Genomic DNA, 56,796 nt, shown 5'->3' on the forward strand with positions numbered 1-56,796 from the left:
TTGATTTTGGATCAGTCCAAGACCGAGGTGCTTTATAACTCTGCATGGCTAGACCAATTAGGCTCCCGTGGCTTAATCCAACTCGCATCACGTTATACCGTAGCACGCATGATGGAGCGCGACGACTTTACCAAGCGCTTTAGCTCTAACACGCCCATTTCTGTGCACGAGTTTATTTATCCCTTGCTTCAAGGCTATGACTCGGTGCAGTTAAAAGCCGACCTAGAGCTCGGTGGAACTGATCAAAAATTTAACTTGCTTGTAGGGCGTGAGCTTCAAAAAGAATACGGCCAAGAACCTCAATGCATTTTGACCATGCCTTTATTGGTAGGTTTAGATGGCACAGAGAAAATGTCTAAGTCCAAGGGCAACTACATTGGGGTTACTGAAACGGCTGATTCCATGTTCGGTAAAATCATGTCGATTTCCGATACGCTGATGTGGTCGTACTTCGAGCTCTTGTCGTTCCGCAGCTTGGCTGAAATCCAAAATTTCAAAGACGCTATTGCAGCGGGCCAAAACCCACGCAATATAAAAGTCGCTCTAGCCCAAGAAATCGTTGCGCGCTTCCATAGCCAACGCGATGCTGACGAAGCTCTCCAACGCTTCGAGGCACGCTTTAAACACGGCGAGATCCCCGAGGACATTCCCGAGGTTACCTTAGCGGGTGCGCCACTAGGCATTATTTCGGTATTGCGCGAGGCCGGTTTAGTGGCATCAGGCAGCGAAGCCCAGCGTAACCTTACTCAAGGCGGCGTTCGTGTAGACGGCACCCGTATCGAAGACCGCGCCATTAAGCTGGCTGCCGGTACCTACGTCGTCCAGGTTGGTAAACGCCGCTTTGCTCGTGTAACCTTAACCTAACGATTTTACTCAAGGAGCAAGTGATGAAACTGCATAGTGATTCTTTTTCCGACCAAGCCGTTATTCCAGTGCGTTATGCGTTTGGGAAATACGATGCTCAGAACAAAGTGGCTCTGGCAGATAATATCAATCCACACCTGGCCTGGAGCCAAGCTCCCGAGCCAACTCAATCCTTTGTGATTTTATGTGTAGATTCGGATGTACCTACGCAGCCGGATGATGTGAATCAGCCCGACCGCGAGGTGCCTTCCGACTTGCCCCGTACTGACTTTTACCATTGGGTGTTAGTAGACGTGGCGCCCAATATTCGGGAAATTGCCGAGGGCAGCTATGCACAGGGCATCACCCCCCGTGGTAAATCGGGTCCTCTGTCCCTAGATGGCACGCGCCAAGGCTTAAATGACTTCACGCAATGGTTTGCACATGACCATGATATGAACGGCGATTATTTCGGTTACGACGGGCCGTGCCCGCCATGGAACGACTCCCTCATTCATCATTATCGCTTCACGGTGTATGCGCTAGACATCGACCGTGTCCCCCTCGAGGGCAAGTTTAACGGCGCCCAAGTCCTGAAGGCCATTACTCCGCATATTCTGGCTCAGGCCAGTATTACTGGTACCTATACCTTAAACCCACGTCTAGGCGCGGCGTAAAATCCACTGATTTCACACCCATGAAAACAATAGCGCTTAATTACCGTTAAAATTGGCTTTTAGGGTTTTTTTGCACAGAAGCCGTTTTTTTCAGCTTAAAACCTACTAAAGCGGTAAAATGCTGACTTTATGCCCTCTTTTTAGTTAGGATCTTTCATGTTTGATCGTTCTCATACTCTCGATATTGCTGACCCAGAACTTTGGGCAGCCATGCAAAAAGAAGACGTGCGCCAAGAGCAGCATATCGAACTTATTGCCTCTGAAAACTACACTAGCCCTGCTGTCATGCAAGCCCAAGGCTCTCAGCTGACAAATAAATACGCAGAAGGCTATCCTGGTCGTCGCTATTATGGCGGTTGTGAATTCGTAGATATCGTAGAGCAGCTTGCTATTGATCGTCTCAAACAAATTTTTGGTGCTGAGGCCGCTAACGTGCAACCTAACTCTGGCTCACAAGCCAATCAGGGTGTGTACATGGCTGTGCTCAAGCCTGGCGATACCGTTCTGGGTATGAGTCTAGCCGAAGGGGGGCACCTCACCCATGGTTCCCCAGTCAATGCGTCTGGAAAACTGTACAACTTCATTTCTTATGGTCTTGATGAAAATGAAGTGCTTAATTACGACCAACTCGAGGCCCTCGCTAAAGAGCACAAACCAAAACTTATTGTTGCAGGGGCTTCCGCGTACTCCTTACATATCGACTTCGAGCGCATTGCCCGTATCGCTAAGGAAAACAACGCGTTGTTTATGGTAGATATTGCCCACTATGCTGGCTTGGTGGCCGGTGGCCAATACCCCAACCCTGTACCACACGCCGACTTCGTGACTTCTACCACGCACAAATCCTTACGTGGTCCACGTGGTGGCGTCATTATGATGAAAGCCGAGCACGAGAAAATCATTAACTCTGCTATTTTCCCCGGCATTCAAGGTGGTCCTCTAATGCATGTCATTGCAGGTAAAGCGGTTGCCTTCAAAGAAGCCCTAGAGCCCAGCTTCAAAGACTACGCCGCCCAAATCATTAAAAATGCCGATGCCTTAGCCCGTACCTTGGTAGAGCGTGGTTTACGTATTGTGTCAAATGGCACCCAAAGTCACTTGATGTTGGTCGATTTACGTTCCAAAGGTCTAACCGGTAAACAAGCCGAGGAAGCCCTAGGCAAAGCCCATATCACCGTCAACAAAAACTCTATTCCTAACGATCCCGAGTCACCCTTTGTGACCAGTGGCGTGCGTTTAGGAACGCCAGCTGTAACGACGCGTGGTTTTACTGAAGACGATTGTGTATTAACGGCTCATCTTATTGCCGATGTCTTAGATAATCCTAATGACGAAGAAAACTTGGCAAACGTACGCAGCCGTGTACATGAATTAACTTCACGCTTGCCCGTGTACCGTTAATTTTTACGCCCTTAGCAGGGCGCACTGCTTATGAAATGTCCGTTCTGTAGTTATGATGACACTCAAGTCGTAGACTCACGCGTATCAGAAGACGGCGGCGCCATCCGGCGGCGGCGTCGCTGTGCAAAATGCGAGCGTCGGTTTACCACCTACGAACGGGCAGATCTCATGATGCCAGCAGTAGTCAAGCGCAGCGGAAGTCGCATGGAGTTTGATGTGAACCGCTTGCGCGCTAGTATGGATCTCGCACTACGTAAACGCTCGGTGCCTACGCCCGAGGTCGATGCCGCTGTAGCTCGGATTACTGAAGGTTTACTTATTAGTGGCGAGCGCGAAGTCACTACCGAACAGATCGGCGAACTCGTCATGGAACAATTAAAAAAATTAGACCAAGTCGCCTATGTCCGCTTTGCCTCGGTATACAAAAGTTTTAATGACATCCGCGAGTTTGTTGAAGCCATTGACGCGATGCAAGATGGGGATAGCGAAAAAGCGTGATGCATTCGTTTTTCATGCAACAAGCCCTACAGGCTGCGCGCACCGCCTTGTATGTGACCAGTCCTAATCCGCGCGTTGGTTGCGTCATTGTTATTGATAATACAGTAGTGGCAACGGGCGCGACTCAACCAGCAGGCGGAGCACACGCGGAAGTCATGGCCCTACGGGCCGCCCGACAGGCGGGTTATTCTTTAGCACAGGCGACGGTGTATGTCACACTTGAGCCGTGTTCCCATTATGGTCGCACTCCGCCGTGTGTACAGGCACTGATTCAAGCTCGCCCTAAGGCCGTTGTCATTGCAATGGCTGACCCCAACCCTCAGGTCGCTGGTCAAGGCATTGCCGCACTAAAGCAGGCGGGCATAGAGGTTCTTGTCGGTATAGAGCAAGAAGCCGCTTTTGAGTTGAATATTGGTTTTGTCGCACGCATGGTACGTGGTAGGCCGTGGCTATGGTTAAAAACGGCTTCTTCTTTAGATGGGCAGACCGCTTTGACCTCAGGGCAGTCAAAATGGATCACTGGCCCAGAGGCGCGCCAAGATGGGCAACATTTTCGGGCGCGCAGTTGCTTGGTATTAACGGGGATAGGCACATGCTTAGCCGATAACCCATTATTAAATGTGCGTGATATACCTACCTCTCGTCAGCCTATTCGTGCCGTGGTCGATAGCCAATTGCGTATTTCACCTGATGCAGCGCTGTTTAATGGGGATCCGGTTTGGGTATTTACGACTCAGTCAAATGCCCAGTTAGCAGCGCAACTGGCAGATAAAAATGCCCAGCTCATCACCCTGCCTGCCACCCCAGACGGTCAGGTGGACTTGGTTTATTTGATGCATTGGCTAGGCAAGCAGCAAATTAACGAGGTGCACACCGAAGCAGGTGCTCAACTGAATGGCGCTTTGTGGCAAGCAGGGCAAGTAGATGCCATCCTCAGCTATATTGCCCCTGTCGTATTGGGACCAGGTCGCCCTTTGATGTACCTAGATCCTTTACCCGATTTAGCTCACGCCAGACGAATGGAAATGGTGGAAACCCAGCTTGTTGGCGCTGATGTTCGAATACAAATGCGTCATGCACAGCATTGGCAGCAGCTTTACACGCAAATACAGATTGAGGAGCAGTAAATGTTTACAGGAATTGTGAGTGCCGTTGGGCAAATCACCCACGTACAGCCCCTAGCTACCCACGATAACGAGGCCGGCTTACGTTTACGTATTGAAACCGCTGACTTTGATTTACAACGGTGTAAGTTAGGGGATTCAATTGCTATCCAAGGCGCCTGCATGACGGTGGTCGAGTTAGAGCCGCAGGCATTTAGCATTGAGATTTCGCGAGAAAGCTTGAACCGTACAGCGGGATTGGATCAAATCGGCGCGGTCAATTTAGAACATGCTATGCGGCTTGGAGATACCTTAGATGGTCATATGGTGCTTGGGCATGTCGATGGGGTAGGGCACGTGTCACGTATGGCACCCGTAGGTGAATCTTACGAGCTGCGTATTATTGCCCCCACTGAGCTAGCCAAATACTTGGCCTATAAAGGTAGCGTAACGGTAAATGGGGTCAGTCTGACGGTGAACGAAGTGGTAGATCTAGACCAAGGCTGTGAAATAAGTATTAATTTGATCCCCCATACTGTCGAGGTCACCACATTAAAACACTTACAAAAAGGTTCTAGGGTCAACTTAGAAGTGGATGCGATTGCGCGCTATGTAGAGCGTATGATGTCTTTACAAAACAAATAACCCTTGCTTTTTAAGGCAGAAGACTTATAATACTATTCTTTGCCGAATGCAAAAGGACAGGTGACCGAGTGGTTGAAGGTGCACGCCTGGAAAGCGTGTGTACGTTTACGCGTACCGAGGGTTCGAATCCCTCTCTGTCCGCCAAAGATTTTAAAAGCCCGCCTATTTTTAGGCGGGCTTTTTTGCGTTTGGGTGTGGTGACATCCGCTGATACTTGATCGCCTGGGGCTGTTATTCGAGACCATGGGATTGTTCTCGATTGAAAGAAAAACCGTATTAGCCTTTAGGCGCTAAAAATCGACTGGCGCCAGCACTTAGGCATAAGGTAACTAAAACAGGCAGCACCCATCCTAAGCCTAGTGATGCGCCAGGCAAGGCGTGTAGCCAATGTGGTAAAAAGTCTCCTATATCCGCCGCTCGTAATCCGTCCATTAAGCCGAACAAAGCCGCTACGCCTAGTGTAGGAATAAAGACGCTAGGTGGATGACGCCAACACGACATGGCTAGACACAGCAGCACCAATGCAATAGCAATGGGGTACAGCGTCAATAAGACGGGTACAGCAATGGCGATCAGTTGAGTCAGGCCTTGGTTGGCAATGAGCATGCTAATCAGGCTTAATAGCACTACTGCTTTGGGATAAGAAATACGCAGTAATTGGCTAAAGTACAAACCACAGGCTGAAATTAAGCCAATCGCTGTGGTTAGGCAGGCTAAAACAATCACTAAGGCCAACAGTAGATTGCCTAATGGGCCAAAACTGTGGTTGACGAACGCGTTCAATATAGGCGCTCCAGTGGGCGCATTCGGCGCGAGCACGCCACTGCTGGCCCCAAGCCAAATTAACGATACATAGACCAAAGCTAAGCCAATGGCGGCAATAAGACCTGCAATAATGGTGTAGCGTGTTAAAAGACGCGTATCTGTAATGCCTTTATCGCTGATGGCTTTAATAATGACTATGCCAAACACCAAGGCGGCTAACGCATCCATGGTCTGATAACCCTGAGTAAAGCCTTCTGCAAACGCATGCTCTGTATAGGGACCTGAAGGCAACGTAACACTACCTACAGGCCAGAAAACGGCGGCGATAGCTAACGCACTAAGTCCTAAGATCAAAATAGGGGTAATGAGCTTTCCTACTGTATCCAATAATCGCCCTGGGTAAAGTGAAATCAGCATCACAATAAGAAAAAACACGGCACTGTAAATGGCTAACGCCAACTCACTCTCACCAACAAAAGGCACAAACCCAATTGAATAAGACACTGTCGCGGTGCGAGGTGTAGCAAAGAGTGGGCCTATAGTCAGGTAAATTAAGGTGCCAAAAACAGCACCTGCTACCTTGCCAATGGGCTGAGTGACGGTATTTAGGCCACCACCTATGCGCGCCAAGGCGACTACCGCCAATAAGGGCAGCCCTACGCCTGTTAGCAAAAAACCTAACGCTGCAGACCAAATGGTGTTACCCGCTAGTTGTCCGACTTGGGGCGGAAATATAATATTGCCTGCACCTAAAAAAAGCGCAAACGTCATGAAGCCCAAGCCAAGTAAGTCTCGGGAGTTAAGAGAGGCATTCATAGAAAATACACATGTGTGATACAGAAGGGAGCCGTGGCTCAAATGCAGCTAATGATACCGTAAATCAAGCACTGGGTTGTGCTTTTACGCACAATTCAGCAACTGCTGCTATAGTATATGTTGCAGTGCAATATCAACGCGTACAGGCAGAGCTTTAGCTCCAATCTCATCGTTGCCTAGCTAGAAGCTCATTGCCTATTCCGTCTTTTTCTGCGTCGTCTTCCTTTCAAGGAGTAGCACATGTGGACCGAATTAGGCCGTCAGGCTTTAGATTACATGCTGGATGTACAGCAACGCTCATGGCTGTATTTAGATGTAATGCGTCAAGCGAGCGATCAGTATATTGAGCACACAAGCGAAGGTAGTCCCCCCGTGTTGGTGTTTGAGCATGAGTTAATTGCGGATGGGCTCGATTTACCTCAACCGGTCAATTATGGCTTGTTGCGTATCTGCGCACCCGAGCACAGCCCCACTGATCCCACCAAACGACCTTTTGTAGTGATTGACCCGCGTGCAGGTCATGGCCCAGGTGTAGCTGGCTCTAAAGTTCATTCTGAGGTGGGGCTAGCTTTAGAAAAAGGGCATGCGTGTTATTTTGTGACCTTTGCACCGTATCCCGAGCCCAAGCAATCTATTGCTGATGTGCTGAAAGCAGAAAAGTATTTTTTAGAGGTGGTAGCGCAACGTCACCCTCCAGCCACGTGTGGTAAACCTTTTGTGGTGGGTAATTGTCAGGGGGGCTGGGCATTATTTATGTTAGCCAGTGCTGCGCCCGAATTGGTGGGTCCTATTATGTTGGCAGGCTCGCCTTTGTCTTACTGGGCAGGACGGACTGGTGCCCAAAACCCAATGCGTTACACCGGCGGTATGCTAGGAGGCTCTTGGCTTAGCTCTTTAGCTAGTGATTTGGGACAGGGTGTATTTGATGGGGCCTATTTAATTGATAACTTTGAAAATCTAAACCCAGCCAATACGTTTTGGACTAAACCCTACCGTCTTTTTTCTCAAATCGACACCGAGGCCGAACGTTACTTGGAGTTTGATCGCTGGTGGTCTGCACCTTTTTACATGACTCGCCAAGAAATGGATTGGATTGTACAGAACCTCTTTGTGGGCAACCGGCTCTCCAGGGCAGAGCTGCCCGACCCCACCACAGACGGTTTAATTAACCCCAGAAACATACGCAGTCCTATCGTGGTGTTTGCTTCAGCGGGCGATAACATTACCCCTCCTGCTCAAGCGCTCAATTGGATTCTGGATTTATACAAAGACGAAGAAGACTTACGCCTGCACGAGCAAGTGATTGTCTATAACATCCATCAAAGCACAGGCCATTTGGGCATTTTTGTGTCGGCCACTGTTGCCAATCGAGAGCATAGCACTTTATTTAATGTGCTGGACTTAATTGAGTTGTTACCGCCAGGCCTGTACGAGGCATGTATTGAAGACTTACATCCAGACATGCCTTTTGTTGAACTTGTTGAAGGGCGTCATACCATTCGATTTGAGTCTCGCAGTTTTGAGGATTTACGTGCTTTCGACGATGGTCGCGAGGATGAGAAAGCCTTTGAGGTGGTAGAGCGAGTATCGCAAGTGAATCAGCATGTCTATGATCTGGCTGTTTCGCCTTTGGTTAGGCAGGTTTCTACAGCGTGGTCTGCTCAGGCATTACGGCTTTTGCACCCAAAACGTGTTAGCCGTTATAGTTGGTCTAGCTTAAATCCAGTGGCCTTAGCGGTGATGCCGCTCGCCGCACAGGCCAAGGCACAGCGCCAACCGATCCTTGGTCCTAATCTCTTTAGTGATATGGAACAATGGTTTAGTGAGAGCATGGTTCGTGGTTGGGATACATACAGAGATATACGCGACCAAAGTATTGAGGTGGCTTTTCAGCAGATCTACGGCGCACCATGGCTACGCGCCTTGCTTGGTTTGGACAATAGCCACATGCCATCACAGTATTTACTTGATCGTGATGTGGCGCTACAAAATGAGCTAAAAGCTTTGCGCAAACAGGTCAGTTACTTGCAGATTAACCAGGGCGATAGCGCAGCTGCTTTAGCGCGCATATTGATTTATATGGCGGAGAAAAGCAGTTTTGTGGATGAGCGAGCCTTTAACTTATTAAAACGCTTAAGTCAGGAGCAGGTGCAAGGATGCCAATTACCTAGTCTGGATAAACTAAAAGCCACCTTGCGTGAGCAATGGAGTGTGATGCAGCAATATCCAGAGGAAGCCATAGCCGCCATTCCCAAGCTAGTTCCATCTGCGCAACAACGTCAGCTTATTTGGAATGCGGTAGCTGAAATTGCAGAGTTACACGATTTAAACAATGCCTCCGAGGCGATACAGACGCGCTTTGCTACTATCGCTTGCGCCTTAGGTTTATGCAGCGCTTGGCAACCAACAAAGAAAAAAGCGACAAAACGTCGTCGCTCAGTCAAATAATGGGGGTAGGTAATGGTGCGGCGCAGGCCGCACCTTTAGTTTTTATCAGATTGCGCGGAAAACTCCGCCGTTCAGGGCGGGGATGAATAGCGCGGACGCGCTAGCGTCTTCGTATCCGCTTGGCGTCTGTTGTTGCTCAATGTGTTGTCGGACGATCTCAATAGGCGCACCGCCACAGCTTCCAGCAAAGTAACTAGGCGACCAGAGAGCACCACCCCATAGTTTGTTGTGAATGCTCGGATACTTCTTTTTGCGAATCATCCGGCAAAGACCAAGTGAACGTGCATGTTAAAAACACAGTGTCTACCGTGTCGAATGTCGTTGTTTTTCTTCATAGGGCAAGTATCATTATTAGTATGAAACGATTGCAAGCCTATCAATACGAACTCAAGCCCAACGGTGCTCAGCGACGCGATATGCGCCGCTTTGCCGGTGCGTGCCGTTTCGTGTTTAACAAGGCGTTGGCGTGGCAAAAAGACCGTTATGCCACCGACAATACGACTCGATTCAGCTATACCGTTCTGGCTAATTTCCTGCCTGCTTGGAAGGTAGACAAGGAAACAGAATGGCTGAAACACTCGCCAAGCCAGAGCTTACAGCAAGCGTTAAAAGACCTAGAGCGCGCCTACAAAAACTTCTTTGCCCAACGCGCTGATTTTCCACGCTTCAAGAAAAAAGGGCAATCGGATAGCTTCCGCTATCCACAAGGTTGCAAGCTCGATCAGGAGAACAGCCGTGTTTTTCTGCCGAAACTGGGCTGGGTACGCTATCGCAACAGCCGCGACGTGTTGGGTACGGTGAAGAACGTCACGGTAAGTCATAAAGCGGGTAAATGGTTCATCAGTATTCAGACCGAACGGGACGTCGAGCCACCGGTTCCACAAGGCACGTCAGCGGTTGGTATCGATATGGGTGTGGCGCGCTTTGCCACGCTCTCGGACGGCACGTACTATGCGCCGCTCAATAGTTTTAAGAAGCACGAGGTTGCGTTGCGCAAAGCGCAGCAAGCATTAAGCCGTAAAGTAAAATTCAGCCACAACTGGAAGAAGGCGAAAGTCCGCGTCCAGCGTATTCACTCCCGCATCGGTAACGCCCGCCGCGACTATCTGCACAAGTGCTCCACCACGATCAGCCAAAACCACGCGATGGTGTGTATAGAGGACCTGCAGGTACGGAATATGTCTAGATCGGCAGCGGGTACGGCAGGTGAGCCGGGGCGAAACGTTCGGGCGAAGTCCGGCCTAAATAGAGCCATTCTGGATCAAGGGTGGTTCGAGTTCCGTCGTCAGTTGGATTACAAGTTGGCGTGGGCAGGGGGGTGGCTGGTGGCGGTGCCGCCGCACTACACTAGCCAGACCTGCCCTGAGTGTGGGCATTGCAGTAAAGAAAATCGCTCTACGCAAGCGGCTTTTGCTTGTGTGCAATGCCGTTTTGAGGAACACGCCGATGTGGTCGGCGCGATCAATGTATTAAGGGCGGGACACGCCCAGTTCGCCTGTGAAGTGAGCGGTGCAGTCAGGCCGCCAGCAGCAGGAACCCACCGAAGCGACTCAGAGGCGGCTCAATGCCGCGCCTGAGCGCCGTAGGAATCCTTGCCCTTTAGGGCGGGGAGGATGTCAAAGTAAACCGGGCTGACCTAAGGCGGGGTCATTGGCACGTGCTTGTTGAGCCTCCGCAACTGTCATGCCTAGTGCGGCTGCTACGCCTTCACCATAAGCGGGGTCACATAAATAACAGTTACGAATGTGACGGTATTTAATAAAATCTAATGCGTCGCCCATTGCGTTTGCGGTGTTGGTAAAAAGTACCTGTTGTTGTTCGGGTGTCATCAGGTGAAAAAGAGCACGAGGCTGGCTGAAATAATCGTCATCGTCCTGACGGAAGTCCCAGTGATCAGCAGCTCCCTCTATATTTTGGGCTGGCTCAGCAAAATGGGGCTGCTGCTGCCATTGACCAAAGCTATTGGGCTCGTAATGGGGTCGACTGCCGAAATTATCGTCTACACGCATTTGACCATCACGATGATTACTAAATACCGGGCATTGGGCTTGATTTACAGGAATCAGAGAGTGATTAACCCCCAAACGATAACGTTGTGCATCAGCGTAGTTAAATAAACGCGCTTGCAACATACGGTCTGGCGAAAAGCTAATGCCTGGGACAAGGTTGCTTGGAGCAAAAGCCGCTTGTTCAACCTGAGCAAAATAATTATCTGGATTACGGTTTAATTCGAATTCGCCGACCTCAATTAATGGGTAGTCGCCTTTAGGCCAGACTTTGGTTAAATCAAAAGGGTGATAGGGTACTGTTTTGGCTTCGTGTTCAGGCATGATTTGTACATACAGGGTCCATTTAGGATAGCTGCCTTGCTCGATGCTGTCATACAGATCACGTTGGAAGCTTTCTCTGTCTGTGGCCACAGTAGCTGCTGCCTCGGTATCGGTTTGGTTTTTAATGCCTTGTTGAGTGCGGAAATGAAACTTGACCCAAAAACGCTCTTGGTTAGCGTTAATAAAGCTATAGGTGTGAGAGCCAAATCCATGCATATGGCGATACGAAGCAGGAATACCGCGATCACTCATTAAAATAGTGAGCTGGTGCATGGACTCAGGCAGTAGCGTCCAGAAGTCCCAGTTATTAGTGGCGGAGCGCATATTAGTGCGCGGATCACGTTTTACGGCTTTGTTTAGGTCTGGAAACTTAAGCGGGTCGCGCATAAAAAAAACGGGGGTGTTGTTGCCCACCATATCCCAGTTGCCTTCTTCTGTATAAAACTTTAGCGCAAAGCCACGAATATCGCGCTCAGCATCGGCCGCACCACGCTCGCCAGCTACAGTAGAAAAGCGAGCAAACATAGGGGTTTTTTTCCCAATCTCGCTAAAAATAGACGCACGCGTGTAGGCGGTAATGTCATGGGTAACGGTAAACGTTCCGAAGGCCCCAGAGCCTTTGGCGTGCATACGGCGCTCGGGAATGACCTCACGCACAAAATTGGCTAGCTTTTCATTCAGCCACAAATCTTGGGCTAACAGTGGACCACGTGGCCCTGCGGTAAGGCTGTCTTGGTTGTTGGGAACGGGGGCTCCGCCGGCGGTGGTTAAATGACTGAACGGACATTTAGACATACTTGCTCTCCTTTGACGTCATCGATGAGATATAGCCTTAACTATATAATTAAATTTTAGCTATGGGAATATGATTATTCATTGTATTTTTTAATGGAGTACATAAGTAAAACCAAACGCCCCTATTGTGTAATAAGGGCGCGATCATCTATTTCACTCTTTAACGGGCCGCCTCCATTTGGGCCTGCTTTAACCAGTCCTGTAGGGCCAAAGGCGGATTTGATTGATAAATACGTTTCATCACAGGCTGCAGCAAATCCCAACCTGAGTTGCCAGGCCAACGATAAGGGCTAACCAAAGTCCATTCGTCATTTAGGTTTTGTTCTGCAACCACAAAACGAAAATTGCTGAGACCCATGGCTGCGCCCAGACGAATATCTGTAACTACTAATAAATCATCCACAGGGTCAAAACGTACCCAGTCGCCAGTAAACCAGCGCAAACGTTCAACCTGATCAGATTGAGGCAGAGCTTGGGTTAAATAATGATTATGCTCTACGCACACAAACTCGCTTGGCGTACGATCTAAAAGGCTTATTACCATCTCACAGTGCTGGTGGTCATCTCGCGTTAGTACTCGCCATAGCAAGCTATTAAATGGCATCGCAGCACTCCAATGTTCCGCCGTGGGTGCGCCGTTGGCGTGTAGTTGTGCTAAAGCGCGATATTCAGCCCAGTGCTTAGCCCCTACTGTCCAGGCTAAATACAGCGAACTAAGAATAAGGCCCCAGTTTAACCAGCGTTGGGTTCGTGCGCCCACGCCAAATAGCAAGGCAGCCAATGCACCTAAAGTCAGGGGTAGGGTATAGAGGGGATCAATAATAAAAATGCTTGACCACGAGGCAGGCGTTGGGGTCAAAGGCCACCATAGCTGTGTGCCGAAAGAAGTAAAAGCATCGAGCAGTGGGTGCGTAACAAGAGTTAACCAGAGCGCGCTCCATAACCATAAAAACCCATATCGTTTATCAGGTTTAACACCACGCCAAAGCGCTGCTAACAGCAAGCTAAACGCAGTCAACACGATAAGAGAATGAGAAAAGCCTCGATGATAGGTCATGGAGCTGATGGGGTCAGCATAACGAATAAACACATCGAGGTCAGGCAGGGTAGCCAGCACAGCACCCGCTACGACCGCTTTTCTACCGTGAAAGCGACCGAGCATAGCGCCACTAATACTGGCTCCTAAAACGGCTTGAGTTAATGAATCCATATCTTATGGTAGCGTGCAGAGGTGAAAACACAACATAAACAGGGTCAACCTAAGGATGACGGTAAGTTATTTTGCGGGAGCGCAAAGGTTTTACTGCGTAAAAGGAGTATTCTAAAGCCCTAAGGAGTAAGATAATGGGTTTATCCCCATTTGCTTACTGAGCAATTTGTTTTTAAAAAAGTGAAGCATGGCTAAATATCTTGTTGCCGCCCTCTACCATTTTGTAGAGTTGGACGATTATGAATCTTTACAGCAACCCTTAATCGATTTTTGTGAACAGCGCGACATTATCGGCACGCTGCTTTTAGCGCGTGAAGGCATCAATGGCACCGTAGCGGGGCCAGAGCAAGGTGTGCGCGAGCTTTTAGATTATCTACGTTCAGATGCTCGTTTGGCTAATCTTGTTCACAAAGAGGCCTGGACTGACGTTCTTGCTTTTTATCGATTAAAAATAAAGCTCAAAAAAGAAATTGTCACTTTAGGTGTGCCCGATCTAAAAACAGCTGAAATGGTAGGCGAGTACGTAGCACCCGAAGACTGGAACGACTTAATTACCCAACCGGATGTCGTGCTGATAGATACACGTAACGACTACGAAGTGGGTATTGGAACGTTTAAAAACGCGATTAATCCCAAAACAGACAGTTTTTCTCAGCTGCCTGAATGGGTCGAAGAACAGCGTAAGCCGGGCGGTGTCTTACATGGAAACCCACGCGTTGCCATGTTTTGTACAGGTGGCATTCGCTGCGAAAAATCTACCGCTTATATGCGTTCGCAGGGGTTTGATCAGGTCTATCATCTGCAGGGTGGCATCTTACGTTACCTCGAGGAAATTCCCGCCGAGCAAAGCACCTGGATAGGCGAATGCTTTGTGTTTGACGAGCGGGTGTCTGTGGGTCATGGCCTAGCACGTGGTGATTACCAGTTTTGCCGTGCTTGTCGTATGCCTCTTAGCGCCGAAGAACGAGCCACGCCTCAGTACGAAGAGGGCGTTAGCTGCCCGTATTGTCATGGTTCGTGGGGCCCTGAAAAAATGCAGAGCTTGCGTGAGCGCCAAAAGCAAATGCAGTTAGCCCAAGAGCGTGACGAGCGTCACGTCGGCGCCCCAATGCAAAGCATGAAAGAGCAAAAACGCCAGCGCAAGGCTGAGCTGGCCGAGCTTTCTCGTCAGGCACAAAAACAACGGGAAGCCAAAGACAAAGGCCAAGACCAACCGATGGCGTGTTAGCCTTCATGCCTTAGCTAAAAGCCAGCCGTAATTTTTAGGTTGGCTTTTTTAATGGGATCACCCTGCGCTTACCTGTCTATGTTAGAACAACAGCAAAGGGATGCGTTACACTACGAGGTATGACTACTGAATCCTTACCTATTCTTTATTCGTTTAGGCGGTGTCCCTATGCGATGCGGGCACGTTTAGCTATTGCTGCCGCAGGCCTTCAGGTGCAATTGCGCGAAATTGTACTGCGCAACAAGCCCGCCCATTTGCTAGCGATCTCGCCTAAAGGTACGGTGCCGGTTTTGATGGTGTCAGAGCACCATGTCATTGAACAAAGCCTAGACATCATGTATTGGGCGCTAGGGCAATCCGACCCTCAGCGGCTTTTACCCTCCGATACTGCTGTGCTAACCGCACTGATCGAGGCCAATGACGGCCCTTTTAAAACGCACCTAGATCGCTATAAATACCCACCCCGCTACCCAGAGGAACATGGCGACCTAAGCCCCGAAGCTTTTTCAGCTTTGCATCGGCAGAAAGGGGCTCAGCATTTACTAAACCTAGAGCAGCGCTTGGCTCAACACGATTATTTACTGGGCTCAACGCTCAGTATGGCAGACTTCGCTTTGGCGCCTTTTGTACGCCAATTTGCTCATACCGATTTAGACTGGTTTAAGGCGCAAGACTGGCCACACCTGTGGCAATGGCTGCAAGGGTTTTTAAACTCTAAACCGTTTGCGCAGGTGATGCATAAATACCCAGCATGGCAAGAGCAAGACGAGGTAACGTTGTTTCCTCCGCCCATTCACTAAACCAAAAAACAGAGCTCGTAGTGAGCTCTGTTTTCAAGTGAAGCAGTATGGGTGTAGAGGGTTACTCGTACATGCCAGGGGTAACACAGTTAAACCCAGCATCCACGTGTGTGATTTCACCCGTAATGCCCGCTGCTAAGTCAGATAGTAGGAAAGCGGCCGTATTGCCTACGTCTTCAATAGTGACATTACGACGTAACGGTGCATTTTGCTCGACAAACTTTAAAATATGACCGAAGTCTTTGATGCCACTGGCTGCCAAGGTTTTAATCGGCCCAGCTGAAATACCATTGGCACGAATGCCATGTGCACCCAGTGATACCGCTAAATAGCGTACAGAGGCCTCGAGAGCAGCTTTGGCTACACCCATGGTGTTGTAGTTGGGCACGGCTTTTTCTGCGCCTAAGTACGTTAAGGTTAAAACAGAACTAGAACGACCTTTCAGCATAGGCAGTGCTGCTTTAGCGAGTGCAGGAAAACTATAAGCTGAAATATCATGGGCGATGGCAAACGCTTCGCGCGATAGGCCATCAAGAAAATCACCTGCAATGGCTTCGCGGGGTGCAAAACCAATCGCATGCACTAAACCATCTAGGCTATCCCAGTGTGTTTGTAAGGTAGTGATGGCATCAGTGATTTGCTGGTCTTCTGCGACATCTAGGGGAATAACAATGTCTGAGCCGAGCTCTGCCGCCAAGCTGGCCACGCGTTCTTTAAAGCGCTCGCCTACATAGGTAAGAGCAATTTCTGCGCCTTGCGCTTTACAGGCTTGGGCGATACCGTAAGCAATGGACCGGTTTGAAATAACGCCAGTAATTAATATGCGTTTACCGCTTAGAAAAGCCATACTAAAAATTCCTTTTATACTCGTCAATCGTTAATTAGCCACGCGTAGGGCCAGGCAAGCGCAGGCGCGCCCCAGGGGCAAGTCGGCTCGATTTTAGATTATTTAGCTGCTGTAGTGTAGAAACCGTTGTGTTGTAGCGGCGGGCGATGCTGTAGAGGGTTTCGCCTTTCTTTACCGTGTGGCTTCGGGTTGCAGCGGTATTGGCTTGAGTGGTGGCGCGTGAACGTTCTGCAGCAGTGGGTGTAATCGTGGTGGGTAAAGCAGGGGTTTCGTTAAGCGCTGCAATTTGAGTGCCGAGCGGATCGGCTTGAATAGCGTCTTGGGCAGCGACCAACAAGGTTTGAGTTGCTTTAACTGTGGATTGTTTAGCACTGATACCATTAATAGAGCGCAGTTGGCTTAGGCTCATGCCATAGCGTTTTGCAATCGTGGCATAGGTTTCACCCGGTTTAGGGTTGTAAATGTCCCATTTGCTTAGTCGGCCTTGGTAACGCTTGATGTTTTCCTGAAAGATATCGGCTTTATTAGCGGGTAATAATAGCGTGACATTGGTAGTGGGCGTGGTGCTGCGATTATAAGCGGGGTTAAGGAAGCGAAAGTCATCCAAAGACATTTCCGCCAGCTCGGCGGCAACCTCGAGATCAATTTGTTGCGAGTGCGCAATTGCAGTGAAATAGGGCTCGTTTTGCACTAAAGGCAAAGCAATATTGTACTGTTGGGGATTAGTAATAATGTTTTTAATGGCTTGCAGTTTTGGTACGTAGTTGCGAGTTTCATCGGGCATACGTAAAGCTAAGTAATCCGTGCCTAGGCCTTCTTTGGTGTTTTTGTCTACCGCGCGTAAGACAGAACCTTGACCCCAGTTATACGAAGCCAATGCCAAGTACCAGTCGCCTTGCAGTTCGTATAAGTATTGTAGATAGTCCAGCGCTGCATTGGTGGATGCCACGGGGTCTCGGCGTTGATCTAGCCACCAGTTTTGCTCGAGATTGAAATCTTTGGCTGTGCCAGGGACAAACTGCCATAACCCGGACGCATGCGCTTTAGAGTAGGCTTCAGGGTTGTAGGCGCTTTCTACAAAGGGCAACAGGGCCAGTTCCGTAGGCATACCACGGCGCTCTAGTTCATCTACGATATGGTAGAGGTATTTGCTGGCGCGCTCGCTCATGACAGTGACAGAGCGGGCATTGTTGGCGTAATAGTTTGTCCAGTAATCGACCAGATCCGTGCGTAAGTTGGGAATGGCATAGCCACGACGGATGCGATCCCACATGTCTTTTGGGGGATGGGTTAAGTCGATAGTACGGGATGTATCGGCAGCAATTTGAGGGCCTGCTGGGGACCGAGCTTGTTGGTTATTAGTGGCGCAGCCGGCTAACACCATCAACAAGCTTACTAGTAAAAGGCGTAGTAAGTTCATGGCTTTAAGCGTTATTTTTCCATTCTCGTAGTTGCGCAAATACCTCCGTATCGGTCGATGCACGACGAGAACCGTATTGAGATGCGCTTAATTGTACCGCTGGAATATGAGTGCGTAAAAAGGGATTAATACGTAATTCTAGGCCAATAGAGCTAGGCAATGTAGGCTGGTGGTTGGCACGTTGTGCTGCCGCCTGTGTGTAATAGGCGTGCAACGCTGAGTTATCTGGCTCCACCTCTAGGGCCCAGTTTAAGTTAGCTAAGGTGTATTCGTGAGCACAGCATACCAAAGTCTGGGGGGGTAAAGCTGTAATTTTGTTTAACGAACCTAGCATCTGAGCTGCTGTGCCTTCAAAAAGCCGTCCGCATCCCCCTGAAAAAAGGGTATCACCACAAAATAAAAATGGTTCGTTGGTATCGCTGTAACCAAAGTAGGCCACATGACCTTTAGTGTGGCCCGGTACCGTCAGCACGCGCAGCTCTACGCCTAGCTCTGATAAATAAATGGGATCTTGATCGTGCACCGCCTGAGTCCGCTGCGGTATGGTTTCATTAGCAGGCCCATACACAGGGAGATCAGGATAGGCCTGTACGAGCTCTGTAATGCCGCCCACATGATCGTGGTGATGGTGAGTAATCAGTAATGCCGTTAACTGTAATGAATGTTGCTTTAGATAGGAAAGCACTGGCTGGGCGTCGCCTGGGTCAACCGCGACCGCGTATTGTTGGTTGTGGAGTAGCCAAATATAGTTATCATTAAATGCGGGGATGGCTTTAAGCTGTAAGTCTGAGGATTGGGAAAATTGATAGGTCATGGCAAGGAGTAAAAAAAGTGATTGAACACGAAGAACTGGCTGACTTAAACCAATGGCTATGGAGTGAGTCAGGTCGGTATGTACGTTCGTGGGAGCAGCGCTATATTAGCCGACTGCTACGTCAGGTGTTTGGGTACCATGCAGTGCAAATAGGCCTACCCGAATGGGATTTCATGCGCCATAACCGTATTTTGCATAAGTGGTCTAGTACCCAACACGAACCGTGTCAGCCTACGACTTATGCCATGGTGATGTGTGCCGCAGAACACCTGCCTTTTGCTAATGAAAGCCTAGACCTTTTAGTTTTACCTCATACGCTAGAAACATCAAGTGATCCTCATCAGGTTTTACGCGAAGTCGAACGAGTTTTAGTGCCCGAAGGCTCGGTGGTAATCAGTGGTTTTAACCCGTGGAGCATCTGGAGCCTAGCAGATCGCTTGCCGGGCCTAGAACAGCATTTGCCTATCCAGCCATCGCTGCATTTATCGCCGTGGCGTGTGGCCGACTGGTTAGAGCTTTTGTCTTTTGAGATGACCGATCAAGTATTTGGCGGTTACGGTCCTTTATGTGGACAACGAAAATGGATACGCCGTTGGTACTTTATGGAAAAATGGGGTGCTAGAATGTGGCCGGTGCTTGGTGGTTTATATGTATTTAAAGCAAAAAAACGGGTCAATCAAATAACGATGGTGGGTTTAGATTGGTCTAAAGCACGTCACGGCATAATGCGTCCTAACGTAGCCGTCACCAAACCACAAATGAATCAATCAAAATCAACACAACTAAAACCATGAAAGACGTTTCAATTTGGACTGACGGGGCTTGTAAAGGTAACCCGGGTGTAGGTGGCTGGGGTGCACTGCTTATTTATGGCAAGCATCGTAAAGAAATTTATGGCGGCGAGCCAAACACCACGAACAACAGAATGGAGTTAACGGCGGTGATCGAAGCCTTAGCTTTACTAAAACAGCCTTGCGTGGTTCATGTGTATACCGATTCAGTCTATGTACAAAAGGGCATGAAAGAATGGATTCATGGTTGGAAGCAACGCCAATGGCGTACGGCTTCAAAGCAACCGGTGAAAAATGCCGATCTCTGGCAGCAATTAGATCAGTTAAGTCAGCAACACCAATTACAATGGCATTGGGTCAAAGGCCATGCGGGTGATGCTGGCAATGAGCGTGCAGATCAGCTGGCAAATTTAGGTGTAGAACAAATAACGGCATAATGGGGATGGTATGAAAAAGAGGCTGTGGTGGGTGCTGGTGGTTTTGGCAATAGGGCTAGGGCTTATTTATTGGGGAGCCCGGTATTTAGCGGCTGACTTAACATCCGCTCCCAGCACAGCCGCCCAAGCCGCGACGCCAGCACAAGCTGAGCGCGTCCAAGTCGAGGTCGCGCCAGTGCGTACACAACGCTTAGCTCAACAGGTCACGGCTGTGGGCTCGTTACTTGCAAAAAATGCGGTGGTTTTACGTGCTGAAACCTCGGGACGTATTGCTCACATTCAATTCGAGGAAGGCAGCCCTACAAAAAAAGGAACAGTACTGGTGCAGCTTGACACGGATTTATTACAGGCTGAACTCCAACAGGCCCAAGCCAATTTACAGTTGGCACAAAGCCGAGCTCGCCGTGCTCAGCAATTAAGCCGCGAAGGGTTTATTAGTGCTCAGGCTTTGGATGAATCTACTAGCGAACACAGTGTTGCTTTAGCGCAGGCCAATATCATTAAAACGAAAATTGAAAAAAGCCAAATCATGGCTCCTTTTGACGGGGTGCTAGGCTTACGCCATGTATCGGTAGGTGATTACGTCAATATGGGTACAGAAATTGTGGCCTTAGCTTCTATCGAAGATCTACAGGTGGATTTTCGCGTTCCCGAGCAGTACCTGTCTCAAATTCAAGTGGGCACGCCCATTCATTTGCGTTTAGATGCTCAGCCTGATACCCAGTTCTTAGGCCAAGTCAATGCGATCAGCCCGATGATTGATGAACAAGGGCGTGCCGTGGTGTTACGGGCTCATGTGCCTAATCCCGAACTAAAAATGCGGCCTGGGCAGTTTGCCCGCTTAACGATTGATCTTGCCGAGGAGGAGGCCTTAATGGTGCCAGAAACGGGGCTGTCTCCGTCTGGGCAGGCTCAATATGTGTACCGTTTGCATGGTGATGACGCCGTAGAGCGTGTCGAGGTGGTTGTAGGCACCCGCAAAGACGGTTGGGTTCAAGTCCAAGGTCTAGAGCCTACCGATGTGGTGTTGACCTCTGGCTTACAAAAAGTACAAACGGGAACATTGGTGCGTTACGACACCAAGCCCGTCCAACCCTAAGAAACGATCATGCGCATTTCCCATTTTTGCATCCGTCGTCCGGTATTTGCCACGGTGCTGTCGCTATTAATTGTATTGGTAGGCTTGATTTCCTACGAACGCTTAAGTGTGCGCGAGTACCCAGCCATTGACGAGCCTGTTGTTTCCGTTATTACTAATTATAAGGGGGCTTCGCCCGAGGTAATTGAGTCACAAGTGACCAAACCCCTCGAAGATCAGTTATCGGGGATTGAAGGGGTAGATGTGATGACCTCACGCAGCCGTTCTGAACGCAGCTTAATTAATATTAAATTTAATCTAAGCCGTAGTCCGGATGCGGCAGCAGCAGATGTACGAGACAAAGTCTCACGAGCGCGTCGTTTTTTACCTGATGAGGTAGACGAACCCGTCATTAACAAAGTCGAGGCCGACTCGACGCCTATTATTTATATTGGCGTCAATATGGGGCAGCTGTCACCCATTGATGCCTCTGATTATATTAATCGTTATATTAAAACGCGTTTATCCGTATTGCCTGGTGCTGCCGAAATACGTGTCTTTGGCGAGCGGTTGCCAGCGATGCGTATCAATATTGATCGGGCACGTTTAGCAGGGCTTAATTTAACGGTCCAAGACATCGAAGAGGCCTTACGTAAACAAAACGTCTTGATTCCCGCCGGGCGTATTGAGTCGCAACTGCGTGAGTTTTCTGTTGTTTCCTCTACAGACCTTCAAACCGTTGAGCAGTTTCAACAGATCATCGTAGCGCACCGCAATGGTTTTCCAGTACGACTGGGTGATATGGCCACCATTGGCATTGCCGCAGCAGAGGAGCGCGTATTGGCCCGTTTTAACGGGGGCGATAGCTTAACCATAGGGGTAACCAAACAGTCCACGGCTAACCCCTTAAATTTATCTAAAGCGGTACGCGCCGAAGTCGAGCAAATCAACCAAAATTTGCCGGGTGGCATGACGTTAAGCATTTCGTATGACAGCTCAATTTTTATTCAAAAGTCGATTGATGCTGTGTACAAGACCATCATCGAGGCCACGCTACTTGTGACCTTGGTCATTTTGTTTTTTTTACGCAATATACGTGCCAGCTTAATTCCTATTGTCACCATTCCCGTTTCCTTGATTGGCGGCCTAGGCATTATGTATGCGTTTGGCTTTTCGATTAACACCTTAACCTTATTGGCAATGGTATTGGCGATTGGTTTGGTGGTAGATGATGCCATTGTGGTGTTAGAAAACGTATTTAGGCATATAGAAAATGGCATGGGGCGTGTGCAAGCCTCTTTTTTAGGGATCCAAGAAATCGGTGGTGCGGTCATTGCCATGACGTTAACCCTCGTCGCTGTCTTTGCGCCGTTGGCATTTGCTACGGGCCGGACAGGGCGTTTGTTTATCGAATTTGCGCTCACCTTAGCCGGTGCCGTGTTTGTCTCTGGTTTTGTAGCGTTGACGTTAACACCGATGATGTGCGCTGTATTGCTGCGTCCTCATCATCGGCCAGGGCGTCTTTACTTGCTGATTGAAGGGTGGTTAAACAAGTTAACATTCGCCTACCGACGTGCGTTAATCGCAGCATTACGCTATCGCAGCTGGGTGCTGATTTTTGGCTTAGCAGTGGCGGTAGGCAGTGGTTTTTTCTTTAGTATTATCAAAGGCGAGTTGGCCCCTGTCGAAGACCGCGGCGTCATTTTTGGCATAGTAAGCGCCCCTGAAGGCGCCACCTTGGAATACACCTTGCAAAGCGTCAAGCAAATCGAAGGCATGTACGCCCAGTTGTCCGAAGCGGAAGGCTATCAAGCGGTGATTGGTTTTCCTACCGTCACCGATTCCTTTGCTATTTTACGTTTAAAGCCTTGGGAAGAACGCGAGCGTAGTCAACAACAGATTGCCCGCGCCTTACAGCCTCAGTTTTCATCACTGCCTGGGGTGCGTGCTTTCCCCACCAACCCGCCGTCGTTTGGACAGCGCGCTACCTCTAAGCCCGTAGAGTTTGTCATTATGAGCCAAATGCCCTATGCGGAATTAGCTCAAGTGGTCGATACCTTTACACAACAACTGCGTAACTACCCCGGCTTACAAAATATTGATACGGATTTACGCTTAAATACGCCCGAGCTACGTGTAGAGATGGACCGCGACAAAATGGCCGATTTAGGTTTAGATGTGAGTACCGTGGGGCGCACTTTAGAATCGTTATTGGGTGGTCGCCAAGTCACTCGTTTTGAAGACGAGGGTGAGCAATACGATGTCATCGTACAGGTCGACAAGCCATTTCGCTCTCGTCCTGATGATATTTTAGATATCTACGTACGCAGTGATACGGGGGAAATGGTGCCGTTGGGGGCCTTTTTAAGCGTCCATGAAAGCGTTTCGCCCCAATCCTTAAACCACTTTAATCGTTTGCGTGCCGTTATTGTTCAAGCCGCAGTTGCACCAGGTTATGCATTAGGCGAGGTCTTGGACCACATGCAGCAAGTGGCTGCAGATACGCTTCCTCCCACAGTGCAAACCGATTTAGATGGGCAGTCGCGCGAGTTCCGCGACTCTTCTGGCAGCATGTATTTTATTTTCGTGATGGCCTTAGTATTTATTTACTTAGTGCTTGCCGCGCAGTTTGAAAGTTGGCGCAATCCTTTTATTATTATGTTGTCCGTTCCTTTGTCCATGACAGGGGCTTTATTTGCTTTATGGCTGAGCGGCGGTACTTTATCTATTTACAGCCAAATTGGCTTAGTGACATTGGTTGGCTTAATCACCAAACATGGTATTTTAATTGTCGAGTTCTCTACCCAACTCCGTGATCAGGGCATGAGCCTTTATCACGCCGTGGTACGCGCCTGCGAAATGCGATTGCGTCCTATTTTAATGACGACGGGTGCGATGGTGCTAGGTGTGATCCCATTAGCTTTTTCCACGGGGGCGGGCTCAGAGAGTCGCCAACAAATTGGCTGGGTGTTAGTAGGCGGCCTCAGTTTCGGAACGCTTTTAACCTTATTCGTTGTGCCTGCCGCCTATACCTTAATTGCGGCAAAAGCCAAACCGCGCCAATCCTCCTCTTAGACATTCACCGATTAATTATGCGACAAATAGTTTTAGATACAGAAACCACAGGCTTAGACCCCGATGATGGCCACCGTTTAGTGGAAATTGCTGGCGTGGAAATCGCCAATCGGCAGCTAACAGGCAGTCATTTGCATTTATATGTAAATCCTGGTCGTGATTCCGACCCAGAGGCCTTAGCTGTACATGGTTTAACTACCCAATTTTTGGCCGACTACCCCCCCGTTGAAGACGTGATTGATCAAATTATTCAGTATGTATCAGGCGCTGAAGTCATTATTCATAATGCACCGTTTGATACGAAATTTCTGAATGCGGAATTTGTCCGGTTTGGCTACAAGCCTTTTACCGATTACTGCGGCAAGATTACGGACTCATTAGTGCATGCCCGAGAGCTGCATCCAGGGAAACGTAATAATCTTGATGCATTATGTGATCGCTATGGTATTTCTAACGAGCACCGTGTATTGCACGGGGCTTTACTTGACTCGGAGCTTTTAGCCGATGTGTGGCTAGCCATGACACGCGGCCAAGAAAGCCTATTGATGAGCTTTGGCGGCAGCAATGAGAACCAGACCGACGATACCGAACACCTAAGCTTTGACGCGAGCTCGTTGCCTGTTATTTATGCCAGCGAACACGATTTGACCGAGCATAAACACTATCTGGATAACCTAAGTGCCAGCAATAAGGCGCCCACCTTGTGGACGACCTTAGAGCAAAAAGACTAGCGTTCTGGCACCACAGCAGTGGCTTCTATTTCAATGCGAAAGTCAGGCAAAGCCAGTTGGCTGACGCCAAGCAGTGTATTGGCAGCAGGGGTATGGCCTGCGTAAAAGTCGTTAAGCAATGCACTGAGACCCATTACGTCTTCGGTGGTGTGGTTAACCAAATACGTACGTAAACGCACAATATCAGCTGGTGTTGCCCCGACCTCGGCAAGCACCGCTTTAAGGTTCGCTAACACATAGGGGGCTTGCCCCAAAATAGAATCGCCTCCTTGAACTACATACTGAGCATCCCACGCCACTTGTCCTGCTAGGTGGACGGTGTTGCCGCCACGTTGCAGCACCGCATGGGAAAAGCCGAAAGAGGTGGAGTTATAAAGCTGTGCGGGGTTAATGGGGGTAGTTGTATGCGTCATAACACATCTCGTTATAAGAGTTAAAGCTCGGTGCGCAGGCTCCAAAGCTCGGGAAATAGCACCACATCTAGCATTTTACTGAGGTAATCCACACCTGAAGTGCCCCCTGTGCCACGTTTAAAACCAATAATGCGCTCCACTGTGGTGAGATGACGAAAACGCCATTGACGAAAAGCATCTTCAATATCGGTCAGCTTTTCCCCCATCTGATAAATATCCCAGTATTTTTGCGGGTCACGATAGGCAACTAGCCACGCCTCTTGGACGACAGCATTCGCCTGATAAGGTTGGGTCCAATCGCGCTCTAGGTAGTCATGTGGAATCGTTAAGCCTTGGCGCTGCATATAACGCAACGTTTCGTCATATAACGAGGGGCTTTCATAAACGTGTTTTACCGCCTCGTAGAGATCAGCGCGATGAGCATGGGGCTTAAGCATAGCGGCGTTTTTATTGCCCAACATAAATTCAATTTGCCGGTATTGAAAGCTTTGAAAGCCGCTTGAGCGTGCTAAGTAGGGCCGTAGCGCGCTGTACTCAGGGGGTGTCATGGTTGCTAATACAGCCCAAGCGTGCACGAGTTGCTCCATGATACGGCTGACACGAGCTAACATTTTAAATACGGTAGGCAGATCATCGTGGCGTAAGTGCTCTACCGCCGCTTGCATTTCATGCAGCATGAGCTTCATCCAAAGCTCGCTGGTTTGATGCTGAATAATAAACAGCATTTCATTGTGGTCGGGCGATAGCGGATGCTGAGCGGTCAAGATCTCGTCTAAATGTAAATAACCACCGTACGTCATGTCTTTTGAAAAATCGAGCTGAGCGCCTTCGGCATGCACAATGTCTTCAGGTTTGTTAGGTGTGGAACTCATAATACAACTCGGTAGAGAATTAAAGGCGACGCAAAATAGCACGAACTGGGCTGGCGTCGGCGTCGATTAGCTTTAAAGGCAGCGCGATAAGCTCGTAGTCGCCGGGATCAACATCGGTTAGAACAAGGTTTTCCAACACACGCATGTCATAGCTCAAAATACGCTGGTGGCTTTCCAGTTGCTTGCTGCTTGCTGGATCGATGCTAGGCGTATCGATACCAATTAGCGTCACACCCTGCGCGTGCAGTAAGTCGATGGTTTCCGGTGCATAGGCAGCAAATTGGTCCTGCCACTGGGTGGGAGGGGCTGCACGATAGGTACGCACTAAAACGCGGGGCGGAATGTCAGCTAACGCATGCTCGATATCGTGCGGACGAATTAAATCGGTGCCGTCCAAGACATGGATGACCCGACAGGGCCCTAAAAAAGGAGCAAGCGCCATTTCCCCGGCACTGGGTTGGTTAGGTGCATAGTGTAATGGGGCATCGGCATGAGCCCCTACATGCGGTGACATGCTAATACTACTGACATTAACCGGACATTGCTCACTAAGTGTCCACGTCCATTGTTGACGATACGGTGTATCGCCAGGAAAAACAGGACTATGGTGGCTAATAGGGGGAGAAATATCCCAAAGTGTTTGGCTCATACTTAGGTTCCTGAGGTTAAGTCACCGCATTTTTTTCTAAGGTGGTGTCGTAGCGTTGATGATCTAGGATGTCTTTAAGGATGGCTACGGCGCGCCATACATCAGAAAATGATGTATAGAGTGGGGTAAAACCAAATCGCATAATATGCGGCTCGCGGTAATCACCCACTACACCGCGCTCGATAAGGGCTTGAACAATGGCATAGCCATGTGGGTGCGCAATACTGACTTGGCTACCACGGTGTGCATGATGGCGTGGGGTTTCTAACTGAAGGGGATGGCCGCTGCATTGTTCTTCGATAAGCTGAATAAAGAGATCCGTTAGGGCAAGGGATTTAGCTCGGATTTTTGCCATCGTCGTGCGCTTAAACACGTCTAAACCTGCAGATACCAACGATAAGGAAATAATAGGTTGGGTACCGCATAGAGCGGCCCGAATATCGCCAGCCCCCTGAAAGTGGGTTTGCATTTCAAAGGGCGACTGATGCGCCCACCACCCTGTTAAGGGTTGAGTGAAATGAGGCTGATGTTTTTCAGGCACCCAAATAAAAGCGGGCGCACCCGGGCCACCATTCAGGTATTTATAGGTACACCCCACGGCAAAGTCAGCGTTAGCAGCATGCAAGTCCACTGGCACTGCGCCGGCAGAGTGACAGAGGTCCCAAAGAATGAGGGCGCCTTGTTGATGCGTATAAGTGGTGAGGGCAGCCATATCCACCATATAACCGGTACGGTAGTTAACGTGCGTTAACAAAACCAGAGCCACATCGTGATCAATGGCAGCGTTAAGTTGATCGGGATGATCCACCAAACGCAATTCGTAGCCATCATTCAAAAAGTGCGTTAACCCCTGAAGTATGTAGATATCCGTTGGGAAGTTGCTGCGCTCGGTGACAATAACACGACGCTGGGCAGTCGTAGCCTGAGAGCGTTGCAAATGTAAGGCCGCTGCCGCCGCTTTAAATATATTGACTGAGGTCGAGTCTGTCACAGCCACCTCGTTAGGCTTGGCCCCAATTAATGGAGCCAGCTCGTTGCCTAGCTGTAACGGGCGCTGAAACCAACCGGCTTTGTTCCAGCTTTGAATTAGGTCGTTGCCCCATTCGTGCCGAATAATATGCTGGGCCTGTTCCAGCGCCGCATGGGGCTGTGCCCCCAATGAGTTGCCATCTAGATAGATCGTATTGGGGGGTAATGCAAATAGGTCTCGCAATGTGGCGAGCTCATCGCTTTGATCTAATTCGGTGCAGTATGCTTCGGTAATCATAAAAGCCCTAGAAAAATATATGCTTATAAGTATATATTTATTATCTAAAGCTTTATGAGTAAAGGCTATTGCTGTTTATGCGTAGAGCTAGCTGTTCTGAGGCTGTTGTGCTTGCTCTAAATAATAGCCAATGCGCCAGATATGGTGCGCGTTACGCTCTAACCAGCGGTAATTATCCGTTTCCAATAAAATGGCACGGTTTGATGCGGTTTGCCCTGGGGCTTGCAGCAAACTTGTACGGGCTTCATTAGAAATATCTTTCAGTTTTTTAGCTTGGGTCTTGAGCTTTTTGACCCAGTCTTCGGGGGATTGATGACGTAGTCCCGAGTCTAATAAGCGCAATTGCTCTAAAGCCACCACTACCCCTTCTTCGAAAGCACGCTGATTAATTTGATGGGATTCATCAATAAAATAATATTGCCGTGCCGCTAGACGAATAAGGTGGTCAATGGCGTGCAGTTGTGCCACTTGAATCTGATTCATTTTTTTATCATCAGTATCGACTTGGATACGCGTCACAAAATCAAACGCGCTTTCTAATGCCGTGTTTTTGCGCTGTAAAAGGCTGAGCGGTACTGGACCACTGTTACTGACCAAGGCCTGATGAATATCAGTGATTTGCTGGGTCAGCTGCACGATGGTGCGTTGAGACGCGTCCAGCGCTAGCTCTGGCATGGTAAGTAAGCTGCTATCTAAATGCGGCGTTAAATCGTCTTTCTTTTCTGGTAGTAGTCGTTCTACTAACAAGGCAAAGCGATCAATAAACGGAAAAAACAGTAACGAACCTAATAAAATAAATAAAGTATGAAAAAGGGCTAAGCTGACTGCGCCCGGCGTCACATGGAAATACTGGGCCCCTTTGTGTAATAAATACAAATAAGCCGGCAATAAAAGAATCGCAATAAGCCCAGTGACTAAATTAAACAAGACATGGGCTAGGGCAGTGCGTTTTGCCGCATTGGTAGAGCCAATGGTGACCAAAGCACTGGTAATAGTGGTTCCAATGGCGGCTCCAACAATGACTGAGCCGGCTTGGTCTAAACTAATCGCACCGGCATGCACGGCGGTTAAGGTGGTCGCAATCGCGGCTGTGGATGACTGCAGCAACGCTGTCATTGCCAAGCCAATCAACATAATAATTAAATGCGCTCCCAAGCCGCCGACTGGCAATGCCGCTAAGTCAAATTGGCCTGTTAACCCGGTCATGGCGTCTTGCAGTGTACGCAAACCTAAAAACATCACGCCAAAACCCGCCATGGCCATGCCCAGGTCAGCAAGACGACCCTTGGAAAGCAGTTTGCAAATAGCCCCGATGCCAATCAGCGGCAAGGTGTAAAAGCTTAGGTTCACTTTTAGCGCAATACCCGACACCACCCAACTGGCTGCGGTGTTGCCTAGACTCGCCCCCATCACCACACCTACAGCATGGTTAAACGACACCAATCCTGCACTGACAAAACCGATCAAGGTGACCGTGGTCGCGGTGGAGGACTGCATCATGGCGGTTAACACCGCCCCAGAACTATAGGCTTTAAGGGGAGTACCGGTAAAACGGATCAAAGCTTTACGTAAAGTTTGACCTGAAAAAGCGACTAAGCCACGAGAAAGCAGCATCATGCCAATTAAAAATAGGCCCACCCCCCCAAGAAAAGGGAACAGCACATCAATCATAGGTGATTCCAAAAGCGTCTACGGACGAGAAAATAAGTGAATTGTTGCATTGTTGTTGATAGTTTATTTCACATCGATATATATGCAGTAATACAACGCTTGTGCGCTGATAATAGTTTCTATCATGTTCTTATTGGCTGCCCTGTAGTTAAGGGCTTAGTTATGCCTTGTATTCGTAGGTCACGGGTTTTTATTCACTTATATAACGGCATACATAGTAGATGGTTACAGTGCTTAAGTGAAAACTATGAAAATAACATGCAATATTTAACTGTGCAGCCTGATAGGGAAAAGGGCTACTTTAGGCGTAGCGGCCATTATGGTGGCAGTATTGGCTTTAGGCAATGCGCAAGCTAACGGTTTTGTGGTGTGAGGTTTAAAAACGAACAGGCCTTTTCGGGATGGCTTGTCAATTGAAGCTGGGGTGCGTAACCTAGAAGATAAAAAATACGAGTACAAAGAAGATTGCCTCATGGCAAACCGTGTTTGGTGTGCTAGGGGCATTTGTCGTTTTTAAAGGCTTATTATGAACCGTCGTGCTTTATTAAAAGCATTAGGTTGTTCAATGTTGCTATCAGGGGGCTGGGCGCCCCCTGCTGCTTTAGCTCAGGCATTGACGCAGCCTCATGTTACCTCTCCCTTGTTTCATGTTTTTGGGCAGCTGCCCGAGCCCGTTGAGGTGAAACGCGTGTTTGCTGCAGGGGCTCCGGCTGCGGTGATGCTTAATAGCGTTGCACCGGCTCAATTGCTTGGTTGGCCTTCATCTGTTTCAAAGGCTAGCCAACAATGGCTCTCTGAAACCAGCCGCCAATTACCCGTAGTAGGGCGCTTAGCGGGTCGTGGGAGTACGATTTCTTCAGAGCAATTAATAACACTAAACCCCGATGTAATAGTCGATGTCGGCGATGTGAACGAGCATTATTTATCCATTGCGAAAGAGTTCTCTGAAAAAACAGGGATTCCCTATATTCTTATCCAAGGAGCCATCGAAGATACGCCAGAGCAACTAGAAATACTGGGTGCTCTGCTAGGACAACAGCGTCACGGTCAGCAACTGGCTCAAGCCGCCCAAGACGTCTTGGACTACGTGGCAGCTAAACGGGAAACATCGACATTTAAAGCCCCTCGTATTTATTTGGCGCGCTCTGCTACGGGCCTAGAAACCGGTGCAGCGCAATCCATACACAGTGAAATAGTTCGCTTAGTGGGCGCTACGAATGTGGCAGAAGACCTAGACAGCACAGGGCTGGTTCAGGTGTCGATGGAACAGGTTTTGGTCTGGGATCCAGAGGTCATCTTGACCCAAGACAAATCGTTTTATCAAAACGTTTATGACAACCCTCTGTGGCAAGATGTGCCGGCCGTGCGCAATAAGCAAGTTTTGTTTGTGCCTAGCGTACCGTTTGGGTGGCTAGATATTCCCCCAAGCATCAATCGCTTGTTAGGTGCCTTATGGCTCACCGCCTGGATTCACAAGGAAAATGAACAGGTCTTACTGGAAAAGGTGCGTCATTTGTTTGTGATGTTTTATCAAAACGACCCAGGCCCAGAAAAATTAAAGCAACTGCTTGTAGACCCAGTCCAATTTGCTGATTAAAACTAAGCGGCGGGTAGTGGAGTACGGGTTGGCGGGCCCAACGTTTTTAATCTTAGTTAGGATTTTTACCCCGCCGCAGTATAGGCTAGTACTCTTTTATTGACATCCTCCCCGCCCTGAACGGCGGGGTTTTCCGCGCAATCTGATAAATACATTTGGCCACTACTCTGTGGTGGTTAATTATCTAGGTGTACGCGATGAATGCCCTCTTTTTGGCCGAGCTCTTGGGCTAATTGCGACAGAGGCAAAACGCGTTGAGCTGTGCCATGTATGGTGAGCGATGTGTATCGATTTTGCCCCTCGTGCCTAAGTGTACTTTGGGCTTTAGATACGGAGACACCTGAGTGACGCAAGTATTGATATACGGGCGACTTCATGCTTTGGATGGCCTGGCTTGAGCCCACGATGGTTAAGCGATATGGGGCAAGAGAAAGCTTGGGTTGCGAGCCACCACTAAGGCAGCGTAAAAATTGAGCGAAACGCATAGTAGTTCCTTTGGGCAGAATACTAAATAGCGTATCGCAACACAACACACAAAAGTGGTGTAAAAAAGATTAAAAGGCGATACGCGCGGTACGAGTTTGACTACTTTCGTCTGTATCCACGGTTAAACCTATCTGATGAAAAAAGATAGTCATATTATACACTTAAAACATTTACAAATCGAAAATGAAACAGTAAGCACGGCCCGCTGCTCTTAGCGTGTCATTTTTCCGTACCATTTGGTTGTTTATGAGCAAAAAAAAGCATAGCGTCTCCGTCAAGCTGCGCATGATTAAGGTGTGTTTTGATCCCAACAAATTTATTGGCTCCTAGAGGGGAAAAAGCTTCTATACCCTAACCCTTAGGATAAAAATATCAACAAACCCGACGCGAGCGTTTACAATATCTAGCCGCTGCACTACAGCAAGAGTTAGACAATAGATTTTTGGGTGTATATATTTTGACTACAAGACGAGCGAAACGTTGGGACGGTGAGCTTTCATCGTTGTCAGTAGATTATTTAAAAGACGTTCTAGAAAAAATACAGGCTTATGGCGTAGCTGTTCAGTTTGAGTTTCCTGGACATGCCAAAATGCCGATTTATCAAGTCATTAACCACCGTGGTTATAAAATGGGTTTTGATGGCAAGCATTTATTGCATAGCCTCAATGAAAATGGCAATGTAAGCGATCAGCTGTCGGCTGAATTCTCTATAGAGCAAGTTCAACAAGCCATGCAGGCACCAGTGGCTGCACCACGTGCTCGTAAAAGCGCTGGTACTCGGGCTCGCAAACAGGCCCAACCCGAACAAGTTGAAGTAGACAAATACAACTACTTCCGCGAAAACCGAGACTGGTTGCCGGATGATATTCAATATTATTCCGATGAAATCAGCACCATGATGCGCGGTGGGATGACAGCAGAGCAGGCCTTTGGTAGTATTTTGGACGAACACTACGAATAAGCCAGGGCAGCCTACGGGCTGCTTTTTTTATGCTTTATCCCAACTTTTTGCCTAAAACTACAGTAAGCTTTGGCATGATGAGGAGGACGCCATGCTTGAGACAGCACTTGTTGCGGCGCGCGATCGTGCCCGCTTAGCCGAAGTGGCTGGAATTTTAATCAGCTTCGGGCTTGATGGATTAGTTGCGCAGTTAGGGCTTCATACTTTGCTACCTAATCCAAAACAGGTTGAACGGGCCCATAAAAATAAATCTGTGCCAGAGCGACTACGGCATGCCATCGAAGCCTTAGGGCCTACGTATGTAAAATTGGGTCAGATTCTTGCTACACGCCATGATTTGCTAGGCCCCGAGTGGACCAGTGAATTAGAAAAATTACATAACCATGTTGCTCCCGTGCCGTGGGACGACATTGAGCCGCAGTTAATTGAAGACCTAGGTGCCAACCCTTATGACGTCTTTGCGGAGTTTTGCCCCGAACCCATTGCCGCGGCCTCCATAGCACAAATCTATAAGGCGACCTTAAAAACCGGTCAAGAAGTGGTCTTAAAAGTGCGTAGACCTCAACTGCGACCCAAAATAGAGGCGGATTTACGTCTATTAAGGCATTTGGCCTCGCTGCTCGAGCAAGCCAGCCCCGATTGGGCGCGGTTTAAACCTGAAAGCATGGTGACTTATCTAGCGAGTGCTATGCGTGACGAGTTGGACTTTGTGCGCGAAGCCCATAACTGTGAACAGCTTGCCGCAGGCTTTGAAGCTAACCCTTATATTGTCTTTCCACGTATCTATTGGCCATGGACCTCAGAGCGTTTACTCGTCCAAGATTTTATTCCTGGCGTAAATGCCACTCGACGCGATGCCCTAGCTCAGGCCAATATTGACCCTAAGGTCATCGCCCAACGCGGCACACTGGCTGTGTTGCAAATGATCTTTCAAGATGGGGTCTTTCATGCGGATCCGCATCCAGGAAATTTGTTAGCCTTGTCAGGTAATCAAGTCGGGTTTATTGATTTTGGTCTGGTTGGGCATGTGTCGGCACGACGAAAAATCCAGTTGCTGGCTATCTTTCAAGCGTTACTGGATGGGCGTAGCGACCGAGTAACAGGTATGCTGCTAGCGTGGTCTGCTCAATACGATGCAGACCCCAATCATATTGATATGGCTGTCGAGCGTTTTTTGGCTCAGCACAGCGTAGGTCGGTTGCGTATCAGTCAAGCCTTAATGGACTTTATGGCATTAGCACGGCAACAAAAAATCACTTTACCCGCAGATTTAAGCTTGCTGTTTAAAGCCTTAATGACAGCGGATGGCGTCTTAACGCAAGTTGACCCGCAGTTGGATGTCGTACGCTTAGCAGAGCCAATGGTTCGAGAGCAGATTCAAGCCTATTACTCAATCAATGCAGTGCAAGAACGGGCCAAGCACGTTACCGCTGAGCTCTATGAGTTAAGCGACGAAATTCCCAATACAATTCGTTTGCTTTTGCACCGTTTGCGTCATGGTCGCGTAGGTGTAGACATGGAGCTACGTCAATTAGACCGTTTGGTACAGATATTTGAGTTGTCGGCTATCCGACTGTGCATGGCTCTGGTGACGGCGGCTTTTGTGCTGGGTTTAGCGCCCCGTTTGTTTGAATATGGCCCAGTCATCGCAGGCATCCCGTTATTTGCCTGGTTTGGGTTGGCTGCTACGGCGGCAGGCTGTGGCCTGTTAGCGTTTTGGTTATTTAAACCGAAATAACCCTATGCCAAGCCGCGATCGCGGGCAATTTGTTTGCGTTCTTCGGCCATAATAAAGTTTTGAATGCGAATGAGCTGGGAGGCGTTGGTGTCTTTAAAGGCGCAGCCCACCAAAGGCAGTTTTTTTCCTGCATTTAAAGTTTGGGTTTGGCTACGCATAAGATGCAAATTGACTTTGGCTCGACCCACCTGAGGCAGATGGAGCTCACACCCTGTTAATGTGGTGTGGACAAGCTCGGAGAGGCGTTCGTCAGGATCAATCAGTGCGAGACCGCTTGCGCTAATATCATGAATATCAAAACGATGACTTTGATCGTCTAGCGTAATGGAACATTGAGCGGCGCTTTCAAAGGTAGGCCGAATCCTGAAGTTTTCACGGCGTTGAATGCGATAGAGAAAAGCGGGCAGGGGCCCAGCTAAAGCAGGACGGCCTTCAAAAGCAGTGCTGTATAATGCAGAGACCTGAAATTTAATGCTGACGCTATCCAAAATAGCATCAAAGAACGCCACTTCGTTAGCAATTAGTTGAGCATTAATCGTTTGTTGAGCCGCGCTATCAATAAGGATGGTGTCATTCGTAAAGTCTAGATGCACCAGGGTAGTAATGACGGCATGCTGAGGGTTACCGCTATGCATACGCAAAAGTACGCCTTGGTCTAGGAGCTGCTGTAAGATCTTATCGACTTCGGGCAAAGAGTCGATACGATAGGGGTCGTAGCTGGCAGTATCTAAGATTTGCGACATAGCGAAACACAATTGAAAAACAAAGTAACAAATTTTATTAATTTTACCTTGTTTAGTTAACGATGCATATCTTTTAAACTAAGGGCTTAAACCCTTATTTATTTTTAACCCTTTTTTGCAAGAGCATCGCATGAGTTTTTTAAATTCCATGTTATCTATGGCTGCTTCGTTTAGCGGCGATCAAAAAAAACAAGATCAAGCCAGCGTATTAAGCGCCTTAGTACAGGTAACAAACCAGTATCCTGGTGGCTTGCCTGCCTTGTTTGAGCAGTTCAAGCAAGGCGGCTTAGAAACGGTATTGAAATCTTGGATGAGCCAACATACCGAATCTATTCCTGTGCAGCCTCAGCAACTAGAGCATGCCATGGGTTCCTCGTTAATTAATGACCTAGCGGTTAAAAGTGGTTTAAATCAACAAGTGGTAGTACAGTATTTAGTGCAGTTATTGCCGTTGTTAATTAATACGCTCGCTAAAAAGGGCATTATTTCAGAAACAGCTATTCCTGAAAAACTTGATACTGAGTCGATAATGACGGCGGCATTAAGTTTATTAAACAGAAATAAATAAAAAAGGGCCCTAATGAATAAAAAGGGCCTTTTTTAATTATGATTGGCTGGCCTCAAGGGCTTGTTCGATATCAGCCAAAATGTCATCAATATGCTCAATCCCAATGGATAGCCGCACCATATCTAAACTGACCCCTGCTTTTTCTAGCTCTTGTTCGTTGAGCTGACGATGGGTAGTGGTAGCCGGGTGGCAGGCCAGTGATTTGGTGTCGCCAATATTGACTAACCGTAAAATGAGCTGGAGGGCATCAATAAATTTTGCACCGGCTTCGCGACCACCTTTGATACCAAAGCTTAGAATCGCAGCGGGCTTGCCGTCAAAATAGGTTTGAGCTAACTCGTAGTCAGCATGGGAACGCAGACCGGCGTAGTGCACCCAGTTAACATGGGGGTGCTTTTCCAAGTATTCAGCAACTTTAAGCGCATTGTCAGTATGACGTTCCATGCGCAGAGACAGCGTTTCAATGCCTTGAAGAATTTGGAAGGCGTTAAATGGCGAGAGGGCAGCACCAGTATTGCGCAAAGGCACAACGCGACAGCGACCAATAAATGCCGCTGGGCCAAAGGCTTCGGTGTAGACTACACCATGATAAGACGGGTCTGGCTCATTTAAAATAGGAAAGCGATCTTTATGCTTAACCCAATCAAACTTGCCCGAGTCCACGACAGCACCTGCAATGGTTGTGCCATGCCCGCCCATGTATTTAGTTAGGGAGTGCACCACAATGGCTGCGCCGTGTTCAAAGGGACGACACAAGGCAGGCGAGGCAACGGTATTGTCTACAATAACCGGAACCCCATGACGCTCGGCAGCAGCACACAATGCTTTAAGGTCAATAATATTGCCAGAGGGGTTACCAATCGTTTCGCAGAAAATAGCCCGTGTTTTAGCATCAATTAAGGCTTCTAAGGCGGCAATGTCGTCATGGGATGCAAATTTTACCTCAATGCCTTGACGCGGCAGGGTGTGGGCAAATAGGTTATAGGTACCGCCGTATAGCTTACTTACCGAAACAATGTTGTCACCAGCCTGTGCAAGGGTTTGGATAGCATAAGTGATTGCTGCCATACCTGAAGCAACGGCTAAAGCGGCTACCCCACCCTCGAGCGCAGCAACGCGCTCTTCGAGCACGGCATTGGTTGGGTTCATGATGCGGGTATAAATGTTACCGGGGACTTTAAGGTCAAACAGGTCAGCGCCATGCTGAGTGTTATCGAAAGCATAGGAAGTGGTTTGATAAATAGGTACGGCTACCGCCTTGGTAGTCGGATCAGGCTGGTAGCCCGCATGAACGGCTAAAGTTTCAAATTTCATGGCAATAGTAAGAGTAGAGATTGAAAAGTATGCAGATTGAAGGTTTAGGTACTACAGAGCAATATAAACTATCAATGTGCATTTTTAGTTATATGTAAATGAAGCGGACACGCTGTATTTACTTGTTCACCTAAGCATCTAAGATGCTTATATAGTAGCTGTTTTAGGATTTGATACCTAGATGAAAAAATGGTTTAAACGAGGGCTATTCACTTTAGTGGTCTTAGTAATCGTTGCCTTAGTTGGGGCAGCGGTTTTTTTACTCACTTTTGATCCGAATGCGTATAAGAATAAAGTTGAGCAGCTCGTTTACGAGCGCTACCAGCGTCATTTGACCATCGAGGGCGATATTGAGTTGTCGCTATTTCCCCGCATAGGGCTTGCGGTCGAGCATGTGTCTTTATCCAATCACAACAACGAATCTACCTTTGCATCGGTGGATAGTGCGCGCTTTGCTATTGCGGTATGGCCGTTATTGTGGAATCGCTTGGTAGTAGATCATGTGGCGGTCAGCGGCTTTAAGGTGTGGGTACAACGTGATAACGCAGGCAATTTTAATTTTTCTGATTTACTGCGCAAGCCAGCCCCGCTCACTAAACAGGCAAGCAGCTCACTCAACCCCATTCCGCCTGCTCAGGCCAAAACACCATCATTGGTGCCAGATGCGACCCAAGCAGAGTTCCAAATCGACATTGCTGGTTTAGATCTAAAAGAAGGGGAAATCCACTTTTACGATCAAGACACTACGACGCAAATGCGCTTGGTAAATCTAGAGCTCAATACAGGCCGTATGACGTTTGCCCAGCCTTTTGATGTGATTTTCAAAGGGAATTTACAGGGTGAACAGCCCATTGCCCAAGCCACACTCGAAGGTCAAGCCCTTGTTCAGCTTGAGCCCCATCTACATCGCTACAGTGCACAGAAAATCAATATGAATTTGGTGGGTAAGGTCGGCGCATACACAGCACAAAGCGCTACGTTGCGTGGCGCTCTCGAGGCCTTAACCCATACCGAAGACTTACGAGCACGCCAGCTTGAGCTAGTAACCCAAGGTAAATGGCAAGACGAAACCCAAGAGCTACAAAAAGTTCAGGTCAATTTGAATGCGGCTCAACTGAATCTAAAGCGTAATTTACAGTTGTTGCATACCCAAAAAATGCAGTTGCGGGCTTCCGCCTTTCTTCCTGTGTCCGAGGGGGCGGTAGAGCACAAGCTTGAGCTAGCTTTTGACGCGCCAAAAGTCAACGTGGATACGGACCAAGTTAGTGCAGACCCCGTGGCTTTTTCCTTTAAGCAAAACCAAGGCCAACACATGTTTGGCATTAACATCCGTAGTAAACAGCTTGAGGGCAGTCTAGATCAGTTTACAGCGCAAGGCTTACAAATCGACGTGGCAGGTAAAGACGGGCAGCGCGCCTGGAAACTCGACATGCTGAGCGCCTTAACCTGGGCGCAATCGTCCAAAACGCTTTTCTGGTCTGATTTAGTCGCTAATCTGGTACTCGAGGACGAAAACTTAACTCCTAATCCTGCTCAAGCAAAGCTGACGGGTGCCGGTTCCTGGGCCATCCCCGAGCAACATCTGGCTTTTGAAGGCCAATGGCAAAGTGCGAACACACAAGCCGTGGTGCAATCCACGTTAACTCATAAGCAAGACTGGCTCTTACAGCTTGATGTCAATGCAAACGAGTTAGATTTCAATCCCTGGTTGCGCCAACCTGGCGCCAGCTCTAAACCGACTACTGCCTCTACGCCGTCCGTTCAGACTAAGCTCTTACCCAGTTATTTTGACTGGGCAGGTTTGCACACCAAGCTAACACTACAGGCCGAGGCCTTACGCTATCGGCACTTACAAGCTCAAAACGTGACAGCACAACTCGAACAACGGGATAGGACTTGGCATTTACTGCCCTCTACAGCACAGGTTTGGGGTGGGGCAGCACAAGCCGAGGGCAGTTGGCGCCATAGCGATGGGCATGCCCAGCTTCGTGTCGCAGCACAAGACATCCACTTAGCTGCTTTTACCGAACAGCTCAGTCCCCGTTTACGTCTATCAGGTCAAGGCGATCTGAAGGCAGACTTAAGTACGCACGGTTTTACGCCCTTAGCCCGGCGTGCTTATTTAGATGGCACCCTAGACTTAAATGCTACCTCGGGGCAGCTCATTGGATGGAATCCATGGCAAACCTTAGAGCAGTCTCACGACGCTGTACGCAACGTATTCAGTGGCCAAGTCATACGTCCTACAGAGCATAGCGATGCGCAATCCAGCATGGCGTTTAATGCATTACAGTTAGCTTTAGAGTGGCAACAAGGCCAAGCTTTAATTAAAAAGGGTCTGCTTCAGGCCGATGGTTTAACCCTGAACACACAAGCCCCTTCGTATTTTGATACGGTAAACCAACAGCTAGATGTGGCTCTGCAATTGCAACTGGATGCCAAAGCGTTACCGGAAAGTAAACAGCGACTGCACGAACTAAGCTCGCATCCTTTTTATGTTCGTCTGAGCGGGGCGTGGCAGCAGCCTCTGGTACGAGTTCAATGGCAACGCTTAGAGCAACCGATTATTACTGATGCCATGGATCATGGTTTACTTAGTTTATTAGGTCGTCCTGATCCAAATGGTATGCCTCTTGGCCTAAAAGAGGCCGCCCCTACGCCAGAGCTTAAAACCTTAGGGGACACCTTAAAAAGCTTACTGAAAAACTAAAGGAAAAAAGATGGTAAGTCCTATCTTATTTGGCCCGACAATAGCGCTCGACAAGCGCTATAGCAATCAATGGTTTTTAACAGATGGAAAAGGCAAGGCGCTAACCGCATCCGATTGCGCTGCACTCACCCAACTCGAGCTACGCACTAAGCTGGGGTACTTACAAGTCCGCGCACCAGGCATGCTGCTATTAGAACTCGCACTGGATGTATTAGAAGACGATGATAGCGTCAGGCTACAGGCGAGTGCTGACGATGGGACGCCAATAGCAGCTATTGATGAGGGAGTGTTAGCGGCGACGTGGTTTAGTCATGTAATAGGGCAGCCTTGTCTTTTATTGAAAAAAGACCCTGGCCACCCAGACAGCCCCGATTTAGCTTAAGCCGCCTGTTAGACGTTTGTACTTCACTAGTAGCTGCTCTTGGCTTTCTTGGTGATCGGGGTGGACTTCAATGCACTCGACAGGACAAAACACAATACATTGAGGCTCGTCGTGGTGACCCACACACTCGGTACACAGATCAGGGTTAATTTCATAGATCTCTGCGCCCATGTAAATAGCGGTGTTAGGGCATTGGGGCTCGCACACGTCGCAGTTGATGCATTCTTCGGTAATAAATAAGGCCATGATAATAAACGCTTAAAGCCTAAAAGGGATAGACTTCAGTGTAAACCCTTTTAGGCATAAAAGCGAAGTTAGCCTTTGTTCTGGCGGTAGTAAGCTGACTTGGTCACCAACCAACGCTCAACCGATGGAAAGACAAACTTGCTGACGTCGCCACCTAGTAACGCAATTTCGCGCACGAAGGTGCCGGAGATAAATTGGTATTGCTCGGAAGGGGTCATAAACAAGGTTTCGACCTCGGGTAACAAATTACGGTTCATGCCCGCCATTTGGAACTCGTACTCGAAATCAGACACTGCACGTAAACCACGCACAATCACGCGTGCGTTTTGTTCGCGCACAAAGTCTTTTAATAACCCCCCAAAGCTTTTAACCTCTACATTCGAGTAATGGCTAAGGACTTCTTGGGCAATTTCCACCCGTTCTTCTACAGAGAAAAAGGGGTGTTTGTTTGGACTATGTGCCACAGCGACCACTAGGTGATCAAACAAATTCGCTGCACGGCGAACTAAGTCTTCATGACCTCGAGTCAGTGGATCAAACGTTCCAGGGTAAACAGCAGTAATCATAGTGAATTCAAGGAGAGAGTTGGGTTGTCGTTTTGTTGTTATTAAAGAGGGTGTCACAGAATGGGGAGGGTATTGTCCGCATTATTGTCTGTTTTTGGATTCACAGCAAACTCTAAGAGTTGAAAGTGAACATGTCCTGCCTTTTGTTGGCGTAAACTGCTAAAGTTTGATGGGATAGGAATAGGGGCTTCACTTTCTACATAGATTAAAGCATCTGCTTGTAAAATAGTAGGAAGATGTGCCCAAATAGCCTCTAGCCAGTCCTGATGAAAAGGGGGGTCTAAAAAGACCAGGTCGTACGGTTTATCGGCACGTTCTAGCACATGCATCGCATCGCCATTATGAATGCGAACCTGATGGGCTTGTAATTTATTACGTAACGCACGTAATGCCGTCACTGCGTCGGGGTTTTTTTCTACCATTTGCACGAATTCGACACCGTGCGAGGCAGCTTCAAAACCCAAGGCTCCCGTACCTGCAAATAGGTCGAGCACACGTTTTGAGCTAAAGTCATCACCCCAAAAGTAGCGTAACCAATTAAACAACGTTTCGCGTACACGATCCGGTGTAGGACGTAAGCTGAGAGCATCGATGACGGGAATAGGAGTGCGGCGATATTGACCGCCCACGATGCGAATAGTATTTTTTTTCATGCCAAATAAGAGCGTGATCTAACAAATTAGGTTTAGTGTAAAGCCATGTTTAGTTTTTTTAAAAGACGTAAAGCGAAAAAAGAGCAAGAACAACAAGAACGCGAGCTACGCGAACAAGACGTCGCTGCAACAGAAACGGCGCCTCCAGAGCCAGCGCCGACGGATGGCGATGCGCTTGCCGTGATACCAGAGATAACGCAGCCGGCGCCTGCCGTGTTACCTTCTGCATCCGAAATTAAGTCGCCTGCAGTGCCAAGTCCTGCGGTAGCCGAGACCGAGTCTAAACAGCATTTGCTTGACACAGCCGACCTCACCATCACAGATTCGATTTTTATCGAGAAAAAGCGTGAGCCAACTGAACCTGTGGTAGAAGTACAACCGGTGACAGAGGTCTTGACACCCCCCACAGAAATAAATGTACCCTCGTTGCCAGAGCCAGAGCCAGAGCCAGAGCCAGAGCCAGAGCCAGAGCCAGAGCCAGAGCCAGAGCCAGAGCCAGAGCCAGAGCCAGAGCCAGAGCCAGAGCCGGCTCTTGGGGTGGCTTCGACACAAGAAAAACCCACTAAAGGCTCGTGGTTATCACGTCTACGTCAAGGTTTATCGCGTACGGGCCAAAGCCTAACCACTCTATTTGTAGGGGTGAAAGTAGATGAGGACCTTTTTGAAGAGCTCGAAACGGCTCTTATTATGGCGGATGCCGGTGTAGAGGCAACCGATTCCTTATTAACCGAACTGCGCGCCCGAGTCCGAAAAGAAAAAATTACCGATGCGGCTGAGGTAAAAAGGGTATTGCGCGATGCCTTAACACAGCATTTAACACCGCTTGAGAAAAATTTTGCTCTAGATGCAGCCAAGCCCTTGGTCGTCATGATTGCTGGTGTCAATGGCGCAGGCAAAACCACATCAATTGGTAAATTAGCCCATACGTTTCAACAGCAGCAAGCCAGTGTGTTGTTAGCAGCCGGGGATACATTCCGCGCGGCAGCGCGAGAGCAACTGGTGGAATGGGGCAACCGTAACCACGTGCAGGTCATCGCCCAAGAGGGCGGCAACCCAGGGGCAGTTGCTTTTAATGCGGTGGCAGCTGGTAAATCCAGAGGGGCTGATATTGTAATGGTGGATACGGCTGGACGCTTACCTACCCAATTGCATCTTATGGAAGAACTAAAAAAAGTAAAACGTGCTATTGCAAAAGCCGATGCGGGCGCACCGCACGAGTGCTTATTGGTTATAGATGGCAATACCGGACAAAATGCACTCGCACAAATCAAAGCTTTTGATGCGGCAGTAGGCTTAACAGGTTTGGTCGTCACTAAACTGGATGGCACGGCAAAAGGCGGTATTCTTGCGGCCGTGGCCGCAGGTAGTAACGGCGTACGCCCCATCCCTGTGTATTGGATTGGCGTGGGCGAGGGCATGCATGATTTGCAGCCCTTCGTCGCCAGTGAATTTGCCGGCGCGTTACTAGGGGATTAATTCTCTTGCTGTAACTTAAGACGTTGCGCTTGCAATGAGTGCAGCGTCTTTTTGCATTTAGCCTGGTATTTATGTATCTTTTTTTGCAGCCAATCTAAGGCAAACTGCTTTTGTTCGGGCGTCGCGGCTTGCTCGCTGTACCAATCTTGGGCGACATACGCATCGCATAAGTCGCCTAAGTGATCCTGGGCCTTGGCTAAATAGACATACAGTTTTGTGCTTTCATCATAGCCGAGTGCTTCTAGGTTATAGCGCAAGCGTTTAATTTGATTGCGTAGATAATGGTGATCGACTGGCTCTAGGCTTTCAAATTGTGTGCACAACGTTTGAATACCTGTCCAGCTTTGTTCTAGACGTCGTGCCAAACGAGCGTTGTTCTCTGGTTTAATTGCCTGTTTTTTTAAGCCTTTCTCTAATACAAGACATTTTAAGTTATCTAATAGCAGTAACTGAAACGCTGAATCAGCTGCTAATCGTCTTGGATTACGTTTGACCCGCTTGGGTGGGGCAAGTTTTTTGGCAGCTGGCAAACCGGCCGCAATAATTTTGGGTTGTAGCTCAAGCCACAACATATCTTTATCACGCCAACGGCCAAATTTACGGTAGTGCTTCAGCAGCAACGTAGCGTGTTTTTTCTCAGACTTACGCAACCAAGGCTGAAAAAGCTGGCGGCATGAACGCAAGCGGCGCATGCCTACCCGCATTAAGGTTAGATAATCGGCTTGGAGTGTTTCGGAAACGTGGATTTCATCCACGCCAGCTAAAAAGGCCGCGTTACGTATAATTTGTGCTAAAAAACGCTGACTGGATTGATGGTAAAGGGGGCTTAATTCAATCTGAGACACCGTCGGAGTTTGCCCTAGACGGTAGGGCTGCCCAGCAATAGCACGTGCTGCTTCAGCCCCACTTAATGAAGGCATATCAAAAGACGTGTTTTCATAGAGTGCATCACCGCGCTCAGACTTAGAGCGTAGTTCAATCAGTAAGGGCAATACCTTTAACCATTGAGCACCTAATTGAAAAATGGCTTTGACATCCCCTGATTTAAGCTCAAATTCCACTTCACTAATAGGCAGACTATGATTTTTCGCCTGAATTTGGCCCACGTCCCACGCAATTTCAATCGTTGAGCCTTGGTGGTTCACTAGCGCAGTCGTACGTAAGACCTCTGTTTGATAGCGTAGGTCTAAAGGCGTAGTTAAGGCGACAAATAATGCCTCTGCTGCCGTACCGTGATAGAGATTTAAATCCAAGACGGGCTCTGGGCGTACATGGTTAAATTCAATCACACTTAACTCATCTTGCGCCCTGAGCTTTAATGTTTGCACCCATTGCTCGCCTTCACGTCGCAAGCGCAGCGCCGCGTGTTGGCGTGCTAAATCGCGCTGAGGCGTATCAAAGTAACGCGCAGCTAAGCGTTCAGGTGCCTGATTCTTTATCAACGTCATCAATTGATTGACGGCTGCCTGTTGCGCAGTGGGGACATAGAGTTTAAGTTCGCGTTCTAGCACGGTAGTAATAATTAAGTAGGGCTATAGCCTAAAGCTGAAGAAATTTTATGGGCGCAAGTCGTAATGGCTTGGGCAATGGGGCCATCTAAGCTGACATCGAACACGGCAGTAGGTCCAATGCTAGTTAAGGCAAGCACAATATTACCGGAATGATCAAACACAGGCACAGAAATTGCGTCAATACCGGGCAACGGATTACCCAGTGCCTGAGCCGCACCTTGGGTACGAACATCGTTAAGCAAGGCTTGAAAATCGTGCTCTTCGTATTCCAAATGGGTGCTACGTAGCACAGCGCTATCAGCAAACTCACGGTCTAGGTAGTGTTGAGCTACCTTCGGTGCTAACCAGGCGGCAAAGACATGCCCTGTGGCCGTATAACGCATTGACATGACAGTGCCTGCGCGCATGTTCACGTGAACGGGGTAGCTGGCTTCACATAAGTGCACAATAGTGGGCCCGTGCGACCCCAATACCGCTGTCGCCAAGGTATGACCGATTTCTGCAGCGGTTTCGGTGACGATGGAGTGAGCCGTACGCAACGGGGTCGAGTGGTGTAGGCTGACTAACCCCATTTGCATAGCAAAAGGCCCTAATTCATAATGGCCAGTAATAGCATCTTGACGTACCAAACCTACATTAATAAAACTAACTAAATACGGATGGGCTTTGGCTGAGGTCATCTCAGCGGCAGCAGCGAGCTCGCCTAAAGGTAGAGGGTGAGCGGCTTGAACTAAGGCCGCTAGCAGACGATGACCGGTTTCAACGGATTGAATACGACGTCGTCCTGCATCGGTAAAAGAGGAGGCAGTGCTCATAAAAAGGGGCTTTACTAAAGGCGATAAAAAATTAGTGGAGTATTTACTATAGAAATTGTACCTAATTGCGTAGCAGAGGCTAAAATAGGCCTAAATTAATCTGGCAGGGCAATTATGAATCAGCAAACAAACACAACGCACAGCGGCGTATACGATATTTCTCCTATTACTGACATTGTGGCCGAGCTTCGTGCTGGGCGTATGGTCATTCTAGTTGATGAAGAAGACCGAGAAAACGAGGGCGATCTGGTCATGGCGGCCGAGTTCGTCACACCCGAAGCCATTAATTTCATGGTGACGCATGGACGTGGTTTAGTTTGTCTGACCCTAACCGAAGAACGCTGTCAGCAGCTAGATCTACCTTTAATGGCGGTGCGTAATGGCACTCGTTTTGGTACGAATTTTACGGTTTCCATCGAGGCCGCTGAAGGGGTAGAAACCGGTATCTCCGCGGCGGATCGTGCTAAAACTGTACGCGCCGCCGTGGCACGTGATGCACGGCCCTCAGACTTGGTTCAGCCTGGGCACATTTTTCCACTAAAAGCTGAAAATGGGGGCGTGTTGGTCCGTGCCGGTCACACCGAAGCCGGCTGCGACCTCACTCGAATGGCTGGCTTAACCCCTGCTGCAGTCATCTGCGAGATCCTCAACGCTGATGGGACCATGGCGCGTTTACCACAGTTAATTGAATTTGCTCAGCAACATAACTTAAAAATCGGTACTATTGCCGATCTTATTCAATACCGTAGTGCCCACGAGTCAATGGTCGAGCGTTTATTCGAACAAGACATGACAACGCCGTGGGGGCGTTTCCGTGCTATTGGTTATAAAGATCTGGCTTCGGGGGCGCCGCACCTTGCTTTGGTGCATGGCGACATCGACCCAAACACAGAAACATTGGTTCGAGTACACGAGCCCACCACTGTGCTGGATTTACTCTGTGCCGATAGCGATGATCACAGCTGGAGCATTCCTGATGCCTTAGCAACCATCTCAAAAGCTGAGTCAGGTGTGGTGGTAATGCTAAACTGTCAGGGCGCAGAAGATAAAATCTTCGAGCAATTTACTCTGCGCAGTCCAGAACAAACCGAAGCGCTTGCGCGCGCTGCCGAGCATCGTTATGACTTGCGCACTTACGGCATTGGTGCACAGATATTGCGTGACCTAGACGTGGGCCAAGCCCGTTTGCTAGCACGCCCCCGTAAAATGCCAAGTATGACTGGTTTTGCCCTTACCATAACGGGCTACTTGACCGAACCCACCGCTTAATTTTGTTTGGAGTCTACCTATGAAGCCCTATTTTGTTGAACCGGATTTAAATGGCGAAGGCCTACACATTGGTATCGTGCGTGCACGATTTAACGAGGAAATTGGCCTAGCCCAACAAGAGGCATGTATAGCAGAGCTCATCCGTTTAGGGGTGGATCCTCAAGACATCACTGTATTTAGCGTGCCTGGTGCCCTAGAGGTTGGTGTGGCTGTCATTCAAATGGCTGAAACCACCGAGTTCGATGCGCTTATTGCATTAGGGGCAGTAGTACGTGGTGAAACCTATCACTTCGAGGTGGTCAGCAATGAAAGCGCTGCTGCCATTGCTCGTGTATCCATTGGTACCGGTTTGCCTATTGCAAATGGCATTCTCACTGTAGAAAACGAAGAACAAGCCAATGTACGTGCCGCAGAAAAAGGCCGTGATTGTGCTCAAGCCGCTATTGAAATGGCTAACTTACTGTCGTTGCTTGAACCAAGCGACGATGATTTTGACGACGAGGACGAAGATTTTGACGATGAAAACTAATTCTGTTGATTTTGAACAGGATGAACTAAGCGGTACACCTCGTCACCGCGCGCGTGCTTTTGCCGTGCAGGGCATCTATGCTTGGCTTATCCGTGGTGCTGATGGCCTGCAAGAGTCAGGGGCTATTGATGCGCATATCCGCGGTGAAAAAGGCTTTGATACGTGCGATACCGAATGGTATCGCACCATCTTGTTTGGTGTAATGCGTGATTCAGCGGTACTCCAAGACCAGTTCAAACCTTTTGTAGATCGCGGCATCGAAGAGCTCTCCCCCATAGAACATGCAGTCCTGTTACTGGGTACCTACGAGCTCATGCACCACATCGAGGTGCCTTATCGCGCCACTATCAACGAGGCCGTCGAGCTAGCAAAATCGTTTGGTGGTACGGATGGTTTCAAGTTCGTTAATGGCGTACTCGACCGTGTCGCGGCTCAAGTGCGCCCAGCCGAGTTCAAAAAGTATCAAGCCAGTCGCTCAAAAAAACGATCTTAGGGGGCTTTATGGCAGCTTTGAGTGAATTTAGTTTAATTAAAACCTATTTTAATCAAGCTGCCCCCGAGGGGTATTTAGGCATTGGCGATGATTGCGCTCTGTTTGGGGTGCAGCCAGGCTATCAACTGGCCGTTAGTACCGATACGCTCATCGAAGGGCGTCATTTTTTTTCTGATGTAGACCCGTATCAGTTGGGTCACAAAGCACTTGCTGTCAATCTGTCTGATTTAGCCGCCATGGGCGCAAAACCAACGGGGTGTGTGTTGGCGCTGGCTTTGCCTTCTGTCCAAGAAAGCTGGCTACAGGCATTTAGTGCCGGGTTCTATGACCTAGCCAAACAAGCGCACTGTCCTTTAATCGGCGGTGACACCACCCGTAGCCATGCTGACATAGTCTTAACTGTGACGGTTTTTGGTCAGGTTCCTATGGCGCAGGCACTGCGTCGAGACGTGGCACGAGTGGGCGATGACATCTGGCTCACCGGCACCTTAGGGGCGCCTGATCTAGCATTGCGGTATTTATCTCAACACTTAGCGCATGATCCGCAGCGCCTGGCTTCCAGTCGGCCGCTGCTTGAGCAACCCAATCCACCTATTCATTTTGCTCCTCAATTGCTTGGCTATGCCCATGCTGCCATTGATATTTCAGATGGTTTGCTCCAAGACTTAGGGCATGTCTTAACTGCCAGCCACTGTGGGGCAGAGCTCGACTGGGAACGTCTTCCCATACATAGCGCTTTACAGGGGCTAAGCCCCGAGCTGCAGCAGCAGTGCGTGCTGACTGGCGGGGATGTCTTTCAGCTTTGCTTTACCGCTCCTGCTGAACACCGTGCGTATTTGCTCGAGCTCGCAACGCAATGTTCGATTCAATTAAGCCGTATAGGTCACATCACCCATCAACAAACAGGTTTAGTGGTCTACCACCAAGGCAAAGCCCTAGACCTGCCTCAACGTGCGGGTTTTGATCATTTTTTATTATGATAGCTAAAACAGCAAAACGACCCAGTTTAGCGTGGGTATGCGCAAAACCTTGGCGCTTTTTTGCCTTTGGCATGGGGTCAGGTGTGATTTATCCAGGGCCCGGCACGTGGGGCACGGTATGGGGCTGGCTTATTTGGTTAGCCGCCTTACAGTTTATGCCATTAATTTGGGTTCCCTTTTTTTTACTGGGCAGCTTTTTGCTTGGTATTTGGCTGTGTCAAAAAACAGGAGACGAGCTAGGGGTATCCGATCACGGTGGGATGAACTGGGACGAAGCCGTGGCCATTTGGCTGGTATTATGGGCTATGCCATTTAATACCTGGTGGATGCAGGTCTTCGCTTTTGTGTCATTCCGATTCTTTGATGTAATAAAACCCACCCCTATCCGTTGGTTTGATCAACGTGTAGGCGGTGGCTTTGGCGTCATGCTAGACGATATTATTGCCGCTCTGTACAGTCTACTTGTGATGTATGGGGTCGCCTATTTCTTATAGGAGCAGCAAACCATGTTTTCGTCCTCTATTAATCAGGCGGTACACAATTTGGCGCAACGCCTGCTTGCTGAGCAGGTTTATATCACTACAGCCGAGTCCTGCACGGGCGGCTTAATTGCAGCCGCTTTTACAACGTTGAGTGGTTCTAGTGCCTGGTTCGAGCGTGGCTATGTCACGTATAGCAATAGCGCTAAACAAGAGGACTTAGGGGTCTTGATTGACACCCTGGAACGCTACGGGGCCGTTAGCGAGCAAACCGCTATGGAAATGGCTAAAGGGGCACTGGAAATGGCGGCTCAAGCTGATGTGGCTCTTGCTACGACCGGTATCGCCGGACCCACCGGTGCGACACCCGGCAAGCCGGTAGGCATGGTGTGTTTTGGTTTTGCACGTCGTACCGACACTGGCATTGTGGCCCACGCGTTAACACAGGTTTTTACGGGCGATAGAGACCACGTGCGTGAACAAGCGGTATTATTTGCCGTTACCCAAGCCATTGATGTGGTGACACCCCATTTGGTACCACCACAGCCTAGTGTAGAGCGAACCGGTTTTGTGGACTAACGCGCCGCATTAATCGCGTCGCGTGTTTGCTTGGCGACCCGTGCCGCAGCGTCTTGCCAGTCGTTGCCGGCACTGGCATATAAAATAGCACGCGATGAGTTAATCATCATTCCAGCGCCTTGGCTGTCAAGGCCAGCATTTACGGTAGCAGGGATGTCTCCCCCTTGGGCACCGATACCGGGTACTAACAAGGGCAAATCACCTACTACTGCACGCACCTTGGCGATTTCGTCAGGAAATGTGGCGCCGACAACCAAGGCACATTGACCTGTGTGTGCATTCCATTGCTCAGCTACCAATTTAGCCACATGTAAATAAAGTGGCATGCCATCTACCTGTAGAAACTGCAAATCCGAGCCGCCGGGATTAGACGTACGACACAGTACGATCACGCCTTTATCTTTCCACTCAAAGTAGGGCTCGACCGAATCATGACCCATATACGGGCTAACTGTGATGGCATCAGCCCCATAACGCTCGAAGGCTTCAAGTGCATAGTGCCGCGCCGTAGAACCGATGTCCCCCCGTTTTGAGTCCATGATGATGGGAAGGTGAGGGTGGTGTTGTTTGATGTAGGCGCAGATACGCTCAAGTTGGTCTTCGGCTTTAATGGAAGCGAAATAGGCAAATTGCGGCTTAAACGCACTGACATAGGGCGCGCAAGCGTCCACCATTCCTGTGCAGAAATCATAAACGCCGGTAGCGGAACCTTTTAGGGCTTCAGGTAAACGGTTTAAATCGGGATCTAATCCCAACGTTAGCAAAGAGTTTTGCTGGGCCCAGGCGGTGCGTAATAGAGAAGTAAAAGTCATAACAAGGCAGAGTCTATAGTAATAGCGTCTATTATACGTGCCTACAAAAAAAGCCTCTGTTTAAAACAGAGGCTTTTTGGGAGGGCGAAGGTGCGGTGTGCACCTTCAGGGGTAGACTGAGCTTAGAAGCCCATGCCACCCATACCGCCCATGCCGCCCATACCACCCATGTCGGGCATACCAGCTTCTGGCTTGTCTTCGGCAATCTCAGCCACAGCGACTTCAGTTGTAAGCAATAGGCTTGCAACGGAAGCAGCGTTTTGCAGTGCTGTGCGAGTTACTTTAGTTGGATCAAGAACACCTTGCTCTACTAAGTCACCGTACTCACCCGTTGCTGCGTTGTAGCCGTAGTTACCTTCGCCTTGTGCAACTTGGTTTACGACTACGCTGGCTTCTTCGCCTGCGTTGCTAACGATAGTGCGTAGAGGCGCTTCGATAGCACGTAGTACCAACTTGATACCGGCTTCTTGGTCAATGTTTTCAGCTGTCAATGCTGCAACGGCTCGGCGAGCGCGGATTAGGGCAACACCACCACCAGGAACAATACCTTCTTCAACGGCAGCACGAGTCGCGTGTAACGCATCTTCTACACGTGCTTTTTTCTCTTTCATTTCTACTTCAGTGGCCGCACCAACACGGATCACAGCAACACCGCCAGCGAGTTTAGCCACACGCTCTTGCAGTTTTTCACGATCGTAGTCGGAAGAGGCTTCTTCGATTTGCGCACGAATTTGTTTTACGCGGGCTTCGATAGAAACGTTATCACCGGCGCCATCAATGATGGTGGTGTTTTCTTTGCCTACTTCAACGCGTACAGCTTGACCTAGGTGGGTTACGTCAGCATTTTCTAGAGACATGCCAGTTTCTTCGGAAATGACGGTACCGTTGGTGAGTACGGCAATGTCTTCCAACATGGCTTTACGACGGTCACCAAAACCAGGAGCTTTTACAGCTGTGGCTTTTAGAATACCGCGGATGTTGTTAACTACGAGTGTCGCTAGGGCTTCGCCTTCTACATCTTCTGCAATAATCAACAAAGGACGACCATCTTTAGCCACTTGCTCTAAGATAGGTAGTAAATCACGAATATTGCTGATTTTTTTGTCGAAAATCAAGATGTATGGGTTCTCTAGAACCGCAACTTGTTTTTCAGTATTGGTGATGAAGTAAGGAGAGAGGTAACCACGGTCGAACTGCATACCTTCAACCACGTCAAGTTCGTTGTCTAGAGACTTGCCGTCTTCAACAGTGATCACACCTTCTTTACCTACTTTGTCCATTGCGTCGGCAATGATCTTACCAATAGAGGCGTCGCTGTTAGCAGAAATAGAACCTACTTGAGCGATTTCTTTGGTGGTGGTGCAAGGACGGGATAGAGCGCGTAGCTCGTCAACCGTAACCGCTACAGCACGGTCAATACCACGCTTGAGGTCCATTGGGTTAATACCAGCCGCAACGTATTTCAAACCTTCTTCTACGATAGCTTGAGCTAATACGGTGGCGGTTGTGGTACCGTCACCTGCATTGTCAGAGGTTTTGGAGGCAACTTCTTTAACAAGCTGAGCACCAATGTTTTCGAATTTGTCTTTGAGTTCAATTTCTTTAGCAACGGACACACCATCTTTGGTTACGGTAGGTGCGCCAAAAGCACGATCTAGAACCACGTTGCGACCTTTAGGGCCCATAGTGGTTTTAACAGCGTTTGCTAGAGTGTTTACACCACGAACAATACGGGTGCGGGCGTCATCGCCAAAGTACACTTGCTTTGCAGCCATGATAATTCCTTAAATTTGGTAATGTTGAAAACGTATGAACGGGAGGTCTTATTCAAAAACAGCGAGTACTTCTTCTTCGCGAATGACGAGAACTTCTTCGCCGTCGACTTTAACGCTTTGCCCTGCGTACTTACCAAACAATACTTTGTCGCCAACTTTTAGTTCCAAAGCATGAACGGTACCGTCATCGGAGCGTTTGCCAGGGCCTACTGCAACCACAGTACCTTGATCTGGTTTTTCGGTGGCACTTTCAGGGATAACAATACCAGACGCTGTTTGACGCTCGTTGTCCAAACGCTTGACGATCACACGGTCGCCTAAAGGACGTAATTTCATGAGATGAACTCCTGTTCTAAAACAAGTTGGTCAATTGAAAATTGATGTATTTTAAGTAGTTTAAGAGTGAGTGTTAGCACTCTACCCCTCTGAGTGCTAATTATAAGGGCGACTTTTGTTATTTCAAGGGCAAGCGCCTAAATTATTTTTTATCTTTGAGTTTTAGCAGGGTGAAGGTAGCTAGGGGGACTCTGGCACACAGGCCCTTAGCAGGTGAACCAGCCGATCAAGAGGTATATCATGAGTGAAACACTTATTGTAGTGAATGCAGGCAGCTCCAGCTTGAAGTTTAACGTCTACCAATTACCCGTGGCGCAAACGGCTGATGTAGACGAACTTACGTTTTTGTACGGGGGGCAGGTCTCAGGCATCGGTACAGAGCGAGCTCACTTTGCCGTCAAGGGGGCAGTAGGACAACTGCTAGAAGATCAAGCGCTGACGCAAAACCAAGGTCAAAGTCTGCATGCAGCCCAAGACCTGCTGACCCGTTGGTTAAAACAGCACTTATCCAAGCCGCCCCTCGCCGTAGGCCATCGTATCGTTCATGGTGGCGCCCACCTAAAAGAAAGTGTGGTAATTGACGATGACGTGCTAAGGTATCTAGCAGACTTGGCGCCTTTAGCTCCTTTGCACCAAGAAAATAACTTAGCCCCCGTGCGCGTGGTACGCACGCATTGGCCAAATTTGACTCAGGTCGCCTGTTTAGACACAGCCTTTCATGCCGATCAGCCAACTTTGCATAAATACTATGCGTTGCCCCAAGCTTATTTTGATTTGGGTGTACGGCGTTATGGCTTTCATGGGTTATCTTACCAATACATTTCTGAATACTTAGCTCAGCATCTTCCCGATGCGTATTTAGGCCGCACACTGGTGGCTCATTTAGGTTCAGGGTGTTCAGCGTGTATGATGCAACAAGGTCAAAGTGTCACCAGCACGATGGGGTTTACCGCGTTAGATGGCTTACCCATGAGCACTCGGCCAGGTCAGCTCGATGCAGGGGTGGTATTGTGGTGGATGCAAGAACAGAAAAAAGATGGCGCCGCGATTCAAGACCTGCTGTATAACCAGTCTGGGCTTAAAGGCTTATCCGGTCTAAGTGGTGATATGCGAACGTTATTAGCCAGTCATCTAGAGTCCGCTCAGTTAGCCATTGACTACTTTGCCTTGCGTACCGCAGAAAGCCTAGTTAGCCTCGCTGTATCGACACAAGGCATGGATAATATTGTCTTTACTGCTGGGGTCGGCGAAAACAGTCCAGAGATACGAGCTAGAATTTGTCACCATTTAAGCTGGTTAGGGGTTAAAATAGATCCAGAGCTAAATACTGAAAATGCAAAGAAAATTTCAGCTCCAGACAGTGCTATAGGGGTTTGGGTTATTCCCACTAACGAAGAGCTCGTCATTGCACGTGAAACATTACGGCGTTATCACGAGACGCACCCCTAACCTAGCCAGTTAACCTTTAGTTTAAAGGGTTTATTTTGTCACTTAGCCCTGCTACTCTTTTTGTGCTGATTGGTTTTCTTATGCTTGGTTTATAGTTAAAAGCTATCGAATCAATAAAATTAATCAATTTTACAAATTGATAGTGAATTTCTATAATGAAATCACTGTCACAAATTAACCAAAAACGGGAGATTACAGATGTCTTTGATCAATACACAGATCCTACCTTTTAAAGCTATGGCTTACCACAATGGTGAGTTTAAAGAGTACACCAACGAAAGCATTGCCGGTAAATGGTCTGTTTTCGTATTCTACCCAGCCGACTTCACTTTTGTATGCCCAACCGAATTGGAAGACCTAGCAGATAACTACGCTGAATTCCAAAAATACGGTGTTGAAGTGTTTTCCGTGTCCACCGACACGCACTTTGCACACAAGGCATGGCATGACACTTCCGAAGCCATCGGTAAAGTGAACTACCCAATGCTAGCTGACCCAACACATCAGTTGTCCCGCAACTTCCAAGTGCTAATCGAAGAAGAAGGTCTAGCACTACGCGGTACATTTATCGTAAACCCCGAAGGTCAAATCAAGACCATGGAAGTTCACGACAACGGTATTGGTCGCGATGCAAAAGAGTTGCTACGTAAAGTGAAAGCCGCTCAGTACATTGCTAAGAACCCCAACGAAGTTTGCCCAGCCAAATGGGAAGAAGGCGCGAAAACATTGGCTCCTTCTCTAGACCTAGTCGGCAAGATCTAATCGGGATCTGCTTAGAGATGGTGCAACTACCATCTCTTAAAGGCGCCCGATCAGCTCGGGCGCTTTTTTTGCCCAAAATTCTCTCATGCCCTCATTACTATCGAAAAGGAAGCCATCATTATGTTAGATGCAGGTTTAAAAACACAGCTTAAAGCGTATTTGGAAAACATCACGCACCCAATCGAGCTAATTGCGTCACTCGATGAAGGCGCCAAGTCAGTCGAGTTGCGCGAGTTACTGCAAGAAATAGCAGAACTTAGCCCTGCTAAGGTTTCATTCAGTGAAAACGGAAATAATGCGCGCAAACCGTCTTTTAAAATTCAACGACTAGAAAGTGATGTGGCAGTGGATTTTGCTGGCATTCCTTTGGGTCATGAATTCACGTCGTTAGTCTTGGCATTGCTACAAGTCGGTGGCCACCCCATCAAGATGGATGAGATGGTGGCAAATCAAATCCGTGGTTTAGATCAAGACTTGGTGTTTGAAACCTATTACTCATTAAGCTGCCAAAACTGCCCAGATGTGGTCCAAGCACTCAACGCAATGGCCGTGTTAAACCCACGTATCAAACATACTTCCATTGATGGCGCCTTATTCCAAGACGAGGTGAAAGAGCGTGAGGTCATGTCCGTACCTGCCGTATTTTTAAACGGAGCAGAGTTTCATTACGGTCGCGCTAATGCCGAAGAGCTATTGGCCAAATTAGGTACAGGCAACAGTGAAGAACAAATTGCAGCACTGAATGAAAAAGAGGCTTTTGATGTGCTGATTGTGGGTGGTGGTCCTGCTGGTGCGGCAGCCGCTATTTATGCTGCGCGTAAAGGTATTCGCACGGGTGTGGTAGCCGAACGATTTGGCGGTCAGGTACTAGACACCATGTCTATCGAGAACTATATCTCAGTGCAATATACTGAAGGCCCACAATTTGCAGCAGCACTCGAAGCGCATGTCCGTGACTACGACGTAGATATCATGAATGTGCAGCGTGCGGAAAAACTCATCCCTGGCAAGGAAATTCAGTTGCAGCTTGAAAATGGCGCGACCTTGAAAACCAAGTCTCTGATTTTGGCTACTGGCGCACGTTGGCGCGAGCTAGGTGTGCCCGGCGAGGCAGAATACCGTAACAAAGGGGTCGCTTACTGCCCACATTGCGATGGCCCGCTGTACAAAGGCAAAGACGTAGCGGTTATTGGTGGTGGTAATTCAGGCGTAGAGGCCGCTATCGATTTAGCTGGCTTAGTGAATCATGTCACATTGATTGAGTTTGGTGATGCGTTGCGTGCTGACGAGGTGTTACAGCGTAAATTGCACAGCCTACCTAACGTAACCGTCATTAAAAAAGCGCAAACCACCGAAGTGCTGGGCGATGGTTCTAAAGTCACTGCCTTACGCTATGTAGATCGCGACACGCAGCAAAGTCATGACGTGGCATTAGATGGCATATTTGTGCAAATTGGACTCGTTCCTAATAATGAATGGTTAGGCGATGTCATAGAGCGCAGCCCACATGGTGAAATCGTTATCGATGACCGAGGCCAAACCTCGATTCCCGGTGTATTTGCTGCCGGCGACGCCACCACTGTTCCTTATAAACAGATTATCATTGCAGCAGGCCAAGGCGCTACAGCCGCTTTAAGTGCTTTTGATTATTTAATTCGATCATCTGTCGAGTAATTCAATCGATTCGCTTCGGCTGAACAACCCACCCTTAACGGGTGGGTTTTTTTATCAAATCGCGCGGAAAACCCCGCGGTTCAGGGCGGAGATGAATAGCGCGGACGCGCTAGCGTCTTCGTATCCCCTTGGCGTCTGTTGTTGCTTAATGTCTTGTCGGACGATCTCGATAGTCGCACCGCCACAACTTCCGGCAAAGTAGCTCGGCGACCAGAGAGCACCGCCCCATAGTTTGTTGTGAATACTCGGATGCTTCTTTTTGCGAATCA

General features: G+C 48.7%; 53 protein-coding genes, 1 tRNA gene and 2 pseudogenes (1 of these 56 only partly in view). 32 read left to right on the top strand and 24 right to left on the bottom strand.

Annotated elements, in window-relative coordinates; all coding sequences use genetic code 11:
* From tyrS to GGR41_RS09630, 7 genes are all read left to right on the top strand, one after another.
* Positions 1 to 864, top strand: the 3' portion of a protein-coding gene (gene tyrS / locus GGR41_RS09600; RefSeq protein ID WP_167661638.1) for a tyrosine--tRNA ligase. The gene continues 363 nt to the left of window position 1, outside the view; 864 of the gene's 1,227 nt are visible here — the last part of the coding sequence; the start codon falls outside the window, past its left edge; its stop codon occupies positions 862 to 864.
* Positions 865 to 887: 23 nt separating this feature from the next.
* The gene (locus tag GGR41_RS09605) at positions 888 to 1,520 is read left to right on the top strand and encodes a YbhB/YbcL family Raf kinase inhibitor-like protein (RefSeq protein ID WP_167661639.1); all 633 of its coding nucleotides are present in this window, start codon (positions 888 to 890) and stop codon (positions 1,518 to 1,520) included.
* Positions 1,521 to 1,676: 156 nt separating this feature from the next.
* Positions 1,677 to 2,921, top strand: a complete 1,245-nt coding sequence (glyA, locus tag GGR41_RS09610) for a serine hydroxymethyltransferase (RefSeq protein ID WP_077733853.1) — start codon at positions 1,677 to 1,679, stop codon at positions 2,919 to 2,921.
* 30 nt (positions 2,922 to 2,951) lie between these two features.
* A complete protein-coding gene (nrdR, locus tag GGR41_RS09615; protein WP_077733852.1) occupies positions 2,952 to 3,419 on the top strand; it encodes a transcriptional regulator NrdR in 468 nt (155 codons plus the stop codon).
* Between the two features lie 14 nt (positions 3,420 to 3,433).
* Positions 3,434 to 4,546: a bifunctional diaminohydroxyphosphoribosylaminopyrimidine deaminase/5-amino-6-(5-phosphoribosylamino)uracil reductase RibD gene (gene ribD, locus GGR41_RS09620; protein ID WP_167661640.1), complete on the top strand. Its 1,113-nt coding sequence runs from the start codon at positions 3,434 to 3,436 to the stop codon at positions 4,544 to 4,546.
* Positions 4,547 to 5,167, top strand: coding sequence for a riboflavin synthase (locus GGR41_RS09625; RefSeq protein ID WP_167661641.1), 621 nt, complete (start codon positions 4,547 to 4,549; stop codon positions 5,165 to 5,167).
* A gap of 54 nt (positions 5,168 to 5,221) precedes the next feature.
* Positions 5,222 to 5,311 (top strand) — tRNA-Ser (locus tag GGR41_RS09630).
* A gap of 132 nt (positions 5,312 to 5,443) precedes the next feature.
* Here the strand turns inward: GGR41_RS09630 and brnQ are convergent.
* Positions 5,444 to 6,748, bottom strand: coding sequence for a branched-chain amino acid transport system II carrier protein (brnQ, locus tag GGR41_RS09635; RefSeq protein WP_167661642.1), 1,305 nt, complete (start codon positions 6,746 to 6,748; stop codon positions 5,444 to 5,446).
* 240 nt (positions 6,749 to 6,988) lie between these two features.
* On the opposite strand from brnQ, the gene GGR41_RS09640 reads away from it, so the two are divergent.
* Positions 6,989 to 9,196: a DUF3141 domain-containing protein gene (locus tag GGR41_RS09640; RefSeq protein WP_167661643.1), complete on the top strand. Its 2,208-nt coding sequence runs from the start codon at positions 6,989 to 6,991 to the stop codon at positions 9,194 to 9,196.
* Between the two features lie 120 nt (positions 9,197 to 9,316).
* Here GGR41_RS09640 and GGR41_RS09645 read toward each other — a convergent pair.
* A pseudogene (locus GGR41_RS09645) lies at positions 9,317 to 9,531 on the bottom strand (transposase); the annotation flags it as partial.
* Positions 9,532 to 9,552: 21 nt separating this feature from the next.
* Here GGR41_RS09645 and GGR41_RS09650 point away from each other — a divergent pair.
* On the top strand, positions 9,553 to 10,773 hold the full coding sequence (locus tag GGR41_RS09650; protein ID WP_167661644.1) for an RNA-guided endonuclease InsQ/TnpB family protein: 1,221 nt from the start codon (positions 9,553 to 9,555) through the stop codon (positions 10,771 to 10,773).
* Between the two features lie 39 nt (positions 10,774 to 10,812).
* On the opposite strand, the gene GGR41_RS09655 is transcribed toward GGR41_RS09650, so the two are convergent.
* Entirely contained in the window at positions 10,813 to 12,321 is a 1,509-nt protein-coding gene (locus GGR41_RS09655; protein ID WP_167661645.1) for a catalase, read from the bottom strand.
* A 160-nt stretch (positions 12,322 to 12,481) separates the two neighbouring features.
* A complete protein-coding gene (locus GGR41_RS09660; protein WP_167661646.1) occupies positions 12,482 to 13,531 on the bottom strand; it encodes a metal-dependent hydrolase in 1,050 nt (349 codons plus the stop codon).
* Positions 13,532 to 13,718: 187 nt separating this feature from the next.
* Between GGR41_RS09660 and trhO the strand changes: the two genes are divergently transcribed.
* Entirely contained in the window at positions 13,719 to 14,759 is a 1,041-nt protein-coding gene (trhO, locus tag GGR41_RS09665; RefSeq protein ID WP_167661647.1) for an oxygen-dependent tRNA uridine(34) hydroxylase TrhO, read from the top strand.
* 119 nt (positions 14,760 to 14,878) lie between these two features.
* Positions 14,879 to 15,559 (top strand): glutathione S-transferase, encoded by a 681-nt coding sequence (locus GGR41_RS09670; RefSeq protein WP_167661648.1) that lies wholly within the window; start codon positions 14,879 to 14,881, stop codon positions 15,557 to 15,559.
* A gap of 61 nt (positions 15,560 to 15,620) precedes the next feature.
* Here the strand turns inward: GGR41_RS09670 and fabI are convergent, their stop codons facing one another.
* The 3 genes from fabI to gloB are packed head-to-tail and all read right to left on the bottom strand — an operon-like array spanning position 15,621 to position 18,640.
* Positions 15,621 to 16,406 (bottom strand): enoyl-ACP reductase FabI, encoded by a 786-nt coding sequence (gene fabI / locus GGR41_RS09675; protein WP_167661649.1) that lies wholly within the window; start codon positions 16,404 to 16,406, stop codon positions 15,621 to 15,623.
* A gap of 34 nt (positions 16,407 to 16,440) precedes the next feature.
* Positions 16,441 to 17,826 (bottom strand): LysM peptidoglycan-binding domain-containing protein, encoded by a 1,386-nt coding sequence (locus tag GGR41_RS09680; RefSeq protein WP_167661709.1) that lies wholly within the window; start codon positions 17,824 to 17,826, stop codon positions 16,441 to 16,443.
* A gap of 4 nt (positions 17,827 to 17,830) precedes the next feature.
* Entirely contained in the window at positions 17,831 to 18,640 is an 810-nt protein-coding gene (gene gloB / locus GGR41_RS09685) for a hydroxyacylglutathione hydrolase (protein WP_167661650.1), read from the bottom strand.
* Between the two features lie 17 nt (positions 18,641 to 18,657).
* Here gloB and GGR41_RS09690 point away from each other — a divergent pair, with 17 nt between their 5' ends.
* The 5 genes from GGR41_RS09690 to dnaQ are packed head-to-tail and all read left to right on the top strand — an operon-like array spanning position 18,658 to position 24,752.
* Positions 18,658 to 19,434, top strand: coding sequence for a class I SAM-dependent methyltransferase (locus GGR41_RS09690; RefSeq protein ID WP_167661651.1), 777 nt, complete (start codon positions 18,658 to 18,660; stop codon positions 19,432 to 19,434).
* Positions 19,431 to 19,868, top strand: coding sequence for a ribonuclease HI (rnhA, locus tag GGR41_RS09695; protein WP_167661652.1), 438 nt, complete (start codon positions 19,431 to 19,433; stop codon positions 19,866 to 19,868). The genes GGR41_RS09690 and rnhA overlap by 4 nt, the downstream gene beginning before the upstream one ends.
* Before the next feature lie 10 nt (positions 19,869 to 19,878).
* Positions 19,879 to 20,967 carry an efflux RND transporter periplasmic adaptor subunit gene (locus GGR41_RS09700; RefSeq protein ID WP_167661653.1) on the top strand — a complete coding sequence of 363 codons (1,089 nt, stop codon included), beginning with the start codon at positions 19,879 to 19,881 and terminating at the stop codon, positions 20,965 to 20,967.
* Between the two features lie 9 nt (positions 20,968 to 20,976).
* The gene (locus GGR41_RS09705) at positions 20,977 to 24,021 is read left to right on the top strand and encodes an efflux RND transporter permease subunit (RefSeq protein ID WP_167661654.1); all 3,045 of its coding nucleotides are present in this window, start codon (positions 20,977 to 20,979) and stop codon (positions 24,019 to 24,021) included.
* 17 nt (positions 24,022 to 24,038) lie between these two features.
* Positions 24,039 to 24,752: a DNA polymerase III subunit epsilon gene (gene dnaQ, locus GGR41_RS09710; RefSeq protein WP_167661655.1), complete on the top strand. Its 714-nt coding sequence runs from the start codon at positions 24,039 to 24,041 to the stop codon at positions 24,750 to 24,752.
* Here dnaQ and GGR41_RS09715 read toward each other — a convergent pair.
* The 5 genes from GGR41_RS09715 to GGR41_RS09735 all read right to left on the bottom strand — a co-directional run bounded on the left by GGR41_RS09715 (position 24,749) and on the right by GGR41_RS09735 (position 29,636).
* Positions 24,749 to 25,165, bottom strand: a complete 417-nt coding sequence (locus tag GGR41_RS09715; protein ID WP_167661656.1) for a RidA family protein — start codon at positions 25,163 to 25,165, stop codon at positions 24,749 to 24,751. The two genes, dnaQ and GGR41_RS09715, sit on opposite strands and share 4 nt — an antisense overlap.
* Before the next feature lie 20 nt (positions 25,166 to 25,185).
* Positions 25,186 to 26,037 (bottom strand): tryptophan 2,3-dioxygenase, encoded by an 852-nt coding sequence (kynA, locus tag GGR41_RS09720; RefSeq protein WP_077733838.1) that lies wholly within the window; start codon positions 26,035 to 26,037, stop codon positions 25,186 to 25,188.
* A 19-nt stretch (positions 26,038 to 26,056) separates the two neighbouring features.
* Entirely contained in the window at positions 26,057 to 26,686 is a 630-nt protein-coding gene (kynB, locus tag GGR41_RS09725; RefSeq protein ID WP_167661657.1) for an arylformamidase, read from the bottom strand.
* 16 nt (positions 26,687 to 26,702) lie between these two features.
* A complete protein-coding gene (gene kynU / locus GGR41_RS09730) occupies positions 26,703 to 27,953 on the bottom strand; it encodes a kynureninase (RefSeq protein ID WP_167661658.1) in 1,251 nt (416 codons plus the stop codon).
* A gap of 87 nt (positions 27,954 to 28,040) precedes the next feature.
* Positions 28,041 to 29,636 carry a Na/Pi cotransporter family protein gene (locus GGR41_RS09735; protein WP_244951455.1) on the bottom strand — a complete coding sequence of 532 codons (1,596 nt, stop codon included), beginning with the start codon at positions 29,634 to 29,636 and terminating at the stop codon, positions 28,041 to 28,043.
* A gap of 514 nt (positions 29,637 to 30,150) precedes the next feature.
* Between GGR41_RS09735 and GGR41_RS09740 the strand changes: the two genes are divergently transcribed.
* Entirely contained in the window at positions 30,151 to 31,221 is a 1,071-nt protein-coding gene (locus GGR41_RS09740; RefSeq protein WP_167661659.1) for an ABC transporter substrate-binding protein, read from the top strand.
* A gap of 176 nt (positions 31,222 to 31,397) precedes the next feature.
* On the opposite strand, the gene GGR41_RS09745 is transcribed toward GGR41_RS09740, so the two are convergent.
* The gene (locus GGR41_RS09745; RefSeq protein ID WP_167661660.1) at positions 31,398 to 31,706 is read right to left on the bottom strand and encodes a hypothetical protein; all 309 of its coding nucleotides are present in this window, start codon (positions 31,704 to 31,706) and stop codon (positions 31,398 to 31,400) included.
* Between the two features lie 458 nt (positions 31,707 to 32,164).
* Between GGR41_RS09745 and GGR41_RS09750 the strand changes: the two genes are divergently transcribed.
* Positions 32,165 to 32,668, top strand: a complete 504-nt coding sequence (locus tag GGR41_RS09750; protein ID WP_167661661.1) for a hypothetical protein — start codon at positions 32,165 to 32,167, stop codon at positions 32,666 to 32,668.
* A 91-nt stretch (positions 32,669 to 32,759) separates the two neighbouring features.
* The gene (locus GGR41_RS09755; RefSeq protein WP_167661662.1) at positions 32,760 to 34,406 is read left to right on the top strand and encodes an ABC1 kinase family protein; all 1,647 of its coding nucleotides are present in this window, start codon (positions 32,760 to 32,762) and stop codon (positions 34,404 to 34,406) included.
* Between the two features lie 2 nt (positions 34,407 to 34,408).
* On the opposite strand, the gene GGR41_RS09760 is transcribed toward GGR41_RS09755, so the two are convergent.
* Positions 34,409 to 35,149 (bottom strand): flagellar brake protein, encoded by a 741-nt coding sequence (locus tag GGR41_RS09760; RefSeq protein WP_167661663.1) that lies wholly within the window; start codon positions 35,147 to 35,149, stop codon positions 34,409 to 34,411.
* 130 nt (positions 35,150 to 35,279) lie between these two features.
* Between GGR41_RS09760 and GGR41_RS09765 the strand changes: the two genes are divergently transcribed.
* Complete coding sequence (locus GGR41_RS09765; RefSeq protein ID WP_167661664.1) at positions 35,280 to 35,717, top strand: YidB family protein; 438 nt, start codon at positions 35,280 to 35,282, stop codon at positions 35,715 to 35,717.
* A 36-nt stretch (positions 35,718 to 35,753) separates the two neighbouring features.
* Here the strand turns inward: GGR41_RS09765 and GGR41_RS09770 are convergent, their stop codons facing one another.
* Positions 35,754 to 37,031: a bifunctional O-acetylhomoserine aminocarboxypropyltransferase/cysteine synthase gene (locus GGR41_RS09770; protein ID WP_167661665.1), complete on the bottom strand. Its 1,278-nt coding sequence runs from the start codon at positions 37,029 to 37,031 to the stop codon at positions 35,754 to 35,756.
* 181 nt (positions 37,032 to 37,212) lie between these two features.
* Between GGR41_RS09770 and GGR41_RS09775 the strand changes: the two genes are divergently transcribed.
* Both GGR41_RS09775 and GGR41_RS09780 read left to right on the top strand, forming a co-directional pair.
* A complete protein-coding gene (locus GGR41_RS09775; RefSeq protein WP_167661666.1) occupies positions 37,213 to 39,741 on the top strand; it encodes an AsmA family protein in 2,529 nt (842 codons plus the stop codon).
* A gap of 10 nt (positions 39,742 to 39,751) precedes the next feature.
* Positions 39,752 to 40,123 (top strand): MOSC N-terminal beta barrel domain-containing protein, encoded by a 372-nt coding sequence (locus tag GGR41_RS09780; RefSeq protein WP_167661667.1) that lies wholly within the window; start codon positions 39,752 to 39,754, stop codon positions 40,121 to 40,123.
* Here GGR41_RS09780 and GGR41_RS09785 read toward each other — a convergent pair.
* The 3 genes from GGR41_RS09785 to rsmD all read right to left on the bottom strand — a co-directional run bounded on the left by GGR41_RS09785 (position 40,115) and on the right by rsmD (position 41,588).
* Positions 40,115 to 40,369: a YfhL family 4Fe-4S dicluster ferredoxin gene (locus tag GGR41_RS09785; protein ID WP_077733825.1), complete on the bottom strand. Its 255-nt coding sequence runs from the start codon at positions 40,367 to 40,369 to the stop codon at positions 40,115 to 40,117. The genes GGR41_RS09780 and GGR41_RS09785 overlap by 9 nt on opposite strands.
* A gap of 68 nt (positions 40,370 to 40,437) precedes the next feature.
* Positions 40,438 to 40,935 (bottom strand): pantetheine-phosphate adenylyltransferase, encoded by a 498-nt coding sequence (gene coaD / locus GGR41_RS09790; protein WP_167661668.1) that lies wholly within the window; start codon positions 40,933 to 40,935, stop codon positions 40,438 to 40,440.
* Positions 40,936 to 40,988: 53 nt separating this feature from the next.
* Positions 40,989 to 41,588 carry a 16S rRNA (guanine(966)-N(2))-methyltransferase RsmD gene (gene rsmD, locus GGR41_RS09795; RefSeq protein WP_167661669.1) on the bottom strand — a complete coding sequence of 200 codons (600 nt, stop codon included), beginning with the start codon at positions 41,586 to 41,588 and terminating at the stop codon, positions 40,989 to 40,991.
* A gap of 381 nt (positions 41,589 to 41,969) precedes the next feature.
* Here rsmD and ftsY point away from each other — a divergent pair, with 381 nt between their 5' ends.
* The gene (ftsY, locus tag GGR41_RS09800; RefSeq protein WP_420873524.1) at positions 41,970 to 43,064 is read left to right on the top strand and encodes a signal recognition particle-docking protein FtsY; all 1,095 of its coding nucleotides are present in this window, start codon (positions 41,970 to 41,972) and stop codon (positions 43,062 to 43,064) included.
* Here the strand turns inward: ftsY and GGR41_RS13275 are convergent.
* Both GGR41_RS13275 and GGR41_RS09810 read right to left on the bottom strand, forming a co-directional pair.
* Positions 43,061 to 44,575, bottom strand: a complete 1,515-nt coding sequence (locus GGR41_RS13275; RefSeq protein ID WP_167661671.1) for a CYTH and CHAD domain-containing protein — start codon at positions 44,573 to 44,575, stop codon at positions 43,061 to 43,063. The two genes, ftsY and GGR41_RS13275, sit on opposite strands and share 4 nt — an antisense overlap.
* 11 nt (positions 44,576 to 44,586) lie before the next feature.
* Complete coding sequence (locus tag GGR41_RS09810; protein ID WP_167661672.1) at positions 44,587 to 45,390, bottom strand: IclR family transcriptional regulator; 804 nt, start codon at positions 45,388 to 45,390, stop codon at positions 44,587 to 44,589.
* Positions 45,391 to 45,504: 114 nt separating this feature from the next.
* On the opposite strand from GGR41_RS09810, the gene ribBA reads away from it, so the two are divergent.
* From ribBA to GGR41_RS09840, 6 genes are read left to right on the top strand one after another with little or no spacing between them, the layout of a single operon-like run.
* On the top strand, positions 45,505 to 46,659 hold the full coding sequence (ribBA, locus tag GGR41_RS09815) for a bifunctional 3,4-dihydroxy-2-butanone-4-phosphate synthase/GTP cyclohydrolase II (protein ID WP_167661673.1): 1,155 nt from the start codon (positions 45,505 to 45,507) through the stop codon (positions 46,657 to 46,659).
* Positions 46,660 to 46,678: 19 nt separating this feature from the next.
* Entirely contained in the window at positions 46,679 to 47,188 is a 510-nt protein-coding gene (ribH, locus tag GGR41_RS09820; RefSeq protein WP_077733820.1) for a 6,7-dimethyl-8-ribityllumazine synthase, read from the top strand.
* Positions 47,178 to 47,681 carry a transcription antitermination factor NusB gene (gene nusB / locus GGR41_RS09825; RefSeq protein WP_077733819.1) on the top strand — a complete coding sequence of 168 codons (504 nt, stop codon included), beginning with the start codon at positions 47,178 to 47,180 and terminating at the stop codon, positions 47,679 to 47,681. Before ribH ends, nusB begins: the two co-directional genes overlap by 11 nt.
* A gap of 8 nt (positions 47,682 to 47,689) precedes the next feature.
* Positions 47,690 to 48,661 (top strand): thiamine-phosphate kinase, encoded by a 972-nt coding sequence (gene thiL / locus GGR41_RS09830; protein ID WP_167661674.1) that lies wholly within the window; start codon positions 47,690 to 47,692, stop codon positions 48,659 to 48,661.
* On the top strand, positions 48,658 to 49,155 hold the full coding sequence (locus GGR41_RS09835; RefSeq protein WP_167661675.1) for a phosphatidylglycerophosphatase A family protein: 498 nt from the start codon (positions 48,658 to 48,660) through the stop codon (positions 49,153 to 49,155). Before thiL ends, GGR41_RS09835 begins: the two co-directional genes overlap by 4 nt.
* A gap of 12 nt (positions 49,156 to 49,167) precedes the next feature.
* Positions 49,168 to 49,719: a CinA family protein gene (locus GGR41_RS09840; RefSeq protein WP_167661676.1), complete on the top strand. Its 552-nt coding sequence runs from the start codon at positions 49,168 to 49,170 to the stop codon at positions 49,717 to 49,719.
* Here GGR41_RS09840 and pyrF read toward each other — a convergent pair.
* From pyrF to GGR41_RS09855, 3 genes are all read right to left on the bottom strand, one after another.
* Complete coding sequence (gene pyrF / locus GGR41_RS09845) at positions 49,716 to 50,531, bottom strand: orotidine-5'-phosphate decarboxylase (protein ID WP_167661677.1); 816 nt, start codon at positions 50,529 to 50,531, stop codon at positions 49,716 to 49,718. The two genes, GGR41_RS09840 and pyrF, sit on opposite strands and share 4 nt — an antisense overlap.
* A gap of 122 nt (positions 50,532 to 50,653) precedes the next feature.
* Positions 50,654 to 52,306, bottom strand: coding sequence for a chaperonin GroEL (gene groL / locus GGR41_RS09850; RefSeq protein WP_167661678.1), 1,653 nt, complete (start codon positions 52,304 to 52,306; stop codon positions 50,654 to 50,656).
* A 48-nt stretch (positions 52,307 to 52,354) separates the two neighbouring features.
* The gene (locus GGR41_RS09855; protein ID WP_077733815.1) at positions 52,355 to 52,642 is read right to left on the bottom strand and encodes a co-chaperone GroES; all 288 of its coding nucleotides are present in this window, start codon (positions 52,640 to 52,642) and stop codon (positions 52,355 to 52,357) included.
* A 240-nt stretch (positions 52,643 to 52,882) separates the two neighbouring features.
* On the opposite strand from GGR41_RS09855, the gene GGR41_RS09860 reads away from it, so the two are divergent.
* The 3 genes from GGR41_RS09860 (at position 52,883) to ahpF (ending at position 56,527) form a co-directional block, all read left to right on the top strand.
* Positions 52,883 to 54,091, top strand: coding sequence for an acetate/propionate family kinase (locus GGR41_RS09860; protein WP_167661679.1), 1,209 nt, complete (start codon positions 52,883 to 52,885; stop codon positions 54,089 to 54,091).
* A 198-nt stretch (positions 54,092 to 54,289) separates the two neighbouring features.
* On the top strand, positions 54,290 to 54,853 hold the full coding sequence (gene ahpC / locus GGR41_RS09865) for an alkyl hydroperoxide reductase subunit C (protein WP_077733814.1): 564 nt from the start codon (positions 54,290 to 54,292) through the stop codon (positions 54,851 to 54,853).
* 120 nt (positions 54,854 to 54,973) lie between these two features.
* A complete protein-coding gene (gene ahpF, locus GGR41_RS09870; protein WP_167661680.1) occupies positions 54,974 to 56,527 on the top strand; it encodes an alkyl hydroperoxide reductase subunit F in 1,554 nt (517 codons plus the stop codon).
* A 126-nt stretch (positions 56,528 to 56,653) separates the two neighbouring features.
* On the opposite strand, the pseudogene GGR41_RS09875 reads toward ahpF, so the two are convergent.
* Positions 56,654 to 56,796 (bottom strand): annotated as a pseudogene (locus GGR41_RS09875) (transposase); the annotation flags it as partial.

Source organism: Paenalcaligenes hominis (assembly GCF_011927625.1).
Lineage (GTDB): Bacteria > Pseudomonadota > Gammaproteobacteria > Burkholderiales > Burkholderiaceae_B > Paenalcaligenes > Paenalcaligenes hominis.

Bases quoted from the DNA above. Each gene is read 5' to 3' on its own strand.
- GGR41_RS09605 (WP_167661639.1), top strand. From the start codon at position 888: ATGAAACTGCATAGTGATTCTTTTTCCGACCAAGCCGTTATTCCAGTG.
- glyA (WP_077733853.1), top strand. From the start codon at position 1,677: ATGTTTGATCGTTCTCATACTCTCGATATTGCTGACCCAGAACTTTGG.
- nrdR (WP_077733852.1), top strand. From the start codon at position 2,952: ATGAAATGTCCGTTCTGTAGTTATGATGACACTCAAGTCGTAGACTCA.
- ribD (WP_167661640.1), top strand. From the start codon at position 3,434: ATGCAACAAGCCCTACAGGCTGCGCGCACCGCCTTGTATGTGACCAGT.
- GGR41_RS09625 (WP_167661641.1), top strand. From the start codon at position 4,547: ATGTTTACAGGAATTGTGAGTGCCGTTGGGCAAATCACCCACGTACAG.
- brnQ (WP_167661642.1), bottom strand. From the start codon at position 6,748: ATGAATGCCTCTCTTAACTCCCGAGACTTACTTGGCTTGGGCTTCATG.
- GGR41_RS09640 (WP_167661643.1), top strand. From the start codon at position 6,989: ATGTGGACCGAATTAGGCCGTCAGGCTTTAGATTACATGCTGGATGTA.
- GGR41_RS09650 (WP_167661644.1), top strand. From the start codon at position 9,553: ATGAAACGATTGCAAGCCTATCAATACGAACTCAAGCCCAACGGTGCT.
- GGR41_RS09655 (WP_167661645.1), bottom strand. From the start codon at position 12,321: ATGTCTAAATGTCCGTTCAGTCATTTAACCACCGCCGGCGGAGCCCCC.
- GGR41_RS09660 (WP_167661646.1), bottom strand. From the start codon at position 13,531: ATGGATTCATTAACTCAAGCCGTTTTAGGAGCCAGTATTAGTGGCGCT.
- trhO (WP_167661647.1), top strand. From the start codon at position 13,719: ATGGCTAAATATCTTGTTGCCGCCCTCTACCATTTTGTAGAGTTGGAC.
- GGR41_RS09670 (WP_167661648.1), top strand. From the start codon at position 14,879: ATGACTACTGAATCCTTACCTATTCTTTATTCGTTTAGGCGGTGTCCC.
- fabI (WP_167661649.1), bottom strand. From the start codon at position 16,406: ATGGCTTTTCTAAGCGGTAAACGCATATTAATTACTGGCGTTATTTCA.
- GGR41_RS09680 (WP_167661709.1), bottom strand. From the start codon at position 17,826: ATGAACTTACTACGCCTTTTACTAGTAAGCTTGTTGATGGTGTTAGCC.
- gloB (WP_167661650.1), bottom strand. From the start codon at position 18,640: ATGACCTATCAATTTTCCCAATCCTCAGACTTACAGCTTAAAGCCATC.
- rnhA (WP_167661652.1), top strand. From the start codon at position 19,431: ATGAAAGACGTTTCAATTTGGACTGACGGGGCTTGTAAAGGTAACCCG.
- GGR41_RS09700 (WP_167661653.1), top strand. From the start codon at position 19,879: ATGAAAAAGAGGCTGTGGTGGGTGCTGGTGGTTTTGGCAATAGGGCTA.
- GGR41_RS09705 (WP_167661654.1), top strand. From the start codon at position 20,977: ATGCGCATTTCCCATTTTTGCATCCGTCGTCCGGTATTTGCCACGGTG.
- dnaQ (WP_167661655.1), top strand. From the start codon at position 24,039: ATGCGACAAATAGTTTTAGATACAGAAACCACAGGCTTAGACCCCGAT.
- GGR41_RS09715 (WP_167661656.1), bottom strand. From the start codon at position 25,165: ATGACGCATACAACTACCCCCATTAACCCCGCACAGCTTTATAACTCC.
- kynA (WP_077733838.1), bottom strand. From the start codon at position 26,037: ATGAGTTCCACACCTAACAAACCTGAAGACATTGTGCATGCCGAAGGC.
- kynB (WP_167661657.1), bottom strand. From the start codon at position 26,686: ATGAGCCAAACACTTTGGGATATTTCTCCCCCTATTAGCCACCATAGT.
- kynU (WP_167661658.1), bottom strand. From the start codon at position 27,953: ATGATTACCGAAGCATACTGCACCGAATTAGATCAAAGCGATGAGCTC.
- GGR41_RS09740 (WP_167661659.1), top strand. From the start codon at position 30,151: ATGAACCGTCGTGCTTTATTAAAAGCATTAGGTTGTTCAATGTTGCTA.
- GGR41_RS09745 (WP_167661660.1), bottom strand. From the start codon at position 31,706: ATGCGTTTCGCTCAATTTTTACGCTGCCTTAGTGGTGGCTCGCAACCC.
- GGR41_RS09755 (WP_167661662.1), top strand. From the start codon at position 32,760: ATGCTTGAGACAGCACTTGTTGCGGCGCGCGATCGTGCCCGCTTAGCC.
- GGR41_RS09760 (WP_167661663.1), bottom strand. From the start codon at position 35,149: ATGTCGCAAATCTTAGATACTGCCAGCTACGACCCCTATCGTATCGAC.
- GGR41_RS09765 (WP_167661664.1), top strand. From the start codon at position 35,280: ATGAGTTTTTTAAATTCCATGTTATCTATGGCTGCTTCGTTTAGCGGC.
- GGR41_RS09770 (WP_167661665.1), bottom strand. From the start codon at position 37,031: ATGAAATTTGAAACTTTAGCCGTTCATGCGGGCTACCAGCCTGATCCG.
- GGR41_RS09775 (WP_167661666.1), top strand. From the start codon at position 37,213: ATGAAAAAATGGTTTAAACGAGGGCTATTCACTTTAGTGGTCTTAGTA.
- GGR41_RS09780 (WP_167661667.1), top strand. From the start codon at position 39,752: ATGGTAAGTCCTATCTTATTTGGCCCGACAATAGCGCTCGACAAGCGC.
- GGR41_RS09785 (WP_077733825.1), bottom strand. From the start codon at position 40,369: ATGGCCTTATTTATTACCGAAGAATGCATCAACTGCGACGTGTGCGAG.
- coaD (WP_167661668.1), bottom strand. From the start codon at position 40,935: ATGATTACTGCTGTTTACCCTGGAACGTTTGATCCACTGACTCGAGGT.
- rsmD (WP_167661669.1), bottom strand. From the start codon at position 41,588: ATGAAAAAAAATACTATTCGCATCGTGGGCGGTCAATATCGCCGCACT.
- GGR41_RS09810 (WP_167661672.1), bottom strand. From the start codon at position 45,390: ATGAGCACTGCCTCCTCTTTTACCGATGCAGGACGACGTCGTATTCAA.
- ribBA (WP_167661673.1), top strand. From the start codon at position 45,505: ATGAATCAGCAAACAAACACAACGCACAGCGGCGTATACGATATTTCT.
- ribH (WP_077733820.1), top strand. From the start codon at position 46,679: ATGAAGCCCTATTTTGTTGAACCGGATTTAAATGGCGAAGGCCTACAC.
- nusB (WP_077733819.1), top strand. From the start codon at position 47,178: ATGAAAACTAATTCTGTTGATTTTGAACAGGATGAACTAAGCGGTACA.
- thiL (WP_167661674.1), top strand. From the start codon at position 47,690: ATGGCAGCTTTGAGTGAATTTAGTTTAATTAAAACCTATTTTAATCAA.
- GGR41_RS09835 (WP_167661675.1), top strand. From the start codon at position 48,658: ATGATAGCTAAAACAGCAAAACGACCCAGTTTAGCGTGGGTATGCGCA.
- GGR41_RS09840 (WP_167661676.1), top strand. From the start codon at position 49,168: ATGTTTTCGTCCTCTATTAATCAGGCGGTACACAATTTGGCGCAACGC.
- pyrF (WP_167661677.1), bottom strand. From the start codon at position 50,531: ATGACTTTTACTTCTCTATTACGCACCGCCTGGGCCCAGCAAAACTCT.
- groL (WP_167661678.1), bottom strand. From the start codon at position 52,306: ATGGCTGCAAAGCAAGTGTACTTTGGCGATGACGCCCGCACCCGTATT.
- GGR41_RS09855 (WP_077733815.1), bottom strand. From the start codon at position 52,642: ATGAAATTACGTCCTTTAGGCGACCGTGTGATCGTCAAGCGTTTGGAC.
- GGR41_RS09860 (WP_167661679.1), top strand. From the start codon at position 52,883: ATGAGTGAAACACTTATTGTAGTGAATGCAGGCAGCTCCAGCTTGAAG.
- ahpC (WP_077733814.1), top strand. From the start codon at position 54,290: ATGTCTTTGATCAATACACAGATCCTACCTTTTAAAGCTATGGCTTAC.
- ahpF (WP_167661680.1), top strand. From the start codon at position 54,974: ATGTTAGATGCAGGTTTAAAAACACAGCTTAAAGCGTATTTGGAAAAC.